Raw genomic sequence first — 57,671 nt, forward strand, 5'->3', positions numbered from 1 at the left:
GTGCTCTGGAACAGCTTGTATACAAAAGATTGCTTTTTGATGATAATTGTTCCTTCCTAATATCAGTCAGGATAACTTGGTCGAACTCCAAGCCTTTAGCATATTGTGGCGTCGTGACAATGATTCCTTCCGTCATGGCTGTAGACTGCTTCCCAAAACGAGTGACCTCATAAGAAGATAGGCTTTTTTCGATTTTAGCAACTTCATCCCAAGTTTGGCAAATGATGCCGCAGGTTTTATGAGCTGACGATTCAAATCTTTCTATTATTTTTGTCAGCTTTTCTTGTTTTTCCTGTTGGTGATCAATATAGTTCAACTCAACTTCTTTATTATGACGTTCAATCGGAGTAAGTGCATTATTTGCCGTAAATTGTTTAGCAAATTTAATTATTTCATAGCTGGACCGATAACTGGTATTGAATGTGACTACACGGTTGGTTGAAACAACGGTTTGTAGCCGCTCCAAAAAATTCATTTCCGATGTCAGTAAATCTTGATTGACATCTCCACAAATTGTTTTTTGGCAAGGAAACAAACGATCCAACACATAAAAGTGCAACAGCGAATAATCCTGCATTTCGTCAATAACAATATGTTTGATTTGTCGGTTGGGAAGGATTCCCTCAATGTTCATTTTGAAATAGAGATATGGAAATAGATCTGCATAATCAATCTTATTTTTGTTTTGATTAAAAGGAATCTTTTCTGACGTCAAGAAGTTCACGTACTCATTCAAGCTAGTTGTTATTTGCAACCTGCTTAGCAACTCTTTTTCTATTGCTTTGCTTATATGATTTTGGTCATTTTCAGGCACGATCTTACTTAATTGCCGTGCTAATTGCTTAGTTCTAACGAATAATGCACTTTCTGAAAGAGCATTATTTACTTTTTCCAATTCTTTTTTTGAAAATGTGTATTGATGATCAACGATAATATCTTCGGAAAATAATCTATTATTGAGCTGTTGGATATGGTTTTTCAAAGACAAAAAGAATTTCTCAGATCTTTTATATAAAAAAGTTTTTGCCTCTTTTGACATTGGCTTTTCTATCATTTGATCTATTTCATCCTGTTTATCAGTTACTTTTAACTCTTCTTCGATCATTGGTTGGACAAGCTGGGTGATTTCAAGCTGATTTAGCTCGTCTTCTCCTAATTCAGGCAAAACAGTTGAAATGTAACTGGAGAAAACATCATTCGGTGATAGAATCAAAACATCTGAAGCCAGTAGTTCTTCTCTTTTTTGATAGAGTAAATAAGCGATTCGATGGAGCGCAATAGACGTTTTTCCAGAACCAGCAACACCTTGGATAATTAAGTTCTTGGCTTTTACATCTCTGATTACTTCGTTTTGTTCTTTTTGAATCGTGTGGATAATGGTCTTCATTTCACTTGAAGTGTTTTTACTCAGCTCATTCATCAAGAATTCATCGTTTACTGCGTCATCTGTGTCGACAACAACTCTAAGCGCTCCATTTTCAATTTCAAACTGTCGCTTTCCTTTTAAGTATCCATGAAATCTCTTCCCTAATGACTCATAGTAGGCAGAACCTAAACTAAAATCATAGTATAATGAGGAAATCGGTGCCCGCCAGTCATAGATCAGCTGCTGTCCAAATTTATCCGCAAACCCGTACCTACCAATGTAAAAATTTTCTACATCTTCGTCATCCTCAAACTGAAACTTAATTTTTGAAAAGTAAGGTGCTCCTTTTAAATATGCTAACTTTTTACTGATATTCGTTTCAAAGTTATTACGCTTATCAATAAAACTTAAGTTTTGCTGGTGATTGTAAACTTCATATTTGTCTAATTCATTTTTATAGTCAACTGTATATTTTTTGATATCTTTATAAGCTTGTTCATTAGCATTGACAGTTCCATCAATTTGTTTTATTTTTTTCTCAATTTTTGTTATAACTTCTTTTAAATGCTCATTTTCTTTCGTATTTAACATGATAAATTCCCCTTTCTCAATGATCTTATCAAGAAAGGGTACATTGGTGGTTTAGTGTAGGGTTTAGAAATTTTAAAATAGATTGATTGTTCTTTGTCTAATTTTCTTTTAAAGTGATTCTCTCATTTTCAATTAGTAATCATACGTATCAATTTCACTGACAGCTTTTTCAAAGTCTGATTGATGCGGTAGGACTTTTTTTTCTTTTGGTGGGAATGTTTTGTCAAAATCATTTAAGATGGATTCATCTGGATACATCGCTTCTGAAAAATGAACACTGCCGCTTATGCCATCTAATGCACCTTCAAATAGAGGCAATGCCATTACGCCAGTATAAAATTTACCATCAGGCATTGATATATTATATTTCTTTGTTCCTACAAATCCATATGGATGGTAATGATACGTAAAGCCGCCAAGAATAATGGCATTAAAGCCTAGTCTTTTCGCTTCAGCAAGTGAGTGCTCAATCAGCATGCGACCAAACCCTTGCCGATGATACTCTGGCGAAATGCTTACTGGTCCGAAGGTTATAATTGGATGTACTCCGCCATGCTTATCGATCACTTTCGCTTTTGTATAAAAAATGCTGCCGATGATCTCATTGTCTAATGCAATAACGAAGGACAACTCGGGGATAAAGTCAGGATGTTTTCTAATGTTGTGAACAAGTAAATGTTCGACTGCTCCTGGGAAATATAAATTCCAAAATGCTTCTCGTGTGATTTCTTCCACTATTTTATAGTCTTTTTCTTCTTCATGTCTAATTGTAATAGTCATAATTTCCTCCAAAAGTATTTCTTTCCTTTTTTTACTAAAGATAACTGACTTAATTGTCTAATCCTCGAAATAGTAGGAGAAGGCCTAGACTATAGTCAAAGATCTTTATTTCGTTTCTATACTATCATCGTTGAACTAAAATACCACATGATAGCTCGTTTAAATACTAACCATATGAAATACATCATCTAGTTCTATTTAGGACGAACAAAACTGGTATGTCCATCTTGAACTCCTTTTTTATCGTCGTTTTTATTCTAACTGAAAGAATATCTCTAGCTCATTCTCATGGAAAAAGACATTCCCAATGATGAGATGTGTAGAGAATGGTGAAACTTTCAGTACTCTTAAACGTGGAATTTACTTAAATAGTGTTATCCAGCTATTACCTCTTATTTAGGCAGTGGGTCTTTATGACTAGCAATTTGGAATTGCTAATAAGAAGTAAAACTAAATGATTACTATTGCGTAATTATAGGTGCACATTTACTGTCTTTCTAAATTCAACCTTGCCTACAGTCTTAGACGATAGGTTTCACCAATCGTCTAAGCTATAAAAATTTGATAATTCTGCAAATACTTTTTCTATTAGCATAAAAATAGACCGTACTTTATTCGTTTTTCAACTTATTGTTCAGATACTTATGCTACTCACCGGACAGACTCCATTCAATTTTTAGTAGAACAAATCATGCCTTCGCACAAAGTTTATCCAAACTATTTTTCACATATAAACAACTGGCTATAACCGATTATCCCTATTCCCATCTAAAATAGCGCACCGCAATAAAAATACCAATAATGGAAATAGCTGTTAACAATAAAACCATATAAAGCAGCCCATTTTCTTCTGGAAACGTAACCGTCTTTAATAACTTGATGCCTTGCGTCAAAGGCATAATATCCGCTACTTTCTGCAATCCCTGCGGCATGATTTCATAAGGAACTGTCGCTCCTGATAAAAAAAACATTGGAAAGAAAATTGCTGAATTTATCGCCCCGGTTGCTTTCTCACTAGGCGATAAGCTGGCAACGATCAAACCTATGGCATGAATGGAAATCATCACTAACAGATACGCTGGTATAAAGTACAGCCAGTTGCCAACGTAAGAAAATTGAAAGAAAACAACTAGCACGCCTAATAATAACAACATCGACACGATGCTGATCGTAAAGCAAAAAAGTAAATGAGCCAAAAGTAATTGGATCGGACTAATTGGTGTCACCTGATATCTTTTCAAGATTTTTCGCTCACGGTAGGAAGATAATGCAAGAGGAAGCCCCATCACACCTGCTGAACAAATCCCTACAGTCGAAACTGACACAAAAGCTGTATTCAGCGAGTCATTACTAGAATCCATAACCCCCATAAAACAAACAATCCCAAGGGGAACAAAAATGCCAAATATAATGGAAGACATTTCTCTTATCGACAGTTTTGCTTCTGATTTATAAAGTAACCAAAATGTCTTCATCTTAATACTCCTCCCCAATAAGTGTTAGAAAGGCTTCTTCAAGTGTGTCTCTTTTGCTTTTCAATACTATTTCTGCGACTGTACCGCTTGCCACTTCTTTGCCCTCTTTTAGGACTAAAATTCGATCACATAAAGTTTCTACTTCGTCCATATAGTGTGAAGTCAGGAAAATGGTCACACCTTTTTCTTTAAGCATCAGCAAGTATCGCCAAACTTCTCTCCTTGCTTTAGGATCCAGACCCGTTGTCAGCTCGTCTAAAAAGATGATCTCCGGATTCCCCATAATCGCTAATAGGATACATAGCTTCTGTTTTTCTCCGCCGGATAATGTAGCTAAAAACGAATTTTTTTTTGCTGAAAGACCAAATTCATCCAACGTCCTCATCCAATCAATCGGTTTTTCGTACAAGGAATTAGTAATTTCACAGATTTCTTTGACCTTCAACTGATTTTGAAAAGCTGCTTCTTGGAACTGAACCCCTACATATTGAAAGAGCTTTTTTCGCTCTTTTCTTGGATCTTTGCCTAACAAGGTGATATCTGCAGAATCATATTTTTGCGTACCTAAAAGGCAATCGATCGTCGTTGATTTGCCTGCTCCATTATGACCGAGCAAGCCAAATATCGTTCCTTTCTCTACAGCAAAACTCAAATTGTCTACTGCACGTTTGTCTCCATATGTTTTGACCAGATCTTTCACTTCTATTGCATTGGTGTTTTTATCGATCATTTTATCCCTCCAATCATTTTCTAGGTTCATTCTAGCCGAAAACGATTCGAAGGTGGTCTAGTGGAGGGTTCTCAATTAGGGGAAAATCCTATCTCGACTTCCAATAAATAATACGTAATAGCAATGCATCACTTAAATACTCGATTACATCCATCTGTTCTTGATCTTCCAAATAAAGAAAAACCAGTTAGGGACGCTGCCTAACTGGTTATAACTTTACTATCAGTTGTATCTTTCTATTCGATAACTTTCTGTTTAAGAACCGAATAAGAAGTTTTTCGTAAATGTTTGCAGACAATCCGAGTAGTGAAATAAGTAAAGTGAATACGACTTTTAAAACAGTGTTTTCTATCTAAAGCCTTATTTCTTCGGTTCATCCTCATCCATCTTCAGAACTGCCATGAAGGCTTCTTGCGGTACTTCGACGGAGCCGATTTGTTTCATCCGCTTCTTCCCTTCTTTTTGTTTCTCCAGAAGTTTGCGTTTCCGAGAAACGTCACCGCCATAACATTTCGCCAATACGTTCTTACGCAAGGCTTTGATGTCGGAACGGGCAACGATTTTTTGTCCGATGGCTGCTTGGATCGGCACTTCGAACTGTTGTCGTGGAATCAGTTTTTTCAGTTTTTCAACGATGGCTTTGCCGCGTTCATAGGCAAAGTCACGGTGAACGATAAAGCTTAACGCATCGACTTTTTCAGTGTTCAGCAAGATGTCCATCTTCACTAGCTTGCTAGTGCGGTAACCAGACATTTCGTAATCCAGTGATGCATACCCTTTGGTGCTGGATTTCAATTTATCAAAGAAATCAAAGACGATTTCCGATAATGGGATCTCATAAACGACGTTTACGCGATAATCATCCAAGTAATCCATCGTGACAAAGTCTCCCCGTTTACGTTGGGACAATTCCATTACAGCACCGACGTAATCGTTAGGGACCATGATTTGTGCTTTGACGTAAGGCTCTTGCACGTTGTCGATCGTGACTGGTTCAGGAAACTCTGCTGGATTATCAACGACGACCATTGAGCCATCAGTCTTGTTGACGTGATAGATTACGGATGGTGCAGTCGTAATCAACTCAAGGTTAAATTCACGTTCTAGCCGTTCTTGCACGACATCCATGTGTAATAGGCCTAAGAAGCCGCAACGGAACCCAAATCCTAATGCTTGAGAAGTTTCTGGTTCAAATTGCAATGCTGCATCATTCAATTGTAATTTTTCCAATGCTTCTCGAAGGTCGTTGTAACGTGAGGTATCGATTGGGTACAATCCGCAATAAACCATCGGATTCATTTGACGATAACCGGCTAAGGCTTCTTCTGCTGGATTGTTGGCTAAAGTCACCGTATCCCCGACTTGGGTATCTTTAACGGTCTTGATGGCAGCAGTGATATACCCAACATCGCCCACCATCAACGCATCTCGTTGAATGGCTTTGGGTGAAAAGACGCCGACTTCTGTGACATCAAAGGTCTTGCCATTACTCATCATTTTGATCTTGTCACCTGGTTTGACCATCCCGTCCATGATGCGGACGTTTAAGACCACCCCACGATAGGAATCGTACACGGAGTCAAAGATCAACGCTTTTAACGGTGCTTCAATATCACCTGCTGGAGCTGGGACATACTCAACGATTTGTTCCAAAATGTCTTCGATCCCAATACCTGCTTTGGCACTCGCTAAAACAGCTTCACTGGCATCGATACCGATCACATCTTCGATCTCTGTTCGTACTCGCTCAGGATCGGCAGCTGGCAAGTCTATTTTATTAATGACTGGTAGGATCTCTAAATCATTGTCTAACGCCAAGTAGACGTTTGCCAATGTCTGTGCTTCGATCCCTTGAGCCGCATCAACGACGAGCACGGCGCCTTCACAAGCGGCCAAACTGCGGGACACTTCATAGGTGAAATCGACGTGCCCTGGAGTGTCGATCAAATGGAAGATGTAGGTTTCTCCGTCTTTGGCGGTATAGTTAAGTTCCACGGCATTTAATTTGATCGTGATTCCTCGTTCACGTTCAAGATCCATGGAGTCTAATAATTGGTTTTGCATTTCCCGTGACGTCACTGTATGGGTTTGTTCCAAAATACGGTCCGCCAATGTTGATTTCCCATGGTCGATATGGGCGATAATGGAGAAATTACGAATCTTCTCCTGTCGTTTTTTCATTTCTTCTATGTTCATGGATACGTTCCTCATTTCTTTTAGTCAGCTTTTCTATTATACCAACGAAACGCCAATAGTTAAAGTATTTTTCTTAACCGTTATTTAGACATATTCATTCAGGTTTTGCTATACTAGAGCTAGCAAATAAATTGGAGTTGAAAGAATGGACAATAATTTTCATCAAAATCTACATATTCGAGCGGTGGATGAAAAAGACGTTGATCAGTTCAATGAACTGTTAAGCTACGTTTTTCAGATCACTGAATCGGATATTGAAGAAAGCGGCTATGAGAGCAAACGGGAAATGATCAAATCTAAGCGCCCGATCTTAGAACTTTCCAAGGTCTTTGGCTGGTTCAATGAAGACAAGTTGATCTCGCAAATCGCCGTTTATCCTTGTGAAGTCAATATACACGGCAAATTGATCAAAATGGGCGGAGTGACCGGTGTTGGGACCTACCCTGAGTATGCCGGACATGGCCTGATGAAAGACCTGATCAAGCTTGCCTTAGAAACCATGCGGGAAGATCAGCAATGGATCTCCTATCTTTATCCATACAATGTGCCCTACTATCGTCGCAAAGGCTGGGAGATTATGTCCGACAAGCTGACCTTCAAAATTCGTGATACCCAACTTCCGAAAACCAAAGAAGTCCCTGGGATCGTAGAGCGCAAAGAAGTGGATGACCCTGATGTCTTTACTGTCTACAACCAATTCTCCCGCGACAACCATGGTGCCTTGCAGCGGACCTCTTTTCATTGGGAAGAGTATTGGCGCTATGAAAATGAAGAAGAGCGCACCGCGGCTGTCTATTACAATGCCAGCGGTCATCCGACTGGTGTACTTTTTTATTGGGTAGCCGAAGAAGTCTTCCACGTAAAGGAAATGTTCTACTTGAATCAAGAAGCCCGCAATGGTCTTTGGAATTTTATCTCTGCTCATTTCTCAATGGTTTATTGGGTCAAAGGAGACATTTATTCAAATGAACCTCTGTCCTTCTACTTGGATGATAGCCAAATCAAAGAAACCATCGAGCCTTATTACATGGCGCGGATCGTCGATGTAGAACAGTTTTTGACAAATTTCCCATTTGAAGCCTTCCAAACACCCTTTCACTTTGTTGTATCCGACCCAGTTGCCGATTGGAACAACGGAATCTTTGGTGTCCAATACAATCACGGGGAGATCGTAGTTTCAAGAGAAGCTATCGGAAAAGCGGTCCAGTTGGATATTCAGACATTGTCGTGTCTGTTGATGAATTACCGCCGTCCGGCTTACTTAGAGCGTGTGGAACGACTAAATACCGATTCAGAAACACTGGCATTACTGGAATCGATCATCCCTGATATGGAAGCCTATTTCAGCGATTATTTCTAAACAACGAATCAACAAAACGTACAACTATGAATGATTAAGGAGTGTTTTTGAATGAAACTATATTTTGCTGCTCCCCTGTTTGCTGCTAGTGACCTGCGCTACAACGCCGAACTTGTTGCGTCGATTCGCCAGCAGTATCCGCAGCTGGAGATTTATTTACCTCAAGAAAATGCCGCGATCAATGATAAATCCGCCTATGCGGATAGCAAAATGATCGCTTTGGCAGATACCGAAAAAGTACTGGAAAGTGATTTGATGATCGCATTACTGGATGGTTTGACCATCGATGCTGGGGTTGCCTCTGAGATCGGTGTCGCCTATGCAAAAGGCATTCCTGTTTTAGGGCTTTATACAGATAGTCGCCAACAAGGAGCCGACAATCAGCAAAAGCTGGCAGCATTACAAACCGTTGCGGAAAACCAATTCCACTATGTCAATCTTTATACGGTGGGTTTGATCAAACTAAATGGTGAGATTTATTCCTCTGAAGCAGCCCTTTTAGCTGGCTTAGCCGACTATCTTTCGGAGGACAACTAAATGGGACAAACTTATCAGCGACTGCAAAAGGTATTCACTATTTTTGGTATTCTCGTGTTTTGTTTTTCTTTGTGGGAATTTTTCCGTGGGGTCTATCCGCAAACACAAGGATTGATTTTCTTAGTTCAGGCATTGCTTGGGATTTTATTGATTTTCGTCCCAGAAATGAGTAAAAAGTTCTTAAAAATCCAGCTACCAAATGCCACCGTCTACTTTTATTGGTTTTTCTTGCTGATCTCTGTATTTATGGGGACAATTCTGCATTTGATTGAAACCATTGCTTTCTGGGATAAAATTCTACATGCGGTGAGTCCTATGGTCTTGACGGCTGTTGGCTATGGATTGATCTGTCTCTTACTAAAAGAAGTCCCCGTTTCAAAAGTTTCTCCATGGTTATTTTTATTAATGGGCTTTGCTTTTGCTGGCTTATGTGGTGTTTTCTGGGAGTTTTGGGAATTCATCTGCGATTCCGTTGGTGGAATGAATCTCCAACGTTATGCAACTTTAGATGGCACACCGTTTATCGGCCGTGAAGCATTGATGGATACGATGGGCGATTTACTGACCAACACGATTGGTGCTGCTCTAATGGGCGTGTTCGCTTACGTACAAGGACGAGGCAAACCTGATTACTTTGAAAGTTATCGGATTCGGAAATTATCATAGTCTACCTTTAAAAGCCGGTTGAAAAGCATCGTTTTTCAACCAGCTTTTTTCTATTGTTCTTTTATTGATAAAGAAAAATTTATAAAAATACTTAAATGGTAGCTCTTGTTTTTGCTGATTCACTGTATACCAAGGGTTCCTATCGTGTGTATAAACTAATAAAACGTTTACAATCTAAAAAAAATTCCCTCGTTTAATCATTTTTATTTCCCCAAAAAACCTTGGTCTGTTATAATTACATTATTCATTTGACATTGCGTCAGTAAAGGAGAGGCTTATGGTCCTAACAGTGTTTTTCATTTTATGCTGCTTGATTTTTTCATCGATCACCTATGCGTTCTCTAAAGATGCCCGGAAATTTGTCCAACCTTTATCAATCAAAATTATTTTTATTGCATCAGCTATTATTGCGGTTTGGACAATGTTCTTCTCAATGGTTGCCTTTGTCGCTTGGGTGATCTAAAAAACATTCTTACCAGTTGCGGCGTTTTCGCTGCATTGGTAAGAATGTTTTTTTGGTTAGAAAAGTTTGATTTGATTCAATGGCCAAAAGCGCAGCAGCACTTTCCCTTCCATTTGATCTTCTGTTACAACCCCGAAACTGCGACTGTCCCGAGAGATCAAACGATTGTCTCCCATCACAAAATAGCTGCCTTCAGGAACCGTTACCGTGAAATCATCGGTAAAGTGTTCGGCACCAGCGGCGATTTGCTGAAACATTTCGCGATAAGAATATTCATCTTGTAATTGATCGTCCGCAAATTTTTCTTTAAAATCATCTAAATAGGGTTCTTCGTATACTTCTCCATTGATTGTTAAGACATCATCTTTCATTTCGATAGTATCACCGGGTAAACCAATCAGCCGCTTGACAGCGATTTTGCTTGGATCATCTGGTTCAACGCAGATCACGATGTCTTGCCGGTCATATGAAGAAATTTTTGATGCAATCAGCCGCTGTTTATCGGCCAAAGTCGGGTCCATAGAATGGCCACTGACTTGAACAGGCGTCAGGACAAACAGACGGATGAGAACCACGGCGACGATAAAGAAAAGCAGTAACCAATTCTCTTTTAGGATTTTTACCATAGCTGCTCTTTCGCTCCTTTACTGCATCTTTTGTCATTATCAAAGCTCGTTTCTGGCATTCTAACAAAAGATATCTTCCTCAATCTTACGTGGAATTTTTACATTGAGCAAGAGAAATCATCGATTTTTAAAAAAATATGACATTTCTAGTGGCCATAAAGAACCTTTTACGTTCGATCACGACTCAAGAAAGCAAACACATCTTTTCGACTTAGACTTCCTACCAGTTTCTGCTCTTCTTCAATCACTACCGTGTCATGAGTTGCAAATAAGGTATACAACTCATTTAAAGTAGTAGATGCAGCGATTTGAGGAGCCCCAGGGTTGACTTCATCGCTGAAAAAGTTCATCCGCATCAAATCCCCTGCTGTGACCAGTTTTGCTTCGTCTTCACCGGTCTCTTCAAAAAAGCTTTTCACAAAAGCAGTTTTTGGTTGCGAGACAATCACTTCCGGTGTATCACATTGGACGATCTTCCCTTGATTCATGACAGCAATGCGTGTACCTAGTTTTACCGCTTCTTTCATGTTATGCGTGACAAAAATAATCGTCGTCCCAAGTTCTTGGTGCAAATCAAGGACTAACTCCTGCAAGGAATTACGAGAAATTGGATCAAGAGCACTAAAGGGTTCGTCCATCAGAATAATTTCTGGGTTAGCAGCTAACGCTCTTAAGATCCCGATCCGTTGCTGTTCTCCTCCTGACAACTCTTTAGGCATTCGATGGCGGTATTGCTCTGGGTCAAGTTTGACCTGTGTCAGCAAACGATCCACGGCTTCTGAGCGATCTTTTTTTGACCACCCTAACATCTCTGGGATCACTTCGATATTTTGTTTGACATCCATCGTCGGAAACAGAGCGATTTGTTGGAGAACATACCCCATTTGCCAACGCATTTTTTGAATATTGTATTCTTTGATCCGTTTTTCTTTGAAGTAAATATCACCATCTGTCGGTTCTGACAACGCGTTGATCATCTTCAAAGTCGTCGTTTTCCCACTCCCAGAAGGACCGACCAAAACAAAGATTTCCCCTTTATTGATGCTCAGATCTAACTGATCGATCACTAGTTTTTGATCAAACTTTTTACTGACGTTTTTAAATTCAATAATTGGTGTCATTCTTGTCCCTCCTCAATTAATCCTTCGTCTATCAGGAAGGTACGCGCGACTTCTGCTGGATTTTTTCCTTCGACATTGACCTGATAATTCATTTCACTCATTTGTTCTTCAGTGATTTTCCCTGCCAACTTTTCCAATGCACGGACGACTTCTGGATGTTCCTTGGCAAAGGCTTCTTTCATCAAAGGCGCTCCTTGATAAGGTGGAAATAGTTCTTGATCGTCTTCTAGAATAACTAAGCCATATTGACGCAATTCACTGTCCGTGGAATAGGCATCCAGTAGACTGATATCGCCATTATTGATGGCTTGATAACGCAATGCTGGTTCCATACTTTGGACACTTGGAAAATCTAGCCCATAGCGTTCTTGGATGCCCGCATAACCGTCCGTCCGATCAATGAATTCGAGGGTGAAGCCGGCTTTGATTTGATTTTCGATTTTCTTCAAATCAGAGATCGTGGTTAGTCCATTTTCCTCAGCAAATTCTTTTTTCACAGCCAACGCATAGGTATTTTGATACGCCATCGGCTGAAGCAAGGTCATCTCAAACTGATCCTTCAATAGATTGACTGCTTCGGTATAGGTTTCGTCGGAGTCAAGTTTTTGACTCGCAAGCTCTTCTGGTACCTCAACTAAGCTCTCCAACACGGTACCGGTAAACTCCGGATAAATATCAACTTGGCCATTGTCTAATGCACTGAATAAGAATGAGGTCTTTCCGAAATTTGGCTCTAGTTCAACTTGGGCATCAGGGTCTTCTTGTTCAATCAATTCTTTGTACATGTTGATCAAGATATCAGGTTCGGACCCTAGTTTCCCTGCGATGGTGATGGTTTTCGGCGCGAAAAATCCGCTCTGTGAAAAAGAAACGCCGCCAATCAGCAAGATGATTGCTGCCAGTGTAATCAAGGTATAGCGCGGTTTCAGGTGTTGTAGATATCGGATCAACGTACTGAAAACAATAGCCAGTAAAGCAGACCCGATCGCACCGATCAGCGTTAATTCAGGGGCATTCCGATCGATCCCCAACAAAATAAAGGAACCTAGCCCACCAGCGCCAATCAGAGCGGCTAAGGTCGCTGTTCCGATGATCAAGACCAATGCCGTGCGAATCCCCGAAATAATGACAGGCAAGGCAATCGGTAATTCGACTTTGATCAATCGGCGCATCCGAGACATACCAAATGCCGCCGCAGCTTCTTCGATTGATGGATCGATCTCCGAAAGGCCAATATAGGTATTTTGAAAGATCGGCAATAACGCATAAATAACTAGTGCGATCAACGCAGGCGGCGTTCCGATCCCCACGAATGGAATCAATAAACCTAACAGTGCCAGTGATGGAATCGTTTGTAACACACTCGTTATTTGTAGGCCGACTTCCGCTGCCCGTTTATGATTAACCAGCCAAATGGCTAACGGGACAGCAATGACGATCGCGACCAGCAGCGCAATGATCGACAATGACAAATGCTCAAAGACAGCTGTCAGCAATTCCCCTTTTCGCTCATTCAACGTTTCAAAAAAAGTATTCATCTTTTCATTCCTCTCCTACTCCATAAGAACAGTATAATCGAAGTGCGAATTTCCTCCAAACAACAAGCAAGGGGAACTTTTTTGTCTTATGTTGAGCGACAAAAAAACGATGGCTGCCACTTAAACGGCAACCATCGTTTTGCATTTATCCATTTTTTATCTTTTTATTCTTCGGTAATTGGCGTATTTTCAAAAACCAGTTGATCGTTCAATAATTCAATCGTGACTTGGGTCTTTGGTAAGACTCTGCCGGCAACGATTTCTTTTGCCAATGGGGTTTCGACTTCTCTCGTGATAAACCGACGGAGAGGACGCGCACCATACGCTGGCTCATAAGCATTTTCAGCGATCCATCGTTTGGCTTCTTCAGTGATCGTCAACAGTATATCTTGGACTTCCAGTCGTTGTGAAAGCTGTGCGATGATCTTGTCGATGATGCCTGTCACATCGTTTAGACTAAGCGGTGTGAATAAAATCGTATCATCGATCCGATTTAAGAATTCTGGTTTGAAATGCCCTCTCAAGAGATTACGGACATTTTCAGCAACGTTTTCTGGGATCGTCCCTTCTGCGGTCACGCCATCTAGCAAGACTTGAGAGCCGATATTGCTAGTCATGATCAAGACTGTATTTTTGAAATCAACGACTCGCCCTTTTGAATCTGTCAAACGGCCATCATCAAGCACTTGTAACAAGATATTAAAGACATCAGGATGGGCTTTTTCGATTTCATCTAACAAAACGATCGTGTAAGGATTGCGGCGGACAGCTTCAGTCAATTGCCCACCTTCTTCAAACCCTACATAGCCTGGAGGGGCACCGACTAAACGAGACACTGAATGTTTCTCCATGTATTCGCTCATATCGATCCGAACCATATGCTCTTCTGAATCAAAGAGGTTGACCGCCAACGCTTTCGCTAATTCGGTCTTACCGACGCCGGTCGGACCTAAGAACAAGAAGGAACCTAATGGTCGATTTGGATCTTGCAGGCCAGCTCGTGAACGAATAACTGCATCACTGACAGCATCGACTGCTTCATCTTGTCCGATGACCCTTTGATGCAAGGTCTCATTTAATTTCAACAGTTTTTCTCGTTCGCCTTCCACTAATTTAGCGACTGGAATCCCTGTCAAACGTCCCACGACTAAGGCGATCTCATTTTCGGTCACTGACTCTTGGACCATCCGAATGCCTTCGACTTGGTTTTTTTCTTCTAGTTCAGCTAGTTCTTTTTCCAGTTGGGGAATCGTCCCATGGCGAAGAACAGCGGCCCGTTCCAAATCATAGTTATTTTCAGCATCTTCCAACTCATGCTTGGCTTTATCGATCTCTGCCCGTTTGTTGGAAACTGCATTCACTTCTTCTTTTTCCGTTTCCCACTGCATTTTCATGGTATTGACTTCTTCACGCAATTCCGCCAATTCTTCTTGTAAAATGCCTAAGCGTTTTTTCGATGCATCATCGGATTCCTTTTTCAATGCGGCTTCTTCGATCTCCAGTTGCATCAAACGACGGGTAACTTGGTCGAGCTCAGTAGGCATCGAATTCATTTCCACCCGAATTGTGGCACTCGCCTCATCGATCAAGTCAATGGCTTTATCTGGTAAAAAGCGGTCCGTGATATACCGATCAGATAAGGTCGCCGCAGCAACAAGCGCGTTGTCATGGATGTTGACGCCATGATGGATCTCGAACCGTTCTTTCAGGCCACGTAAAATCGAAATCGTATCTTGAACGGTTGGTTCCTGTACCAGCACTTTTTGGAAACGACGTTCCAAGGCTTTGTCCTTTTCCATGTATTGACGGTATTCATCAAGGGTGGTTGCGCCAATCGTATGCAATTCTCCCCGTGCCAGCATTGGTTTCAGTAAGTTTCCAGCATCCATGCTGCCTTCCGTCTTACCAGCACCTACAATATTGTGGATCTCATCAATAAAGAGAATGATCCGGCCATCGGCTTTTTTCACTTCTTGTAAGACGGCTTTCAAACGCTCTTCAAATTCACCTCGGAATTTAGCACCTGCGATCAAGGCACCCATATCCAGAGAAAAGATCGTTTTGTCTTTTAGGTTTTCTGGGACGTCTTTTCGCACGATCCGTTGAGCCAATCCTTCAACGATGGCTGTTTTACCAACCCCCGGTTCACCAATCAAAACGGGATTGTTTTTTGTTTTCCGAGAAAGGATGCGAATCACATCGCGAATTTCTTCGTCTCGTCCGATAATGGGGTCCATTTTTCCGCTGCGGACTTGTTGGACCAAGTCAACGCCGTATTTTTCTAATGCTTTGTATTGTTCTTCTTGATTTTGTGAGGTCACACGATCCCCTCCTCTTAATGTTTCGATCGTTTGCTTGATTTCTTTTGCGGTGACTCCTTGTTTCTTTAAATACACCGTCAAGGGATGATTTTTCAATTTCATCAACGCATAAAGGACGATTTCTGTGGAAAGATACTCGTCTTGAAATTCATTTTTTAATTGATCTGCCTCAGACAAAAGATGAAACAGATTTTGACTCATGGATTGACCATAACGAACATTTCCTCCTTCAACGGAAGGCAGTTCATCTAATAATCGGTCGACTTCTTTTTCAAAAGCATCGACATCGAGCCCTGTGTCCGTATAAAAATTGCGGCCGAATTGATTGGCTTGCAATAAAATCTTCCATAAATGCGGAATATCAATTTCTTGATGGTGACGGGTCATGGCAATCTGCTGGGCTTCAGCGATAGCACTTTGTAATGTAGTCGTCATTTTTTCTGGGTTCATACTTTTCCCTCCCAAAATGGTAGTCAGAAAAAAAGTACACTGCAAGCAGTATCCTTTTTTCTACTCTTCTATTATACAATATTGGTCAGTAATGGTCAAAAGTTTTCCCTCGAACATCAAAAATTTTTTCAGTATTATTTCATGAAAATTGACAGATGGGAAGTAGCAATGGTATGCTAGGTCGTGATTGGTCAGGAACAACCGATTTTCCTGATCGTTTTAAGCGCTTTTTGGCGTATTTTATTCAGTAAGATTATCTACTTAGCTGTAACGTCTACTGTTTACAGCTTTTTTATATGGAGGAAACGATGTTAACATTAACGAATATTAGCCAACAATTTGGCGACAAATTGCTTTACGAAGATGTTTCCGTTCAAATCAACCGTGGGGAAAAAGTCGGTTTGATTGGACGGAACGGCGCTGGCAAAAGTACTTTAATCAAAATCATTACAGGAGAAATTCTCCCTGACGATGGCTTTGTTCAATTTCCGAAAAATTTGAAAATGGGCTATTTGGATCAATACGTCAATGTTGATGAAACGCAATCGATCCGTGATTTTTTGCGCTCTGCCTTTGTAGAAGACTTCGAAAAAGAACAACAGATCGCCGATCTTTATACTGCTTATGGCGAAAGTCTCGACGATAAGCTTTTAGAAAAAGCGGGCGAATTGCAAAATCAACTGGATCAAGGAAATTTCTACCAAATGGATACATTGATCGATGATTTAGCAGAAGGGTTAGGTATTTCGGTTCTCGGCATGGATACGCCCCTTGCTTCCTTAAGTGGTGGTCAACGCTCGAAACTGATTTTAGCGAAAATGCTCTTAGAAAAACCCGACATGCTGATTTTGGATGAACCAACCAACCACCTAGATGATGAACATATCAAATGGTTAGTTGAATTTTTACAAAACTTTACTGGTACCTACTTAGTCGTTTCTCATGATCGTCAATTCTTGAATGAAATCACGACCCATATCATTGATATCGAATTTGGCAAGCTTTCTAAGTATACTGGGAATTTAGACAAAGCATTAAAACTAAAAACGTTGCAAAACGAAAGCTACATGAAGCAATACGAAGCACAGCAAGAGCATATCAAGAAAACTGAAAGCTATATTCGTAAATACAAAGCTGGTTCTCGTTCAACAATGGCAAAGAGTCGTGAAAAACAATTGGCAAAAATCGAACGCTTGACTCCACCCCAAGATGTCCCTAAACCGCATCTAGGATTTGATTTGGCACCGATCGTTACGACCTTGGCATTAGAGACGACCAATCTAGTGATTGGGTACGACCAAAAGCCCTTACTCTCCCCAATCAACCTAACGATCCGCTATGGCGAAAAAATTGCGATTCGGGGATTTAATGGGATCGGTAAATCAACATTGATCAAAACGATTCTCGGTGTGATCCCTGCAATTGAAGGAACCGTTTCTTACCCGCAGCATACAAAGTTTAATTACTTTTCTCAAGACCTGGACTGGGAATATCCCTTGCAGACCCCTCTTCAATACCTTGAGGATCTTTTCCCAAAGGCCACTAACAAAGAATTGCGGCGGCAACTTTCTCGGGCGGGATTACCTAGCCAATTAGCCCAGGAAGAATTGAAATTATTAAGTGGTGGCGAACAGACAAAAGTGAAGTTAGCTGAAATGATGTTGATCAAAAGCAACTTTTTGATTCTTGATGAGCCGACCAACCATATCGATCAAGACACGAAAAACAATTTGGAAGAAACCCTGGCAGCCTTTCCTGGAACCGTTCTGATCGTTTCCCATGAAGCTGAATTTTATGAATCCTTTGTTGATCGGATCATTGATTTGAAAGACTAAAAAACACGCTTATCCTCTACTCGAAGATAAGCGTGTTTTTAACTTTCCACTTTTTCTTTTCTTAATTCAGTCAACTCTTGGCTGATATCTTTGCGCTTTTCTTTCATTACATATGCAAAGCCAATAATGAAGGGCCAAATGAATGTCGCTAAGCGATACAGCAGCATGGAAGACGCAGCATCGACCGTGCCAACTAATGGACCAAAAAGCAGCATATAAATAAATTCAAATGATCCGATCCCCGCCGGTGTTGGGATCACCCCGGACAAGACGACGGCAAAGCTGATGAAGGATAACGTCAATAAGAAATCGATCTCTGGATGCTGCACAACAAGAATCACGTAAGGAATCACATACCAAGGTAGCATCTTCAAAAGATTCCAAAGGTAGATGCGCAAGAAAGCGGTGCGGTCGGTAATGATTGCGTTGACCGTTTCTCGCAAAGAATAGATCTGGGTGTTGCATTTGTCAACGATCCCTCTTAACGTTGCACTTTTGAACAGCTTATTGCTGATGATCACAAAAAAGACTTGAATGTTGATACTGACAGAAAGTGCCAATAAAGCGGCAATGATCAAAAAGACGAGTACGATCCCCACCAAAATTACCCAAATCATATTCGGCGCATTGTCATAGAATAGCGAGAATTGAATAATCAACCCAGCGATTGCATATGTCAATATGGCAAACTTATACATCACCATGTGTAAGGTGGTGACACCAACCCCTTGTGACAATTGCAAACCATTTTTACGATAAAAATTCACCTCTGAGATCAAGGTGCCCGCCCCAAACGTCACGATCCGGTAAAAACCACTGTAACAAACCGTTAAAAAGCCTGCCTTAGTAGTAAATTCCGGTTGAAACGTCACAGCGATCTCTTTCACTGTCCGTCCTTCGATCACCAGGTACAATGTGCCAAGTCCCATAACTAATAAGACGACGAGAAAGCTGGTCTCTCTTAGCCCCGCCAAAATATCCATCATCGAGTTACGGACAAAAAAATACATCACACCCAGAATCCCTACTAGTAAAAGTAAATTAAGGGCGAACTTCACTTTAGTTTTCATATTAACTCCTTGCTTGTTATACCGAATTTATGCAAAAAAGACCATCAGCAGGATAGCAAAAACGGTGCCAAAAGCAAAAAAGAGGTGAAACTTCTTCTTTCTTGTTTTGTGGCGAAATACGCGTTGCGCAATTAAACCGCCTAATCCGCCGCCAATCGCCCCCATAAAAAGGAGATTTGCTTCGGGAACCCGCCAACCTTGTTTCACTGCCTGATATTTATCATACCCCATCAGACAGAAAAGATAAAGATTGACTGCAATTAAATAAAACCACAATGGATTGTAAATCAGTGCATTCATCCATTTCCTCCATATGATTGATCGTAGGGACCATTATTTTGATTCTTTTGCTTCCTCAGGTACCAGCATCGTCAACCCATGTTTGATGACTTTCATCTCAATCGGCAGATCATCCGTTGGGTCGCCATCGGTTCGAGTATGAACCGTTTTTTCTTTGGCCTTTATTGAGACCTTTGCGGCAGTGAAATATTCAACACTTGGGACTTTGGCAATTCTACCACGAATAATTCTTGGTAGATACAAAATAAACCGTAAAATATTCAGTTTTGGCAAAAGAATGACATGAAACAACCCGTCATCAGGTTTTGCTTCTTCATCAAAGTTCTTAAACCCACCTGCTGAATTTGACATAACGATTGTCAGTAATTGACTTTTTCCCTGCCATTTCCGTTCGTCAGCAATAACTTCTAATTTGTATTGTTTCTTTTTGATCAACAGATGAATGAACCGTTTCATAAACGCTAACGGCCCATACTGCTGTTTTTCTTCTTGGGAAGTTGCGGCGGCGGTATCTGCCAGAAGACCAATGGTCATCGTCGAGATCATTACTTGATCATTGACCATCCCATAATCGATCGGACGTTCAGCCCCTGTTAAAACATTCTCAAACGCTTCTTCTGGTTTGACTGGTATACCCAACATTCGAGCGAAATTATTTACCGTTCCTCCAGGAATGATCCCGATCTTCAGCTCATCCAGCTTTTCTTTGAAGGTTTGCAGCCCATGATGGATCGTGCCATCTCCGCCGATGATCACAATCGTATCGACTGCGTGTTTTTTGGCAGCCTCTCGAACGTCTTTTGGATCCACGTCTGGATTTGAGGCCTGCAAGAACGCTTGATGCTCTTCGCCTTGTTCTTTCACATAGGCTTGGAATTTTTCTGCTGTTTCTTTTGCTTCACTTTTCCCCGCTGTATCATTGTATAAAACGAGAATTTTCATCCTATTCACATCCTAAAAAGGCCGGGTCTTACGCAAGACCTGCGTGAAGAGTTCCCAGCCCAAGAGTTTTTCATTTATTCCATCAAATCAAAAGCAACGTTTATGCTTGAGCATTCAGTTCGACGATTTTCACGATCACATCGGTCGCCTTCATCATTGATTGTAGCGAGACGAACTCATAACGACCGTGCATATTTTCTCCACCAGCAAAGATATTCGGTGTTGGAATCCCTAGATAGGAGATTTTCGACCCATCGGTCCCACCACGAACAGGTTCTGTTACCGGAGTGATTCCCACTGCTTCCATCGCATCTTTTGCTAAATCAATGATACTCATATCTTTTTCGATGATTTCTTTCATGTTGTAGTATTGATCATATAGATGAACGTGCACTCGCGGTTCATCAAAGCGGGCATTCAAGCTTTCTTGAACCGCTAATAATTGTTCTTTTCTTTCTTCAAAACGGGTCCGGTCATGATCTCGAATAATGTATGCCATTTTCGCTTCTTCTACTGAGCCACTGAGGCTCATCAAATGGAAGAACCCTTCTGTCCCTTCGGTTTTCTCAGGAACTTCATCAGCCGGTAGCGTATTTTGAAAATCGACTGCTAGTTGCAAAGCGTTGATCATGGTGTCCTTCGCAGTTCCTGGGTGGACATTTTTTCCTTGGATCGTGATTTCAGCTTGCGCCGCATTAAAGGTTTCATATTGCAATTCTCCTACTGGACCGCCATCCATTGTATAGGCAAAATCAACATTGAAATCTTCAACATCGAACTTATCTGCACCAACACCAATTTCTTCATCAGGGCCAAAAGCGACTTTGATTTCCCCATGTTTGATCGTTGGGTTTTTAAGTAAGATTTCCATAGCTGTCATGATTTCTGCGATACCTGATTTATCGTCAGAACCTAATAAAGTGGTACCATCAGTAGTGATCAAGGTTTCGCCAGCATAATTTTTTAAATTCGGAAAATCTTTTGTGTTTAATGTGTATTTTCCTTCTTTATCTAATTTAATGGTCGATTCGCCATCGTAATTTTCGATGATCTGCGGATCAACATTTTCTGCATTAAAATCGGCCGTATCCATATGGGCGATAAATCCAATGGAGCGTACGTCATGATCCACGTTACTTGGCAATGTCCCAATCACGAAACCATTGGATTCGTTGTAGTGAACATCGCTTAATCCTAATTCTTCTAGTTCTTTTTGCAGTTCTTTAGCAAAAGCGACCTGTGTTTCGGTGGAAGGTGTTGTCGTGCTTGTTGCATCCGAACGGGTTTCTGTTTTTACATAGTTCAAAAAGCGAGGCAATAAATTTTCGTACATAAATAATTCTCCTATCTATAGTCAAATGGATTTGTTGAAGTGGTGGAAGGAACAAAGGTCACAGCCCAGTTCTCTTCTGCTTTCCACTGGTTGAATTTCTCAATAAACCGAGGAATACATTCCTTTTCGATGTTATGCCCTGGATCGATCCCGATCAACCCATTGGCTTGCATGTCATGGGCAAAATGGTAACTGATATCGCCAGTGATGTACACATCCGCTTGATGGCGTAAGGCATCCGAATAAAAGGATTGGCCACTGCCGCCGCAAATGGCGATTCGCTGAATTTTTTCAGGTGCATCAGGAAAGCTGACGAGGCGTAAAGCAGACAAACCAAAGCGTTCTTTGACACGTGCAACAAACTGATCAAGGGAAAGAGGTTCAGCAAGGTTACCAACCCGCCCGATCCCATAAGTCTTCGGCAAATTGTCTAAGGCATACAGATCATAAGCCGGCTCTTCATATGGATGCGCGGCGATCATTGCCGAAAGCACCTTTTTCTCGATCGTTTCTGGAAAAATGACTTCGATTTTCGCTTCTTGCACCTGTTCTTCTTTTCCAATCTCACCAATCGCTGGATGAGCAGCTTGTTGCGGCGTAAAGCGACCGGTGCCAATCAAGGAATAGCTGGTATTTTGATAATTGCCTTGCTGACCGGCGCCAGCTTTACCTAATGCCTTTCGTAACGCTGGTGCCGATTCAACAGGGGTAAAAACAGCTAGTTTCTTCATTTTTACTTGATGGGTTTGCTTCAAATACGTGTCGGGTTCAACTTCTAATAGTTCACAAAACCAATCGTTCAAACCATCTTCAATAATATCCATATTGGTGTGGGCAGCGTAAACGGCGATATCATGCTTGACGAGATCCATTAGCATCTTTTGTTGTGGATCATCTGTCAGCAAGCGGTTCAAAGGCCGAAAGATCGGTGGGTGTTTGGCAATGATCAAGTCGATCTTTTTCTCGATGGCTTCTGCCACCACTTCTGGACGTACATCAAGAGTCATCATGACTCGCTCGAGCGGTTTGTTTAATGTGCCAACATGTAGACCAACAGGATCGCCTTCTTCTGCCAACCATAACGGGCAGTATGCTTCAAAGCGTTTGATAAATTCTTGACCAGAAATCATGCCAACACCTCCTTGATCCATTCGATTTGTTCCTTCAATTCATTCATTTTCTCAGCAGGTGGTTCTTTGGCTTTCTCTAACTCTTTGACCACTCGTTGACGCTGCTTCAATTCATGCTGCCATTTTTTTAGGAAAACTGGATTTTTTTCTTTTAATAAAAAAGGACCAAAAAATAATTGCTGGGTCGTGTACGTCGCTTTTCCAGTTTCCGCAACGATGATTTCATAATTTTTATCATTTTCTTCTAACAGCACTTCATGAATGATCGTAAAATTGTGATCAACAAGCCATTCTCGCAAGGTCCTTTCGCCAACATTCGGTTGTAAGACCAAACGTTTGACCCCCGCTAAGCGATTTTTCCGGCTTCCTTCTTCTAAAATCGAACGTATCAGTGTGCCGCCCATTCCAGCAACAACAACCGTGTCGATCTCATCTGCTGGCTGAACAGCGTCCAATCCGTCTGCTAAGCGCACCACGATCTTCTCTGTGAGCCCGTTTTTACGTACTTGTTTACTGGCAGAATCATAAGGTCCTTGAACGACTTCTCCAGCTACAGCATAAGTGATTTTGTTCTGCAGCATTAATGCCACAGGTAAATAAGCATGGTCGGAGCCGATGTCGGCGATACGTGCTTGGTCGGGAATTTGTTCGCCCACGCAAGCCAAACGATCCGATAATGCATGTTCGTTCATATTGTCACTCCTTCTTTCGTAGTATAACACGCTTTCCAAAAATAGAAAAAAATGTGCGTCTTGACTGTGGTGCCATTGCCAAGGCGCACATTGCATTAATCCTTCACTAATTCAACCTTTTGAATCGAGTTGCCGGGAATTTGCGGTGGGATCGACATCGTCATGATCGGGACGCCTTGCAGCGACACTTGGACCTTGTCTCCTTCAACTAACTCCTCGATCTCTCCTGAATAGGCCTCGACTGGGACATGGAGAATGACCCCATCATTTTGAAAACTTTGGACGACTTGATCCTCATCTTCAACAGCCGCTACGTCTTTCAAAAATAATTGAAAGGTATCATCCGAACCTGCTTGGGCATCTTCTTGGATAATACCAGTAAAAACCGTCGCTGTTTCGCTCTCTGAAGAATTATTGGCAACGGAACTAGCATTCTCACTTGATTCAGAAGGCGTGTTATCGCCACTTGATGCATTGTTGTTTTCGGGACTGCCACAAGCCGTTAACAGCAGCACTGTTGCTAAGGACAAGCCTAGAATCAGTTGTTTTTTCATCATCTTCTTCCTCCAGTAATAGTCATTTTTTAGGCATCATTTCGTCGATTTTTGCCCGTCATTTGGATCTCTTGTGTCAAGTAACGAATACGCTCCATAATACGTTTGGCTTTCAATGGTTCGGATTCGCCGCGTTGCGTTACCGAAAGATGCTGTTCCAACTCATGCATGGTAAAATTCGAGGTGAAAAACGTCGGGAGTTGCTCTTGCATTCGGTATTGCAGAATCACACCGAAGACTTCATCACGAATCCAACTACTCATCGCATCCGCACCGATATCATCCATCATCAAAATGGGGGCTTTTTTCACTGCATTCAGCTTATCCCCCACCTGATCTTTGCCGATTGCTTGTTTCATCTCTACTGCAAATGTCGGGAAGTGAACCAATGTCGTCGTATAGCCTGCCTCCGCTAAATCTCTGGCGATCGCGCCAAGCAGATAGGTTTTTCCGATCCCAAAACTCCCCACAAAGTACAGTCCTTTATGAAACTCCTGTGGATTGGCTGTCAACTCACTAATAAAATCAACGGCAGCTGCGATGGCCTCCATTCGGCCAGGCGTTTGCTGATAATCTGCAAAACTTGCTTCTTGTATATCTTTAGGCATATCCATCGCTTTGATGCGACTGCGGATCTCTTCTTGCTTCTGATATGCCAGTAGTTCTTTCGTTGGTACATAGGTGACGTCAATAAAATGAAAATTTAACGCTAAGCGCGGCTCATAGCCCGGTGCGATCATGGATGGATCATTGATGCGGAATTTCCGCTTTTCTTGGACGAACTCATACAGTTTCGCATAGCTTTTTTGAATATCTGCTTCGGTCAATACCTCTTCATTTTCGGCAATAAACGCTTTAACATCAGGATCTTGTAAAACCTCTGCCATCATTGCTGAAAACTGATCACGGTAATTGCGTTTATCCAATAGTTTTCCTAAGTTTTTCCCTACATCTTCCATTACTTGTCACCAGCTTTCTTATGCAAGTAGTTTTGCAGTTTTTTATCTAATTCTGCTTGTCGCTCTGGTGTTAATGCTGTCTCTTCCACTGGTTTTTCAGCCCAAGAAGGCAGCTTTTCTTCGCGAATGATTTTTTTTCCGTTGGTTTGTGGTCGGCTGCGCTTTTCCTTGGCACTTCGAACAAGACTCCGGACATGTTTGATCGCATCTTCTGCCGTACCGATTTTTAATTCTGACCACTGAGCGGCAATATTATTTACATAATTTCCTGACAAAGCGGCGTTGTTTTGGACTACCAAAACGTAATGAACCAAAACATTGATCACACTATTCGGTAATGGTGATCGTTCGACAAGGCTTTTGATCAACCATTGTTCTGAATCTGTCATAAAACTGCTTTTCTCCGCTTTAATCGCTTTTAAAAAGGCGATTGGCGCATTGTTTTCACTTTCTTGAATCAATAATACATCATTTTCTGAAAAACCATTCTGCTTTAGTGTATTGAAGCGGCGTAATTGGCTTTCTGCTTGAGGATCTTCCCTTTTTGTTGTTTTCGTGAAGGTCTGCCGCGATTTTTTCATGATCGCTTGCTCCAGCTTCTTCTGATCGATCTCGCCTGTTGTCAAAGAAACATTGTCCGCCATCAAATCCAACAATTCCAACACATCATAGCCGTATAAAGAATGGTATAGAACTAACTTTTGTCGAAAACTTGGCGTGAAATTAGCGGCACGGATATACCGGCGCTGCGCTTCATATAAAAGAAAGTCCCAATCCAACTGCTTTTCGTCAAGCACCAAGTTCGCATTGGTTTCCTGAAAAGAATCACTGACTGCCTGTAGCGTTTCTTCCTGGGAAGCAAAACGAGCGGTATTTAACCCATAAGCGGCTGAGAAGGATTGAGTCACTTCCTGATAATCGGTTAAAGAACATTGTTTTGGTTGATACAGCTTGACCAGTTGATTAAATTTACGCTCCCCGACTCTTTCCAACAAAAGATAAGCATACAATTCATCTTGAAAAAACGCTGCTGGATGAACCGGTTCTTGCAACCAATACAGATACGAGCTTCCGTTTTGAGCATCTGCTTTCTCATACGACTTTAGCAAGCCAATGCCCTCTAAGTTTTGCTTGGCTTTTATGAAGCGAGGCATTCCGGCATTCATGGCATTCAAGATATCTAAATGCACCGTCGTTATCGCCTCCTCACCATAAAAGGTTTGGGCTTGGACATCACTTGCGAGTGTCAAATACAATGCTAAAGCATCACTTTCAATAATTGGTTGATACAAATAAATGAGGGCGTCTTTTCCTTCCGTTGTAAGTGGACGGCTTTTAAACACTTTGTACGTTTGATTCGGTAAACTATTGCCCACTTGCTGTCCCCCTCTATTCTTGTGGTTCTTTCGCTTTCTCGACAATGTCTTGCAGTTCTTTTAAGAAAACCGACATGTCTTTAAATTGCCGATACACACTGGCAAAACGAATATACGCGATCTCATCTAAATCAACTAAATCTTCCATCACATATTCACCAATTTGCGTAGTTGAAATTTCGTTTTCTCCAAGAGCACGAACACGGCTTTCAACATGATCGACGATCGTTTCCATCTGATCCATTGTCACTGGTCGTTTTTCAGCAGAACGAATCAAGCCCCGTAAAATTTTTTCTCGGTTAAATTCTTCACGGGCACCATTTTTCTTGATTACAAGAAGGGGTGCCTCTTCAATACGTTCAAATGTTGTAAAGCGATAGCCGCAATTTTCGCATTCACGACGACGGCGAATCACACGTCCATCATCGGCTTGTCGACTATCAACTACCCTCGAATTGTTATGATGACATTTTGGACATTGCATAGTTCCACCTCATTTTCTCTCTTATGCGCTTACGTTTTCACGTAAAGTCATCGATTTCTATGATTAATTATAACATGAAATCCATTGGTACAATAGCCAAAGTGGTTTATTCTGTTCATTTAATACAAAATTTAAATAATGTTATAACTGTTGTTTTTTTCAATGTAAAAAAACGACAGAAATCTTTCTGCCGTTTCATTTCGTTATTTATCTTTCATTTGCAGCAAAGAAAAAAACTCATGCAAATTCTCCGGCTGCTCCAACTGCTGATTACACTGTTGACTATCACGGCAAATATAATTTCCGCGTTTCGTATACGTCCCATCGCCGTTGCTTTTGGTCAAAGAAAGAAACATTGACACATTTCCTTCCTGCTGGCACAAGGGACAAATTCCTTTTTTGACCTCGGTTGACACATGACCGTGAAGCCCTGTAAACCCTTGTTCAGTGGCTATAATCATAAACTTACTTTGACTACCGATATCATCCCAGGCAAGATAAGTGGTTTCCTTCAAATCCACGGAAGCAAAATCAGGTACTTTCAGTTTTTTTACTTTCCGAAACATTTTTTCAATTTGCTTCGTTGTCGGCACCTGAAAGGGGCGAACGTATTCTTTAAGTTCAGCTAACAGCTCGTTACTCCGGCTGATCGTCATTCCTGGTTGGAAGAAAGCAGCTAAAATGGTTCGGGGTGCGGTTTCTTCTTCAGGAAAAAATTGTTCAATTGCATCTTTGGTCATCGATTCGACCGTTTTGATCGTTCGAGGGTCATTGACCGATTGATAGGTTCGGACTAATTGGTACACTTGGTGTTTAATCGCGTGAAATTGGTAAGGTTCAATCATTGAAAAGCCTTCTTTCTATTTTCTCATTTATTCTCGCGGCTGTTCTACTTTCTTGACAGTCGTACACAATGCATAAATTAGCATTTGATGACCACCTCCCAATTTCTTTGCTTCTCGCTATGCGATCTTAATGGATTATAATGAGATGTTGAGCAATTGTCAACTGAGCAGTAGTCTCTTGACTCTTCATCCACTCTGATTAACAAAAAAATGCCTCGTCTAGAAGACGAAGGCATCCGTGTTCAGTTATAATTTATCTTCAATTCCAGTATAATGTTTCAGCTGGTCTGCATCTCGACGATCGGCAGAAGAAATTTTATTGGCATCAGGATTTTCAGCTCGCAACAATTCTTCACTGCTGACATTTTCTGGGGTAGTTCGATCATTGCGGGCATCGCGCTCGTCATTTTGATCTTCTAATTCGTTGACTCTTTTTTGATCGTGCTCTTTCTTGATCTGACCTTCGTGTGCTTGTTCTTTTCCAGAATGGGCAAGTTCTTCATTATTGGTCCATTCACCGATTTTTTCTTTAGCCTTGCCAACGATCACATCTTTTTCGTCTTTAAAAGTACCCATAGTTATCATCCCTCCTGTATAGTTTCATCATAACAAGCATTCTGAATTCTGACAAAAGATATGAATGCGATACCAACCAACCAGCGAAATTTGGAAGGATGTGTTATAATAGCAGGTATTATTTTCTGAATATTCTTACAAATGGAGGTGAAGAACCTTATTAGGTTCAATTATCGATGACAGTCCTTGATTTTCAACAGGTTTCATTCATTCGCAACCAGCAATTTTTATTAGAAACTATCAATTGGCAAGTGAAAAAAAATGAACATTGGGCGATTTTAGGCCTGAATGGCGCAGGCAAAAGCTTACTATTGCAACTGATAACAGGAACCTTATGGCCTTCTTCTGGTCAACGAACAGTCCTAGGTGAACGATATGGCAAAACATCTGTCCCGGATCTTCAACGGCGCATCGGTTGGGTTAGTTCCGCTTTACAAAATAAATTTTATGGACGAGATCTTACTGAAGAGATCGTTCTATCTGGGCTTTATTCCAGTATTGGTCTTTATGAAACTTATGATGAAAACCAATTAGACCAAGCAAAAGCGCTTTTGGCTGACTTGGGCCTGACTCATCTGATCCATCGTTCCTATCACGTTCTTTCACAAGGAGAAAAACAATTTGTCATGATCGCACGTGCCATGATGGCACAACCAGAGATCCTGATTTTGGACGAACCTTGTACGGGTCTTGATTTATTTGCGCGAGAAGAACTGTTAGCACGATTGGAGGATTTTTCAAAGCTGACAAAAACACCCACCATTCTTTACGTTACCCATCATACAGAAGAGTTGCTACCGCTTTTCACTCATTTGCTGATGCTAAAAAACGGCAAGGTCCATGCTGCAGGTAAACGAGAGGCCATTTTTACTGAGGAGGTTCTCACTACTTTTTATGATCAGCCGATCCTTCTTCACCCCTTCACAGGTGACCGAATCATTGTGACACCCAAGTAAGAGGTACGCATCAATGCATGGTAAACATTAGACACACAATGATGTTTGCCACAAGTCAACTTTTTTCAGAAACGATAGTTCTTTGTAAGATTACGAAGATTTGCTGTTGTACAAAAAAAGACAGCAGGTTTCCTTTTGTGAAAGGGAACCTGCTGCTTTACCTATTTGTTTATAGATGCAAACCAATCATCGATCTGCTGATTGAGTTGGGCGATCGTTCCTTGATTGTCAAAGACAATATCGGCCCGTTGTTTCTTTTTCTCAATTGACAGCTGACTGTCGATTCGTTGTTGCGCTTCTTGCTCAGTCAACTGATTGCGTGCCATCAACCGCTCTTTTTGAATGGCTTCTGGCACATAAATGACTGCGGTTTGATCCATGTATTGGTCATAGTCGGCTTCATAAAGCAAAGGAATGTCAACGATCAACAATGGCACTTCCTGCTTTTTTTCTTCGATCTGAGACAAAATCTCTTGTCGAATAAAAGGAGATAACGTCTGATTCAGTATCCGGCGTTTCTCTGGATCGTTAAAAATCAAAGCACCAAGGGTTTGCCGATCTAGGTGTCCATCATCGGTCAAAATCTGCGGACCAAAGGCTTGCGTCACCGCCTGCAAGCCCTCCGTATTCGGTTCAACGACTTCTCTTGCGATGATATCGGCATCAATAATCGGTAAACCCAGTGATCGAAAATGCGCGACTGCGGTACTTTTTCCGGTGGCAATCCCCCCCGTGACTCCTAAGACAAAACTCATTTGCTGGACCTCACATGCAATTTTTGGCACTGAGGACAAAAATGTGTCCCCCGTTGGGCAACTTTGATCTTGACGATTGGTGTACCGCATCTGCCACAAGGATTGCCCGTCTGGCCATAGACATTTAATGACATTTGGAATTTCCCGGCTTCTCCTAGTGCATTGAGATAGGTACGAATGGTGGTTCCGCCTGCTTCAACAGCTCGTTCTAAGACATCGATAATTGCTTCATGCAGCACATCTACTTCAGTTGGCATTAATGAATCCGCTGGTTGCTCTGGATGGATTTTCGCTTGCCACAGCGCCTCATCTACATAAATATTGCCCAAACCAGTAACGAGCTTTTGGTCAAGCAATAACGGTTTGATGGCTTTTTTAGACCGCTTCAATCCTTGTTCAAATGCTTCTAATAAAAACAATTCAGGCTTAGGCTCAGGACCTAATTGCATGATCCCTTTATAGGCTGCGCTTTGGTCTTTATCCACTAAGGTCATACGACCAAATTTTCTTACATCATGATAATTTAACTGACTGCCATCTGTAAAATGGAAAATGACATGTGTATGTTTATCAACAATTGGTTCTGACTCAAAATATTCATACTTGCCTTCCATTCGCAAATGTGAGATCAAATCATAATCTGTCAATTTAAAAATCAGAAACTTTCCGCGTCGTTCGAATTTTTCAAAGCGTTGCCCTTTCAAAAGCGCCGAAAAGATCGGCACTTCAGGACTTTCGATGATTCGCGGCCACAGGATCTCGACCGATTCGATCCTTTTATTCAAAACAAGTTTTTCAAGTCCTTTACGGACCGTTTCAACTTCTGGTAATTCCGGCACCTCTGTTCACCTCATTTATTTAGCATCGTACCATGTTTTGCCCCAATTGCTGTCTGTCAGTAAAGGTACATGCAATGCAACGGCTTGCTCCATCACTTCTTTCACTAAAGCGTCAAGACGAGGCAATTCAGATTCAGGTACTTCAAAGACTAATTCATCGTGTACTTGCAGCAGCATCGTTGCTGCTAATTTTTCTTCTTTCAAACGTTTCGCCAGATCGATCATGGCAATTTTTAAGATATCCGCCGCACTGCCTTGAATCGGTGTATTGATGGCAGTTCTTTCGGCAAAAGTTCGAATATTGAAATTGCGCGAATTGATATCAGGTAGGTAACGACGGCGATGATACAAGGTTTCAACGTACCCTTTGTCCTTCGCCTCACGAACGACATCCTCCATATACGTTTTCACCCCAGGATACTTTTCAAAATACGTATCGATGTATTGTTGGGCGGCTTTTCTGGTGATTCCTAGATTCTGGGATAAGCCATAATCAGAAATACCGTAAACGATACCGAAGTTGACTGCTTTTGCTTGACGACGCATATTTGGTGTCACATCTTCTGCTTTTTCGATACCAAAGACTCGCATCGCTGTGCTTGAGTGGATATCTTGACCTTCGATAAAGGCTTCTTTCAAATGGGTATCATCTGAAATATGTGCCAACACCCGTAATTCGATTTGAGAGTAGTCAGAAGAATAGATCACCCAATCAGCTTCGCGTGGCACAAAGGCTTCGCGGATCTTTCTACCTTCTTCTAAACGAATCGGAATATTTTGTAAGTTTGGATCGACAGAACTTAAACGACCAGTTTGGGTCAAGGTTTGCACATATCGCGTATGGACTTTGCCATCTCCTTGGATCACTTTTAATAAGCCTTCTACATAGGTTGATTGGATCTTAGCGATTTGACGATAAGTCAAAATATCTTCAACGATCGGTGCTTGCTCTTTTAGTTGTTCTAACACATCGACTGCGGTCGAATAGCCAGTTTTGGTTTTTTTAATAACTGGTAAGCCCATTTTTTCAAATAAAATCACACCCAATTGTTTCGGTGAGTTTAAGTTGAAGGTTTCACCAGCTTCGGCATAGATTTTTTCTTCAATTTCATGCAACCGTTGCGCAAATTCGCCCTTCATCTGATGCAAGCGAGACGCATCAACTTTGATTCCAGTAATCTCCATCTCAGCTAAAATCATTGATAAAGGCAATTCCATTTCTTCAAATAGCGCTGTTTGATTCTTCGCTGCCAATTCTTCTGTAAGTTTTGGGGTTAGGTTTGTAATCGCCGCTACTTTACGGGCTAAATGAGCAAAGAAGTCTTCCTCATCCGCCGGCAGCCCTTTTTTCGCGCCTTTTCCATAAATCGCTTCATCCGATTGGATCGCATCATAGCCATAGTGAGCGGCAACACCTGCGATGTCATTATTCGTATCATTCGTGTCTAAAAGATAAGCTGCCAATAAAACATCAAAAGCGATTCCTTTTGGTGCTGTCGTGTACCGGTTTAACGCCACGTACGTGCGTTTGGCATCATAGACGAATTTTTTACGTTTCTCGTCTTTTAACCAATCGGTAAAGACTGGACTTTCAAACAATTCTTCACGATTGCTGACATAAATTTTTTCTTGATTGCCCCAAGCAACACCGACGATGTCTTCCAAATGATAGTTATCCCCCATCATCTCGACATACAATGCTGTGTCTCCCTGGAACATATCCTCCGTTACTTCTTCAACGACCGAAAACAAAATGTCTTCCATCTCAACTGGTTCAGCTGTAATCTGCAGCTTATCTAAGAAGCTATTAAAGTTCATTTCTTGGTAGAATGGCACCAATTTCTCTAAATCTTTGCCTTCATATTTGAGTTTGTCGACATCGACCTCAATGGGCGCATCCACATCGATGGTTGCTAATTGTTTTGAAAGAAAGGCGATCTCACGATCATTGATCAAGTTTTCTTTCATCTTGCTTTTTTTCATTTCATCGATGTGTTCATAGATCCCCTCAACAGAGCCATATTCTTTCAATAGCTTGATGGCTGTCTTCTCACCAATTTTGGTGACGCCGGGAATATTATCGGAAGCATCGCCAGCTAGTCCTTTCATGTCGATGATTTGTAAGGGCGTTAGGCCGTCATATTTTTCAGCCACATGAGCGGGCGTATAACTTTCAATTTCGCTAACTCCTTTGACCGTAATGTCAACTTTCACGTGCTCCGTTGCCAGCTGGGTTAAATCGCGATCGCCAGATAAAACGACGACATCAAATAGCTCTTTATCGACTTTATTTGCCAATGTGCCAATGATATCATCGGCTTCATAGTTATCTAATTCGTAGTATTGAACACCTAACGCGTTGATCAATTCGCGAATGTAAGGCATTTGTTCTTTAAATTCCCCAGGGGTTTTTGAACGTCCACCTTTATAATCTTCATACATCGCTGTCCTGAAGGTGGTTTTTCCAGCATCAAAAGCCACTAAAACATGTGTTGGCTGTTCTTTTGCCATCACATTTTCAAACATAGTATGAAACGCATAGATGGCATTTGTGTGCAGCCCATTGGCATTTTTAAACCGTTCTAATGAATTATGCAACGCAAAAAACGCACGGAAAGCCACACTATTCCCATCAACGAGTAGTAATTTATTTTTTGGCATTTGATTACTCCTTTTCTCAAAAAGTTCCTCTTTATTCTATCAAAGAACGGGCACAAAAGCGATGAATTGCTTTGTTTTCTCTCTCATTTTATACAAAAAAAAAGGCGAGTTTCCTCGCACTTTTTTTAGTTGTTTTTTCCAAAGATTCGCAATAACGCAAGGAATAAGTTGATAAAATCTAAATACAGTTGTAGTGCCATGAAAACGGCCACTCCAGTATTTGCGCCACCATTCGTTGCGAAGTATACATTGCGGATTTGTTGATTGTCATAAGCGGTGATCCCCATAAAGACAAAGACGGTCACGATCGATAAAAAGAAATCAACCGGTTGACTGCGTAAAATAAATACATTCAAGAGCGTCGAGATGATGATCCCGATCAACAGACCATAGCCGATACGTCCAACCACACTTAGATCACGTTTGGTCATGATCCCAAATGCTGACATGACACCAAAAGTGACAGCTGCGGAAACAAATGCCCCCACGATCGATCCAAAGTCATAGATCATCAGTGTCACAGACAAGGTCAATCCATTCAAGAGCGAATAGACTAAAAAGCCAGCAACGGTCAAGGACGGATTTTTCTGCGCCTTCACCCCTAATACAATAACTAGAATGATCTGTAAGATCCAAAGACCGGTAAATCCTAGCGGAAAGTTACTGATAAATTGCAGGGTTTGCGCTTGGAAGACTTCCCCAAAAATATAGGCTGAAATCGCACTGATCGCAAGCCCAACGCCGAAGAATAAATACACTTTTGAATAAAAGCGATTTAAGCCTTGGGCTTGGACGGTTTCATTGTTTAAATTATTCATCTTGTTGTTCCTCCTCATTTACTGCTACTGCTTTTGGCGGCTGGACCATGACCACAGCATCTAAAATACGATGATCTTCTGTGTTGATCGCTTCAACCGAAATAGTTACCACGTCTTTCATTTTATCCACTTTGATCACTTCGAATTCAAAGGTCAATGTTTCATAATGATATACAGGTTCAATAAAGTTCACCGAAAAATTGACTACATGAGAGCCAGGACCAGGCAAATGTTTCGATACGGCACTAGTGATGATCCCCATTAACATAATGGATGGCACGATGGGACGCTGATACTCAGTATTTTGCGTGTAGTCATGTTGAATATACAAAGGGTTTGCATCATTAGTAAGCCCTAAATATAACAACAGTTGATTGTCTTCGATCGATTCTGTTAAGGATAACGAATCGCCTTCCTCGATATCTTCAATACTTTTCCCTATTTTTCGCGGTTTTCCTATATTCAAAATTTAATTCCTCCAAAAAGAATAGTTTCATCTGAGTATATTCTATCAGATGCCGACAAAAGTGCAAGTTCGCGGTGCTGCTTTTGCAAAAACTTCAAAGGTAAAAAAACTCTTGCAGCAAAAACGCCACAAGAGTCTTTGATTACAATACGTTACGAGTTGTATTGCTTAATAGTTTTTCATAGGCTGTTTCAAATTTTTGCACATCGCCTGCTCCCATGAAAATCACGACAGCATTTTGATGATCCAATAGCGGAGATACGTTCTCTTCTTTGATCACAGTTCCGCCTTTTTGAATTTTATTGCCTAGATCTTCAATTTTAACATCTCCTCGTGATTCACGAGCAGATCCAAAAATGTCACATAGATAGACATGGTCTGCAAGATCCAAAGCTTCCGCAAATTCATCCATTAAAGCGATCGTACGAGTAAAGGTATGCGGTTGGAAGACAGCAATAATTTCTTTCTCTGGATATTTTTGGCGAGCGCCATCGATCGTTGCTTTGATTTCTGCAGGATGATGGGCGTAATCGTCTACGATCGTCATATCCGCTACAATTTTTTCACTGAAGCGACGTTTCACTCCAGGAAATGAAATCATCTCCGCAGCAACTTCTTTCATGTCCAATCCTTCTTTGTAAGCCACAGCGATCACACTGAGTGCGTTGTTGATGTTATGTTGACCAAAAGCTGGCAAGACAAAATGGCCAATATTTTCACCATGGATAAAGACGTCGAACTCTGAACCTTGGGTGGTGCGTTCAATGTTTTTAGCTTGAACATCGTCGTTATCGTTGACCCCGTAATAGTAGATTGGGACATCGGCTTCAAGTTTACGCAAGTATTCATCATCACCAAAAGCAAAAATGCCTTTTTTCACTTGATTTGCCATCGATTGAAAGGCTGAGAAGACATCCTCGATCGAGTGGAAGTAGTCTGGATGATCAAAATCGATGTTGGTCATAATTGCATAATCCGGTGAATAGGCTAAGAAATGACGACGGTATTCACAGGCTTCAAACGAGAAGAACTCCGCATCGGGTTCCCCATGACCGGTACCATCGCCAATCAAGAAACTTGTTGGACGGATACCGCTTAAGACATGAGAAAGCAAGCCTGTCGTACTGGTTTTCCCGTGAGAGCCCGTCACAGCAATACTCGTATAGGGCTGAATGAATTGGCCGATAAAGTCATGATAACGAGTAACTTCTAAGCCAAGTTCTTTGGCTCGTACGATTTCTTCGTGGGTGTCAGGGAAAGCATTTCCTTGGATAATGACCATTTCTGGTTGAATGTTTGCTTTATCAAAAGGCAACAATTTGATCGCTGCTTTTTCTAGATCACGTTGAGTGAAGAAATATTCTTCCACATCAGAGCCTTGTACTTGGTAGCCTTTTTCGTGCAGAATCAAAGCCAATGAACTCATACCGGAACCTTTGATTCCAACAAAATGATGTATTTTGTTTTGATTTTCCATTATTATAATCCTCTTTTCTCAAATCCGCGTCGTAAAAAAACGCGTGTATTGACAAATATCAGGTTGTCACACGACCTACATTATCATACAAAATGAAAAAAATAGCAACGAGTTTTATTTTTCGACTTGACTTTTCTCATCATTTCCTATTTCTAGCAAACGTCCGCGACATTTTCCACAAACATATTTTTTGATATCCACACGTCGCTGCCGCCGAATCACACAGCCGCAATTTTGGCATTGATAGCGATGTTTCGCTGTCCTTTTGGCAGGAGGTGCATATCGCAAGCCTCCCGTTCTTGCCAGCAATGCCTTGAAGGCAGGGTCTTGGTGACGGTGACCAAGACCTGCTAAATGCAAATGATAGTGACACAATTCATGCTTGATAATGCCGATAAAAACCTCCATCCCGTGTTCTGTGAGCATGGCTGGATTGAAATCCAAGTGATGATCACTTAGATGGTAACGGCCACCGGTTGTTTTTAAGCGAGAATTAAACACCGCTCGATGCGTGAATGGTTTATTGAAAACAGACAGGGACAGCTCTTCCACCAAACGCTGCAATTCTTGTTGGGTCATTTAGCATTTCCTGGATCGACCATTGTTAAACTGATACGGCCTTTTTTGACATCTACTTGCTCGATCCAAACGGTTACGACATCACCGACGGAAACAACATCTTTCGGATGTTTTACAAACGAACGGCTTAGCTTCGACAAATGAACCAGTCCGTCTTGTTTGACACCGATATCGACGAAGGCACCAAAGTCGATCACATTTCGAACCGTTCCTTTCAGTTCCATTCCCGGTTTTAGATCTTCCATACTCAACACATCTTTACGCAATAATGGCGCTGGCATTTCATCTCGCATATCGCGCCCAGGCTGCATTAATGCCTTTAAGATATCCGTGATGGTTTCTTTCCCGACTGACAATTTTGCGGAAAGCTCTGCTGGGCGCAGTTGGGCAAGCTTCGCTTTATTTTCTTCCATTTGTTCTTTCCCTAGTTCCGCTAAAGAAATGCCGGCGATCGCCAAAATTTCTTTAGCAGTGTCATAACTTTCTGGATGGATCCCGGTATTATCCAAAATGACTTTTCCGCCAGGAATCCGCATAAAACCGATCGCCTGTTCATAGGCCTTTGGCCCTAAGCGAGGGACTTTTTTCAGTTGATTGCGCTGCGTAAATACCCCGTTTTCTTCTCGATAAGTCACAATATTTTGAGCGGTCGTTTTATTTAGACCAGCCACGTGCTGTAAGAGTGCCGCACTTGCGGTATTGACATCAACGCCTACCTGGTTGACGACTGTTTCAACGACAAAATCCAATTGTTCGGCTAAGCGTTTTTGTGAGACGTCATGCTGATATTGCCCGACGCCCACCGATTGTGGATCAATTTTGACTAATTCTGCCAGCGGATCTTGCAGACGGCGACCAATACTGATGGCACTGCGTTCTTCCACTTGCAGATCAGGGAATTCTTGCCGGGCGATCGGACTGGCCGAATAAACAGAAGCCCCTGCCTCATTCACGATCACATAATATACTTCTTGATCGATCAATTTTAATTGTTCAGCGACGAATTGCTCTGATTCCCGACTCGCCGTCCCATTACCGATTGCGACCATCTCGACTTTATAGGTTTGCAATAAGCGACGAAACGCTGGTCCAGCCGCTTCTCGCTTATTCATAGGCGCTGGTTTATGAGGATAGATCACTTCGATCGCTAGTACTTTTCCTGTCTCATCAATGACTGCTAGTTTACAGCCTGTACGATACGCTGGATCAAAACCTAAAACGACTTTGCCCTTTAGTGGCGGCTGCAGCAACAGATTGCGAAGATTTTCGCCAAAAATCGCAATGGCTTGTTCGTCGGCTTTTTCTGTCAATTCATTGCGGATCTCTCGTTCGATGGCTGGTGAAATAAAACGTTTCAGCGCATCAGCAGCTGCAGCTTCAACAAAACTGGCTGCGGGTGAATCACTATTTGTAATCAGTTTACGCCGTAGGTAATCCATGATTTTTTCTTCATCTGCCACAAGTGCGACCTTCAAGATGTCTTCTTGTTCCCCACGATTGGTGGCTAAAATTCGGTGGGATACCATCTTATTGATAGGATGCTGGAAATCGTAATACATTTCGTAAACGCCTTTTTCATCTTTTTCAGCATTTTTGACCGTGCTTTGATACAGCCCTTTGTTTGTGTAATAGCTACGGATCCAACTACGAAACTCTGCAGTGTCACCAACGCCTTCTGCAATGATCTCGTGCGCGCCTGCTAAGGCATCTTCTACAGTAGGAACAGCATCACTCATAAATTCGGCCGCTTTTTCTTGTACGTCACCTGTTTTTGGAAAGCTTAACAGCCACTGAGCAAATGGTTCCAAGCCGTTTTCTTTAGCGATCGTCGCTTTGGTGCGTCGTTTTTGTTTATAAGGACGATACAGGTCCTCGACGGCCTGCATTTTTGTCGCAGCTAAAATCGCCTGAGATAGTTCAGGCGTTAGCTTTTCTTGTTCTTCTATCAAACGCAAAACCTCTTGCTTGCGCTTCTCTAAGTTTTCTAAGTACTGGTATCGCTCTTCGATTTCTCGAATCTGAACTTCGTCAAGTCCATTCGTCATTTCTTTACGGTAGCGGGCAATAAAGGGGACGGTATTTCCTTCTTGCAATAACTGCAACACCGTACTGATTTGTTTTTGGGTAAAAGCGGTTAATTCTTGTTTCACTAAATCAAGTACCTCTTGATTCATTTCTGCCATTTGTTCTCACCTTTCCTTTGTTGCTTTTGCTATTTTAACATAAAAAAGACAGCCATTGAGCGAACAAGATTGCACGAAAACAACGTTGCTTTCACGACTCTTGTTATGGCTGCTTTTGACTTTTCAAAAAAGACTTTTAAAAGTCTGGTTGCCAAGGGCCTGCTAAATTTTGGTATTCGATATCCTGAACGATCCCTTTCTCATCAAAAATCACGCCATGCACCGATCCACCAAATACTGCCCCGCCATCGATGCCGATTTTGTCATCTTGTTGCCAAAGATCCGTCGTCTGCATATCTCCATGCAGCATTGGCGTGATGGTATGACCAAAAACGATCGTTTTTCCTGTACGGTTTTTTCCTTTATGAAATGGCTCGCGAATCCAGATAAAATCGTGGTCGGCGGTCTTCCGCCAATCTTTTTTACTTAAATCCACGCCCGCATGGACAAAAAGATACTTCCCCCATTCGTAATAAAGCGGCCGCTCCATCAAAAACTCTATTAAGTCTCCATATCTACTTCGGATCATCAAGGCAATTTCCGTTGGAGAATACTCTTCAGTAGCTCCTGAATGTAAAAGACTTTCAATCGTTTCTTTGCCGCCATTGCGTACGTAGGCGGCGAACCAATCCTCTGGGGCATTTAGAAATTGCAGAAAATACTCTTCATGATTGCCACGTAAATAAATCGCTTGATGTTCTTCAACTAATTTCTTTCCGAGCATTAAACACTCTTTGGACTTTGGTCCTCGGTCATTTAGATCACCAATCAAAAGCAACTGATGGATTTTAGGATCATATTCCGCAAGAAGACTTTTAAAAAGATCGGCCATTCCATGAATATCACTGATTGCATAAAGATAGTTTTGCATAGTCATTCCCTCCTTAAAGGCAATTGAGTCTCTTATTATCAATTTTAGCCCTTTGGCTGCAAAATGTCTTGCATTAAAATCAAAAAACAATCATTCGTCTTGAACGGTTCGACAGCATAGAGTCGGGTTCATAAAGACGAATGATTGATTACGATCGGTAAAACCTATTTTCCTGAAACAGCAAAATAATTGCCATCCGGATCGGCAAAATTGAAAACCAGCTGTTCTTCCATCTGAATCAATTCACCGACTTCTGCTTCCATCTCTAGAAGCTTCTTATAAAGTGTCGTAATATCTTCTGCAAAAAACATGATCGATGGGGAATTTAATGCGACTTCAGGTGAGTGCGTTTCGATGAACTCACGGTCATATAAGACAAAATGAGCCTCTGCCTCTTTTGATGGCGCGATTTCGACGACGGATGTTCCATCAACGGTTTGTTGTTCAATGATCGCAAACCCTAGTTCTTGCCAAAACTCAACTGCTTTCGTCACATCATCGACGTATAGCATCACTTGCATTTGATTGGAAAACAATGGGCATCCCTCCTATTTCTCATTATTTGTCTTCTTCCTTCGCTTCTTGCGCAGCATTCGAATTGGTATTAAAGTTCAATTGTAAACCTGGTTTGTCGGTTACGATCTCTGTAACTTCATAAGTCAAGCGTTTGATGATATCAAACAATGGTTCCACCAAGCGGTCAGTTTCGGCTTTTGTTAGATCTTCTCCGGAATTGACTTTACGATTCAAAATATGATTGACCTGTCCGACACGTCCTGACAAAACATAATCAGGGAACACCAATTGGAATTCTAGCCGAGCGCCAATAATACTATTTTTTTCCATATATTCTTCATCTTTGACTTTTAACGGCGCAAAGCCGACATTCAATTTGGTTTCCATTTCTTTGTCTTTCGGTTTCATATCGAAATGATATGCTTCAACGATCGGTTGTTGTCTTTTTAATTCCACTAGATTCACACTCCTTATCTAAAAGTATAGCATAACCTTTTCTTTGAGCCTACTGTATTCTTTAGACAATAAAAAAAACGGCGAGTGCCGTTTTAATTTGCTTCTTTTAGTGTTGCTAGATAATCCAAGGCATCTTGGACATTGGCGATCGGAACGATTTTCATATCCGTGTCTAACTTTTTCGCTGCTGCCACTGCCTCTTCATAATTTGTTTTGATGGAAGGATCTATTTCACGCTCTTCGTCAGTGATCTCATCATCTGGGGCAAAGAAGATTTCTGCACCACTTTCACTGGCACTCGCTACTTTTTTATCGATCCCACCGATTCGACCAACGGTTCCGTCAGCTGAGATCGTTCCTGTCCCAGCTATGTTGTGGCCTTTACGTAGGTTATCTCCGGTCAACTGTTCATAAATTTCAAGGGTGAACATCAAACCAGCGGAAGGTCCTCCGATATTGCCAGAATCGATCACGATCTCTTCATCAGAAGTGATCTCTGTATGATCGACGAGGGAGATGCCGATACCGGCTTTTTGATTGCTCTCCAGTTCAATTAGTTTGCCCGTTGCTTCTTTTTCTTCGCCATCTTGCAAGTAAGTCACGGTGATTTCATCACCAATGGTTTGACTTTGGACGTAGTCGATAAAATCTTGACTGCTTTTAAATTCTTTACCGTTGACTGCGGTGACGGTATCTCCAACGGATATTTTCCCAGCAAAGCTGGAATTTGGATCGATCCCCATGACATAGACCCCTTTATAGGTCATTTCATAAGGTAAGTCTGCCAGCTTTAATGCTTGCTCAATCGCACTATTTTGCGAGGATTCCATATAGTAACGTTGAATGCGGTTGTACTCCTCATCTGTCGCACCGCCTAAAAGTTCTTCCTCACTGATCAAGTCTTGGAATTCATTGAATTTCGTTCCAATCGCTGTGAACACGGTAGCTTGTCGAATCCCAACACTGGTCAAAGAAAAGGAGCCGGCTGAGGTGTCTTCTTTTTGATTGACGGTAATCAGCTCTTTTAAATCGATCGTTGCTCCTGGTTGCTCGATATAATAGGGAATCGGCAAAAAGGCACAAGCTGCGATGATTAGCGCTAAAACAAACAGAAGAAGATATTTGATCGTTGATTTAAGATTCATTGGTATCACGCTTCTTTACTATAGCATCGTAGATATTTTGAGGTAAATATTCGGCAACATCGCCGTTAAAGGTTAAGATTTCTTTCAACAAACTGGAACTGATGAAACTGTGTTTTGCGTCTGCTAAAAGAAAAACGGTCTCTAATGAGGGTTCTAGGTGATGGTTCATCTCCATGATGTCCCGCTCATATTCATAGTCTTTCACACTACGAATGCCTCTAAGCAGAAACTGAGCACCTAGTTTTTTTGCGATCGTAACCGTCAGCTCCGTTTCTTGTGCCAGAATCCTGACGTTAGGAATATGGGCGAGGGCTTCTTCGATCAAATGAACTTTTTCTTCACTCGTAAAAAAACTTTTTTTATTGGTGTTTGTAAAAACGCCGACGATCAATTCATCGAAAAGCGTGGCTCCTCGCTCGATCAGGTCAACATGACCGGACGTCAATGGGTCAAAACTCCCTGGAAATAAAGCAATCTTTTTCACGTTATCCCTCATTTCTATAGATCGTCACCGCAGATATGCCATAGGTTTGGGCGCGCATCAAATGCAAAGAACCAATCTTTTCTGGCAAAGCGATGGACTTATCTGTTTCGCAAACTACGTATGCAGACGGGCGAATCAATTCATCCTTCAGCATAGCTTCTAACTGTTGCAGAATCTCTTGCTTTGCGTATGGCGGGTCTAAAAACAAATAGTCAAAACTTTGTCCTTCAGCTGCAAACTGCCGTAAAGCTTGATTCGCATCCATTTTTAACACCGTGAACTTTTCGGGTTCTTTGGTTATAGCAATATTTTCGCGGATCACTTTGGTTGCTGGAAAACTACGGTCGACACAAACTGCATGATCGGCTCCCCGAGAGACCGCTTCGATAGCTAAGCCCCCGCTTCCGCTGAATAAATCCAGTACAACTCCTCCATCTAAATATTGCCCTAACATGTTAAAGATCGCCCCTTTTACTTTGTCTGTCGTGGGGCGAGTGTTGTCTCCAGCGAGACTTTTTAATCTGCGGCCACCATATTCTCCGGCTACTACACGCATGCATTTTCCCTCCAAGATCTTCGTAAATACAAATATAGCACTGTTTCTATAAATAGCAATAAAAAAATGGCGGTGACTCAAGGCACCCCCACTTTTTTATTACACGTTTTCTGCCAATCGAATCATCGTATTTTTTTCTTCGATATCAAACCCTTCATCTTTCACTGGATAGGCTGCTGAAGTACCAATTTTTTCAGCAAAATCCATTTCGACATCTGGTCGATAGGAAGCTTCAACTTGTCGAACAAAGTGAAACTGCTCGATTTTTGCTTTTTTGCTTTCGTATTCTTCTTCGTTCAAATACATGACCACGTATTTCATCTTACGTGACACATAATGAACAAAACCAAAACGACGCAAATTTTTTAGTTGGCGTAGGCTGTAAACCCATACGATCAATCCTCGACGCTTTTGCATCGTAAAAGGCTCTTTATCCTCGTGCATGACAATTTCCTCCACAACTTGATTTTGATTGAAAAAAGGGACTCCCAGCGTCCACTTTGACAGAGGGAGAAAAACAAGTAGAGATCGCCACAGTCAGTTCATCCAGCAAACGCTGTAGTTGTGTTTCACTCCAGCGATACTCACTTACTTGTTCATTAAGATCCAACTGCCGCTTGGCTGTGCGCAACGCCCGTTTTTTTTCTTTGAAATCAGGCGCATACTCACCGTAAGCTTCAATTCTTTCAAAATCCAGCTTCTTTTCTAAAAACGATCGCATCAATTCCTGAACAACAGGATCTTGATGCATAATTGTTTTCGCTTTTTGATAGGTTCTACACGTTTCACTTGCTTTGATCGCCATCACAAGTGAATCGATTTGATCTTCAATCTCGAAAAATGCTTCATCGTAAATCATCTGACGTACTATCCTCGGTCCCTTCCACATCTTCTTGCACTAAGACTACCATATTTGCTTCAGAAAAAGCAATTCCTATCTTTTCTGATTGTTCATAGGTCAGGCGTTCAGCAAATCTTGGGTTACTGAACCAAGACAAAATCGTAAAAGTCGGATCGTAAACAGGCGCTTCGAAGATCGAAGCAGATGCTTCCAATTCCTTATCCGCCAACAACTCTCGCCACTCGTCGTTCGTTAAAACAAAATTACTCGTTTTTTCTGAAGAAAGAGCGCGTTGATAAGAATGGATTCGTTGAGAAGTCAAATAGTCTGATAGATTATTCGTCAAATCAAATAAAAGTCCAGCTGCTTCTTGATGTGTTTGGGTATCCTGTGAGAAGCTTTCTAAGCCGATTTGCTGGCGAATTTTATCGATGATAACAAACGCCAGGGTCTCTTTTTCAAGGTTGGCTTGGGCTTGGTCAATTGTTTGCGAAACTTGAAACAGCGGTCGCTGTCCTTCCGTCAAGGGATAAGGTGCCAGTTTAAGTAGCGTGGTCTGATCCAAGTAAGTAACGGCTTGCAGTTGGGCAGTCTCCTGATCGAAGAACAAAACAGCAAAAGTCCCGTTGTCAAAAGCCACTAATGGACGATAGTTCATATCTTCTTCCATCAATTCGAAACTGATCGCACGATCATTTTGTGTCAAGGTAAAGTTAGGATAAATCATGGTCAACTCCGTCAAGTCAGTCAAGGTCATGCCCATCGTAAAAGGTGCCAGGGAAGAGCCCCCGGCGCCGATTACTTTGATTGCTTGCACACTTTCACCATCGGTATTGATCTCAACATACTGTTGATCGTCTAATTGATTGTAGACCCGAATTTCAAACTCGTAGCCCGAGCGATAGGTTTGAATGGGAAGACCGTAGACTTCTTCAAAATCCGAAACAGGCTCCCCAATCATTTCAGCTAATCCTTGGGCTGCGATCGGTTCGTAATTCATGGTTGTTGGCGCTTTGATTGGGTTTTCGATCGTCATTCTTGAATCTGAAGCGTTTTGCATGAATACTGGCTGCAAATACACGATTATTAGGGCCAGGACAAATAAGCCGCAAAACAATAATCCTCTCCGCTTCATCTGTGGATCGACTCCTTACTTCTCTTTGACTTCAATCAAAAGGTCTCCTGACTGAATTGGTTCACCATTGGTTACATACACATGTTCAACCACACCTGAGAAGCGAGCTTCGACAGAAGTTTCCATCTTCATTGCTTCCGTGACCATCAAGGTCTGTCCACGTGCCACTCGGTCGCCTTTTTTGACTAATACTTCTAAGACTGAGCCACTCATGGAAGCACCAATCTGTTCTTTATTCGTTGGCTCCGCTTTACGTTTTGTTTGAACAGAGCTGATGATAGAGTTGTCCTTAACAACGATTTCTCGACGTTGACCGTTCAAGTTAAAGAAGAGGGTCCGGTTACCTTCAATATCTGCCTCACCGATCTCATCGAGACGAATAATCAAGATTTTGCCTTTTTCTAATTCAACATTGATCGTTTCACCTAAGCGCATGCCGTTAAAGAAAGTTGGCGTATCAAGAACTTTCACATCGGCAAACTGTTCATAAGCTTTCCGATAGTCAAGGAAGACTTGCGGATACATCAAGTAGCTCAAGACTTCTTCATGTTTTGGTTCATAGCCGATTTTCTCTGCTAGTTCTTGCTTCACTTCAGCAAAATCAACTGGCTTCGCAAATGTTCCGGGACGTTCTGTAAAAGCTGGGCGTCCTTTTAAGATAATGCGTTGCAATTCTTTCGGGAAACCACCAACTGGCTGACCTAACTCACCTTGGAAGAAGGTGATCACTGATTCTGGGAAGCTCAATGTATCGCCTTTTTCAAAAATATCTTTTTCTGACAAGCCATTTTGTACCATAAAGAGTGCCATGTCACCAACGACTTTCGAAGAAGGTGTCACTTTTACGATGTCTCCAAACATCATATTGACTTCATGATACATTTCTTTGATTTCATCCCATTTTTCGCCTAAACCAACGGCTTTGGCTTGCTGCTGAAGGTTGGTATATTGTCCCCCCGGCATTTCATGCTTGTACACTTCCGTTTGAGGTGCGTTCAAGCCATTTTCAAAGGAATGATAGTACATGCGGACATCTTCCCAGTAGTGGTTCAACTGTTGGATGTTGTCTACATTGATTTCTGGGCAGCGTTCGCCGTTCAATAGTGCATAATACAAACTACTCATACTTGGTTGACTTGTTGCGCCACTGACCGCTGACATAGCGACATCCACGATGTCAACACCGGCTTTGGTAGCTGCTGAGTAAGTAATGATCCCATTTCCACTGGTATCATGGGTATGCAGATGAATCGGCACATCGATCGTATCCTTTAGCTCACTGATCAAACGATAAGCTGCTTGCGGTTTTAATAATCCAGCCATATCCTTGATAGCTATAATATGGGCACCAAGATTTTGCAATTCTTTCGCCATATCTTTGTAGTATTGTACTGAATATTTTTGACGGGTCGGATCATTGATATCCCCTGTATAACAAATCGTTGCTTCTGCAATTTTTCCTGTATCGCGAACGGCTTGAATACTTTTCTCCATTTGTGGAACCCAGTTCAAACTATCAAAGATTCGGAACACATCAATTCCTTGCGCTGCAGATTCTTTGATGAATTCTTCCAATACATTGTCTGGATAATTGGAATATCCCACAGCATTGGAGCCTCTGAACAACATTTGCAACAAGGTATTCGGCATTTTTTTCCGGAACATCCGCAATCTTTCCCATGAATCTTCTGTTAAGAAACGGTAGGCAACGTCGAACGTTGCTCCGCCCCACATTTCACTTGAGAACAATTGTGGCAGACCCGCTTCTGTCATCGCGGCAATTTTCTTAAAGTCATGGGTTCTTACACGAGTTGCTAACAAGCTTTGATGGGCATCTCGGAAGGTTGTATCCGTCAGCAAGACATTCTTTTGTTGACCGATCCATTCAACGACTCCCTCGGCACCTTTCGTATCTAAAATATTTTTGGCGCTGACGAAATCAGGCGTTGCTTGGATGTGTTGTGGCATCCGTGGTTCATTGTAGAAAGGTTTCTTTTGTTTTTCGATTCCCGGGAATCCATTGATCGTGATTTCACCGATATACTTCATGGTTTTGTTTCCACGGTCACGAATCCGAGGGAAATTGAATAGTTCTGGCGTATTGTCGATAAAGGTGGTTTTGGCTTCACCTGAACGAAAGGCTGGATGAGAAACAACATTACGCATAAAGAGAATGTTTGTTTTTACACCACGTACTCGGAATTCTTTCAGACAGCGCATCATCTTTTGAATCGCTTGATCAAAGGTTGCCGCATGTGTACAGACTTTTACAAGCAGCGAGTCGAAATAAGGGGTTACCACCGCACCGGCATAAGCATTTCCAACATCCAAACGAACCCCAAATCCACCTGGAGAACGGTAAGTATCGATCTTACCAGTATCTGGCATAAAATTATTGGCTGGGTCTTCCGTTGTCACCCGACATTGAATCGCAACACCCTCAAAGCGAATGTCTTTTTGTTCAGGAATCCCGATCTCTTTATGCAGGTCTTTGCCTTGTGCAATCAAAATTTGTGTCGTCACGATATCTAAATTGGTGATCATTTCAGTGATCGTATGTTCCACTTGAACCCGAGGATTTACTTCAATAAAGTAAAATTTATCGCCTTCAACTAAAAATTCCACTGTTCCGGCATTAATATAGCCAACATGCTTCATCAGTTGAACGGCAGCTTGACAAATTTTTTCCCGCTGTTCAGCCGTCATTGACACACATGGTGCCACTTCGACTACCTTTTGGTGACGGCGCTGAACGGAACAGTCACGTTCAAATAGATGGACGACATTTCCGTGCTTGTCCCCTAGAATTTGCACTTCAATATGTTTTGGATTACTAATATATTTTTCAACATAAACTTCATCACTACCAAAAGCCGCTTTCGCTTCACTTTTGGCGCGTTCGTAGCCATCACGTGCTTCTTTTTCATCATGAGCGACACGCATACCTCGACCACCACCGCCAAGGGCTGCTTTGATCATGATCGGATAGTCATGTTCGTCGGCGAATGCTAAAACGTCGTCAATCGATGCTACTGGACCGTCAGATCCTGGAATCGATTGAATTCCCGCATCGATCGCCGCTGCTTTTGCTTTGATCTTGTCGCCAAAAATATCTAAGTGGTGAGTGGATGGTCCGATGAAAATCAAACCTTCTTCTTCACAGCGCTGCGCAAAGCTCAGGTTTTCTGATAAAAAGCCGTACCCTGGATGAATCCCTTCGGCCCCGGCTTTTTTCGCTGTGCGAATAATATCTTCAATGTCTAAATACGCATCGATCGGTCGTTTGCCTTTCCCTACTAAATACGCTTCATCTGCTTTAAAGCGATGGACGGAGTATTCATCCTCCGCAGCATAAATACCGACTGTTTTGATTCCTAACTCCGCACATGCGCGGAAGACACGAATCGCGATTTCTCCACGATTGGCAACAAGAATTTTCTTCATCTAATCCACTCCATTCAATTGATCAATAATTCAAATAATATTGTTTCCTCTTTTCTTCGGCACTGATATTTAATACAAAACCAATACAAATCGACAGCATCAGCAAACTTGATCCTCCCTGACTTAGAAACGGAAATGTGATTCCCGTCAATGGGATCAAACCAGTGATCCCCCCTAAGTTGATAAAAATCTGGGACATAAATAGAGCCCCTATGCCGATACACATCATGGAATTAAAGGGATCTCTTGAACGAATACCGACAAGAAAGATCCGTCCCACCATATAAAATAAAACACCTAAAATGATGATCGATGGGATCAAGCCTAATTCTTCCATAACGATCGAAAATATATAATCGGTGTGCGCTTCGTTTAAGAAACCACGTTTTTGGATACTATTTCCAAGTCCGCGTCCGAAAAGCCCACCGTTGAACATTGCGTAATACCCATTGACCATTTGATGACCAGTATCGTATTCATCAGCAAACGGGTTCAAAAAGGATGAAAAGCGACTGTAGACATACGCTGGCAAAAGCTTACCGCCGGTTAGATTCACAAATAGGACGATCAATGCGCTACCAACGATGCCTGCCACGCCTAATATCAAGGTATACAGGTAATTCAGACCACTAGATAATAAAACGACAAAAGCCAGTAACATGACGATCACGGCATTCCCAAAGTCTGGGTAAAGGGCCATGATCCCGGTATATACGAAAACGATTCCGATTGGGCGCCAAACCGTTTTCCAAAACTCCTGTTGAATGCCTTTTTGCCGATAAGATAGCGTCACAGATAAGAACCAAATAACAATAAACTTCAAGTACTCAGCTGGTTGAATGGAAAAACCAGCAATCGATAACCATCCTAGTGCCCCATTTCTTCTTGGAAAGAAGAAGGCAGCGATCAATAAAAACAAAATGACAATCATGGCGATCTGGACAAATTTTTTGTTCCTAAAAACATCCGTTTTCATTTTATACATGACAGTGATCGCTACTAGACTCAACAACCAAAAAATTGCTTGATTGATGACATAAGAAGCAGCTGTAGTTGGATTTGTAGCAGTCATCGCGACGTAGGACGTGGAGCTATAGACCATCATCAAACCCGTGACACACATAAAAATATACGGCAAGAGAATACTATAATCTAATAAATGTCTTTTCTTTACTTTTTCTGGCAAGTTTATGCCTCCTTGCCGATTTCAGGTGTCCGCTGGTCTTCATAGACCTCGCTGTACAATTGGTTCAAATCTTTTTCAAGATCCGCCATCAATTGTTGTCCTGTTTGATTATCGACGATCCCCAAGCGGATCGCAAATGCCACTTGCCGTGATAGACCATACATCTGAGTATCAACCACTTCTTCAAATGCTTTGCATTGTGCGATACATAAACTATTTTCTTGGTTTCGGATCAGCTTTTTGATTCGTTCTGCGTCATCTCTCAGCAGATCAAGCGCTTTTGTAGAATCGATTTGCTCCATTCCGGTCCCCCCATTTCTTCGTTTCACCATTATAGCATATTCTCCTCCGCTTTTGCATCCTTAGATTGCATAGAAATACGGAAATAACGAACTTTAATGAGCATATATTCTTAACGTTCGTTTTTTTAGGATAGAATGTCCTTTTTTCGTAATTTTTATTCGTTTTATCTTTGACTGCCCTCGACACTTTCGTGAAACAAACACATTTCGTGAAACACCGTTCGAAAAACGTTCTTTACAAAAATTTAAGAAAAGCTGTTCTATCAACTTTCCGAAAAAATAATCCTATTACTTTTTCCACAATTCATTTTAAAAAAAGAACAGGTCCAAAAGTCCCTGTTCTTCCACTTTGCATGAAAAGAAAATCCTTTACTGTGTTTCGTCGCCGATTTTGCCATCGCCATTGATGTCCTCATCGGAAAGACGTTCGACTTCTTTAATAAATCCTTCGCTCATTTCTTGATAGTTCTGCTCACCTACGACCGCATCATCAGGGATTTGATCAACATTTGCAAAAAATTCGATATGATTGTGTAGATTTTCAAAGCGCATAGGAGCATCTCCGCCATATTCACCATCAAGGTTGATCATTAAACGATTAACCTGTTCTGGCGCGTCTACTTCAAGAAAAGATGTCTTCGTATAAATCAGACGACGATCGTTGATGTGCTTGCCACCATTCATCATCAAAGCGACTAAATGGACGATCTCAAAAATATTGGCTGTTTTGACAATAATCAGTGAAAACTTCCCATCGTCAAGCTTAGCGTCGGGGGCAATCTGTTCAAATCCCCCTACTGAATTCGTTAGTCCTAAAAAGAACATTGAGGCTCCGCCAATGTATTCTCCGTCTTCATACTTTAGATGCATTTTGATTGGTTTGACGCGGGGCAGTAATTCGGCTCCTTTTGCTAGATAAGCTAAGTAGCCAAAAACACTTTTCAACTCAGAAGGAACATCATAGGTCAGTTCCGTTAAGTGTCCACCAGCAGCAATGTTGATAAAATACGTATTGGGTGTTTTTCCGACATCCATCTTCACCGTCTGCTGTTTTAATATCACTTCCGCAGCTGCTTTGATATCGGTCCGAGGAATCTTTAGTGCACGTGCGTAGTCATTGGTGGTTCCTCCAGGAATAATCGCCATCTTCGGGCGTTTTTCTAATGGAGCGATTCCGTTGACGACTTCATTGATCGTACCATCGCCACCGGCCGCTACCACCAAATCAAAACCAGCTTCACCGGCTCTTCTTGCTTCATCACGGGCGGAAAAGGGTGCAGCGGTCGTGGCAAACGCACTCGCCTCATAACCGCCTCTTTCCAAAACATCTAAAATATCTGCTAAATTTTTTCGAATCAATTCTTTCCCAGATGTCGGGTTATAGATTACTCTTGCTCTTTTCATCGCTTGCCTCTTATCGCTTTGCTAGTTCTTCTTGCAACAGCTTGTTCACAACGCCTGGATTCGCTTGTCCTTTGGTTGCTTTCATGATTTGACCAACTAAGAAACCAACTGCTCGGTCTTTTCCGTTTTTGAAGTCATCGACGGATTGTTGGTTGTTATCTAGTACTTCATTGATCATTGGTAGTAATTGCGCAGGATCTGATAATTGGATCAATCCTTTGGCTTTTACGACTTCTTCAGCGTCGCCGCCGTTTGTGATCAATTCTTTGAAGACTTTTTTCGCAATCTTCGAACTGATCGTGCCATCGGCGATCAAACGAATCATTCCCGCTAAATTATCTGGTGTCAATTTCGTTTCTGGCAGTTCCAATTTCTCACTGTTCAGATACGCTGAAACTTCACCCATCAACCAGTTAGAAGCTTGTTTGGGATCCGCACCGGCATCAATGGTTTTTTCAAAGAAATCGGACATTTCTTTTGATAAAGTCAAGACCATTGCATCGTATTCTGGTAAGCCCAGTTCAGAGATGTAACGAGCCCGGCGTTTTTGCGGCATTTCTGGCAAGCTTTGACGTACACGTTCGATCCATTCATCATCGATCACAAACCGTGGGATATCTGGTTCTGGGAAGTAACGATAATCAGAAGAACCTTCTTTGACACGCATCAATAATGTTTTGCTGGTTGCTTCATCAAAACGACGAGTTTCTTGTTGGATCTCGCCTCCAGAAAGCAATACTTTGGCTTGGCGTTTTTCTTCAAATGCCAGACCTTTTTTCACAAAGGACATAGAGTTTAAGTTTTTCAGCTCTGTTTTTGTTCCGAATTGTTCTTGGCCGTAAGGTCGCAACGAAATATTCGCATCGCAACGCATAGAACCTTCTTCCATTTTCACATCGGATACTTCTGTAAACAAGATGATTGAACGCAATGCTTCTAGATACGCATATGCTTCTTCTGGTGAACGCATATCCGCTTCGGAAACGATCTCGATCAAAGGGGTTCCTTGACGATTTAGATCAACATAAGAATAACCGCCTTTGCCGTGCATGTTTTTCCCGGCATCTTCTTCCAAATGAACTCGCTCGATGCGGATTTTTTTCTTTTTACCTTCCACTTCGATCTCGATCCACCCATCATGACCGATAGGTTGATCGAATTGTGAAATTTGATAGGCTTTTGGATTATCAGGATAGAAATAGTTTTTGCGGTCGAAATGCGTTTCTTTTGAGATTTCACAATTCAACGCAAGCGCAGCTTTCATCCCAAATTCGATAGCCGCTTTGTTCATTACTGGTAAAACACCTGGATAGCCCCAGTCAATCACATTCGTGTTGCTATTTGGTTCAGCGCCAAAGTGAGCAGGTGCTGGAGAAAAAATCTTTGATTCTGTTTTTAATTCTACGTGGACTTCAAGCCCAATGACTGTTTCGAAGTTCATGCCTTATCCCCTCCTAAAATCACTGGTTTTTTCGTGTGGAAATCAGTTGCTTGTTCAAAGGCATAAGCCGCTTTATACATGGTTGCTTCATCAAAATGTTTCCCAATGATCTGCAAGCCGACAGGCAGTCCTTCAGAAAAACCTGCTGGAATCGACATCCCTGGCAGTCCTGCTAAATTCACAGGAATGGTTAAAATATCATTCAAGTACATAGTGATCGGATCATTGATATTTTCTCCAATACCAAATGCTACCGTTGGGGAAGCTGGGCCAATGATCAAGTCGTATTGGCTGAAGACCTTATCGAAATCTTGTTTGATCAACGTTCGTACTTGACCGGCTTTTTTGAAGTATGCATCGTAGTAGCCAGCACTTAGTGAAAACGTACCTAACATGATCCGACGTTTTACTTCTTCCCCGAATCCTTCACTGCGAGAATTAACATAGACATCTTCTAAATTGCTGACATTCTCTGAACGGAAACCGTAACGGATGCCGTCAAAACGTTGCAAATTAGAACTTGCTTCTGAAGAAGCGATGATATAGTAAACAGCTACCCCATACTTTGAATGTGGCAAGCTGACTTCTTCCACGGTCGCTCCTAACGCACGGAAAGTCTCTGCAGCTTTTAAGATCGCTTCTCGGACGCCCGTTTGAATTCCTTCGCCTAAGTATTCTTTCGGCAAAGCAACTTTCATGCCTTTGATATCACCAGTCAAACCTGCTGTAAAATCAGGAACAGCTGCCCCGGCTGACGTACTATCTTTTGCATCAAACCCACTGATGGCATTTAATGCGATGGCATTGTCTTTCACACCACGGGTCATTGGACCAATTTGATCTAACGAAGATGCAAACGCGATCAAACCAAAACGAGAAACCCGTCCGTAGGTTGGCTTCAACCCGACGATTCCATTGAAAGCTGCTGGTTGGCGAATCGAACCACCCGTATCGCTACCTAATGATAAGGGGACTTGTCCCGCTGCAACTGCAGCCGCCGAGCCACCTGATGAACCACCAGGTACTTTTGTCTCGTCCCAAGCGTTTTTTGTTTTCTTAAAGAACGACGTTTCCGTACTCGCCCCCATCGCAAATTCATCCATGTTTAACTTACCTACTGGAATCATGTCTGCTTGGTAAACTTTGTCCATGACGGTTGCATCGTAGATTGGGTCAAAGTTGCCTAAAATTTTAGAAGCAGCTGTTGTGCGTAGATCTTTGGTAACAATGTTATCTTTGATCCCAATGGGAATCCCTGCCAACACATTGCTTTCAGTGATACCTTTTTGATCGATAGCTTGCGCTAACGCATGGGCTTTTTCTTCGTTCAATGCAAGAAACGCATCGACTTTTGGCTCTGTTTCTTTAATGCGAGCAAAGGTTTCGCTCGTTAGATCTGTCGCAGTAATTTCCTTTGACACTAATAAGCTATGCAATTCTTCTAAGCTTTTATTATATAGTTCAGTCATTAGGCACCCGCCTCCCCATTGTCAATGATTGCAGGCACTTTAATAAAGCCTTCTTCGGATTCTGGAACATTTTTCATTAATTCATCACGGTCCCAGCCGCCGGTCGTTACATCTTCACGCATCACGTTGATCGTTTCTGCTACATTCGATGTAAAGGGTACTCCTGTGGTGTCCACTTCTTCAAGTGTTTCAACCATATCAATAATTTTTCCTAGCTGAGAGGTAAACTCATGTAATTCATCGTCTGAGAATGAAAGTTTTGCTAGTTTGGCAACGTGTTTGACTTGTTCTTCGCTGATCGCCATAAAATCCTCCTCTTTCTCGTATCCGTAATCTACGTTTACGTTTTTCCAATGTATTGTATCATTTTTTTAACAAATCATGAAATAGAATTTGAAAATTATCAAATATAATTGCAAATAAAAGCAGAAATCATTTCTTTCCTCGGATTGCAGGGAAGAAATGATTTCAATTAGACAAGAAGAAACAACTGCTTCTCGTCTGTGACAATACTTAACAGTTATTGATCTGCCGAATGACTGCCTTCGATCGCAGCCACCATTTGAGCTTCATCCCAAACGGTAACGCCTAGGGACTGTGCTTTGGTCAGTTTACTGCCAGCCTCTTCCCCGGCAACAACGATATCAGTCTTTTTCGACACACTGCCTGTTACCTTCCCACCGAGATTTTCAATTCGTTCCTTGGCTTCTTCGCGGGTGAAATGACTCAATTTCCCTGTCAAAACGACGGTTTTCTCTTTAAATGGCGACTCCACTTCTTCCAATTGATCCGTTCTCAGCCCTAGATAAGCAAAGTTAACACCCGCTTTTTCAAGTTCATCTAAAAGGACGTGAACTTCTTGATTGTCAAAATACGTAACGACACTTTCCGCAATTGTAGCACCAATGGTTTCCAACGAAATGATCTCTTCTTCTTTGGCTTTGCTAAGGGTTCGAAGATCACCAAAATGTTCCGCTAAAATCCGAGCCGCTTTGGCACCAACATGACGGATGCCTAGCCCGAAAATTAAGCGCTCAACTGAATTTTCTTTGCTTTGATGGATGGCACGCAAAAGGTTATTAGCTGATTTCTCTTTGATTTTATCGAGGGTCAGCAATTGTTCTTCTGTTAAAAAGTACAAGTCGGCCACATCTTTGACTAAGGATTTATCGAACATTTGCTCTAAAACACGTGGCCCTAAACCATCAATATTCATAGCGTTTCGGGAAACAAAGTGGCTTAACCCCTCTTTGATCTGCGCTGGACACTTCGGATTGATACAACGCAAGGCAACTTCTTCATCTAAATGGATCAGCTCACTCCCGCATTCGGGACAATGTGTAGGCGATTCAAAGGGTTGACTTGCTTCCGTGCGTTTTTCTTCCAAGACTTTCGCAACCTCTGGAATAATGTCCCCCGCCTTATAGATGATGACCGAATCGCCAATGCGAATGTCCTTCATTTTAATGAAATCTACATTATGCAAACTGGCACGGCTGACCGTCGTTCCGGCAACCCGGACAGGGGTCATAACAGCGGTCGGTGTCACAACACCCGTTCGTCCCACGGTCCATTCGATCGTTTCGATCACTGTTTCCGCTTCTTCCGGTGGAAATTTATATGCCGCCGCCCATCGGGGTGCTTTTACGGTAAAGCCTAGCGCATCTTGATCTTTAAAATTATTGACTTTGATGACAACACCATCTATCTCGTAAGGAAGCTCACTGCGCTTGTCATGAAACTCTTCGATATATGCCCATACCTCATCGATGGTGTGGCAAACTCTGCGTTCGTGATTTGTACGAAAGCCTAATTGATCTAATTCATTCAATGCCGAAAATTGATCATTGGCTTCAATCGGACCAAAATCAGCCAGTGTGTACAAGAAGGTGCTTAAGTTTCTTTGGGCTGCGATCCGTGTGTCTAATTGTCGCAAGCTTCCAGCAGCTGCATTTCTCGGATTGGCGAAAACTTCCACCCCTTCTTCTTCTCGCTGTTGATTCAACTTCAAAAACGAAGCCTTTGGCATATAGCATTCGCCACGAACTTCCAACGAGATTGGTTCTTTTAATTTTAGTGGGATCGATTTGACGGTCTTTAGGTTTTCTGTAATGTTTTCACCTACCGTACCATCCCCTCGAGTTGCTCCCCGAACAAAGCGCCCTTCTTCATATTTTAATGAGATAGACAATCCATCGATTTTTAGCTCGCAGACATAATCTACCGCTTTCCCCAATGCTTTTTGAACACGGGCATCAAAAGCCACGATTCCTTCTTTATCAAACACATCGTTCAAACTATAAAGTGGGATATCGTGGGTGACTTTTTCAAAGCCAGGTAAAATGATGCCACCTACTCGTTGGGTGGGCGAGTCTTCGGTTACTAGCTGCGGGTAGTTGGTTTCAATTTCAACCAGTTCTGCATACAGCTGATCATAGAGATAATCTTCAACAGAAGGTTGATCTTTTACATAGTATTCGTAGGCGTACTGATTTAATTGCGTACGCAGCTCTTCTGCTCGTGATTGGATTTCTTTTGAAGGGACATCCATCCTAATATCCTCCTTATTTTTCAACTTTTTCAATCGGCGCAAAGGCCGCCAACAGTCGTTTGACGCCTTGTTGTGGGAATGCCACATCTAATTCGATGTCTTGCGCGCTGCCAGTCGTCCGAACGACCGTGCCGATTCCCCATTTTTTATGTTGAACTTTCTCGCCAACTTGCCATGTATTCCCCGCTGCAGAGGTCTGTTGCTTAGAAGCGACGGTCGTTTGACGCGGCTGTGTATAGCTCGGTTTAAAGACTTTTGGTTGAAACGGTGCAGCAGCTTTAGGCTGTGAACGCTCGCCTAATGATTGCAGCAGATCTTGTTCGATTTCTTCGATAAACCGTGACGGACGATTGTATTGGGTACGGCCGTATAATGTTCTGGAAAAAGCGTTGGTCATAAAGAGCTCTTCCTCGGCACGAGTGATCCCCACATAAGCAAGGCGCCGCTCTTCTTCGAGTTCGCTTTCTTCCATTAAAGCTCGAGAAAGCGGGAAGATATTTTCTTCCAACCCAATTAAGAATACCACTGGAAACTCTAGTCCTTTTGCCGCATGCAAGGTCATCAAAGTCACTTGACTACTTTCTTCTTCATAACTATCGACGTCTGACAATAAAGCTAAGTCATTTAAGAAAACACTCAACTTCTCATCTGGTGCATCTGCATCGTCTTCGTTTTGCGCCTCAAACCGTTTGTCGAATTCTTGGGTAACCGATAAAAATTCTTCCAGGTTTTCAAGTCTAGCTTGTGCTTCTAAATTATTCTGGTTGACTAACTCTTGACGATAACCCGTTTTTTCTAATATTTCTTTCGTCAGTTCGGT

Annotated in this window: 53 protein-coding genes (2 of these 53 cut by a window edge); 6 read left to right on the top strand and 47 right to left on the bottom strand. The window is 41.8% G+C overall.

What is annotated here, in order from left to right; translation table 11 throughout:
* From IGI78_RS08635 to lepA, 5 genes are all read right to left on the bottom strand, one after another.
* A protein-coding gene (locus IGI78_RS08635; RefSeq protein ID WP_430617962.1) for a HelD family protein crosses the window boundary here: on the bottom strand, positions 1–1,957 show its 5' portion. The gene continues 59 nt to the left of window position 1, outside the view; only the first 1,957 of its 2,016 coding nucleotides appear in the window; its start codon is at positions 1,955–1,957; its stop codon lies beyond the left edge, outside the window.
* 132 nt (positions 1,958–2,089) lie between these two features.
* The gene (locus tag IGI78_RS08640; RefSeq protein WP_195265095.1) at positions 2,090–2,737 is read right to left on the bottom strand and encodes a GNAT family N-acetyltransferase; all 648 of its coding nucleotides are present in this window, start codon (positions 2,735–2,737) and stop codon (positions 2,090–2,092) included.
* Between the two features lie 758 nt (positions 2,738–3,495).
* Entirely contained in the window at positions 3,496–4,212 is a 717-nt protein-coding gene (locus tag IGI78_RS08645) for an ABC transporter permease (protein ID WP_195265093.1), read from the bottom strand.
* A 1-nt stretch (position 4,213) separates the two neighbouring features.
* The gene (locus tag IGI78_RS08650) at positions 4,214–4,942 is read right to left on the bottom strand and encodes an ABC transporter ATP-binding protein (RefSeq protein ID WP_195265091.1); all 729 of its coding nucleotides are present in this window, start codon (positions 4,940–4,942) and stop codon (positions 4,214–4,216) included.
* 360 nt (positions 4,943–5,302) lie between these two features.
* The gene (gene lepA / locus IGI78_RS08655; protein ID WP_074535928.1) at positions 5,303–7,138 is read right to left on the bottom strand and encodes a translation elongation factor 4; all 1,836 of its coding nucleotides are present in this window, start codon (positions 7,136–7,138) and stop codon (positions 5,303–5,305) included.
* Positions 7,139–7,283: 145 nt separating this feature from the next.
* Between lepA and IGI78_RS08660 the strand changes: the two genes are divergently transcribed.
* From IGI78_RS08660 to IGI78_RS08675, 4 genes are all read left to right on the top strand, one after another.
* Positions 7,284–8,498 carry a GNAT family N-acetyltransferase gene (locus IGI78_RS08660; protein ID WP_140965655.1) on the top strand — a complete coding sequence of 405 codons (1,215 nt, stop codon included), beginning with the start codon at positions 7,284–7,286 and terminating at the stop codon, positions 8,496–8,498.
* Between the two features lie 51 nt (positions 8,499–8,549).
* Positions 8,550–9,035 carry a nucleoside 2-deoxyribosyltransferase gene (locus tag IGI78_RS08665; protein WP_010748216.1) on the top strand — a complete coding sequence of 162 codons (486 nt, stop codon included), beginning with the start codon at positions 8,550–8,552 and terminating at the stop codon, positions 9,033–9,035.
* Complete coding sequence (locus IGI78_RS08670) at positions 9,036–9,701, top strand: hypothetical protein (protein WP_086292337.1); 666 nt, start codon at positions 9,036–9,038, stop codon at positions 9,699–9,701.
* Positions 9,702–9,978: 277 nt separating this feature from the next.
* A complete protein-coding gene (locus IGI78_RS08675) occupies positions 9,979–10,164 on the top strand; it encodes a hypothetical protein (RefSeq protein WP_005226019.1) in 186 nt (61 codons plus the stop codon).
* A 56-nt stretch (positions 10,165–10,220) separates the two neighbouring features.
* Here the strand turns inward: IGI78_RS08675 and lepB are convergent, their stop codons facing one another.
* The 4 genes from lepB to clpB form a co-directional block, all read right to left on the bottom strand.
* Positions 10,221–10,790 (bottom strand): signal peptidase I, encoded by a 570-nt coding sequence (lepB, locus tag IGI78_RS08680; protein WP_008380056.1) that lies wholly within the window; start codon positions 10,788–10,790, stop codon positions 10,221–10,223.
* 167 nt (positions 10,791–10,957) lie between these two features.
* Complete coding sequence (locus tag IGI78_RS08685) at positions 10,958–11,911, bottom strand: ABC transporter ATP-binding protein (RefSeq protein WP_081118564.1); 954 nt, start codon at positions 11,909–11,911, stop codon at positions 10,958–10,960.
* Positions 11,908–13,449, bottom strand: coding sequence for an ABC transporter permease/substrate-binding protein (locus IGI78_RS08690; protein ID WP_430617963.1), 1,542 nt, complete (start codon positions 13,447–13,449; stop codon positions 11,908–11,910). The genes IGI78_RS08685 and IGI78_RS08690 overlap by 4 nt, the downstream gene beginning before the upstream one ends.
* 164 nt (positions 13,450–13,613) lie before the next feature.
* A complete protein-coding gene (gene clpB, locus IGI78_RS08695; RefSeq protein WP_195265089.1) occupies positions 13,614–16,220 on the bottom strand; it encodes an ATP-dependent chaperone ClpB in 2,607 nt (868 codons plus the stop codon).
* Positions 16,221–16,528: 308 nt separating this feature from the next.
* Between clpB and IGI78_RS08700 the strand changes: the two genes are divergently transcribed.
* Positions 16,529–18,055 (top strand): ABC-F family ATP-binding cassette domain-containing protein, encoded by a 1,527-nt coding sequence (locus tag IGI78_RS08700; RefSeq protein WP_086292335.1) that lies wholly within the window; start codon positions 16,529–16,531, stop codon positions 18,053–18,055.
* Positions 18,056–18,093: 38 nt separating this feature from the next.
* On the opposite strand, the gene IGI78_RS08705 is transcribed toward IGI78_RS08700, so the two are convergent.
* The 12 genes from IGI78_RS08705 to IGI78_RS08760 all read right to left on the bottom strand — a co-directional run bounded on the left by IGI78_RS08705 (position 18,094) and on the right by IGI78_RS08760 (position 28,316).
* Positions 18,094–19,125 carry a lysylphosphatidylglycerol synthase transmembrane domain-containing protein gene (locus IGI78_RS08705; RefSeq protein ID WP_081118567.1) on the bottom strand — a complete coding sequence of 344 codons (1,032 nt, stop codon included), beginning with the start codon at positions 19,123–19,125 and terminating at the stop codon, positions 18,094–18,096.
* A 27-nt stretch (positions 19,126–19,152) separates the two neighbouring features.
* Positions 19,153–19,425 carry a DUF1294 domain-containing protein gene (locus IGI78_RS08710; RefSeq protein ID WP_005235800.1) on the bottom strand — a complete coding sequence of 91 codons (273 nt, stop codon included), beginning with the start codon at positions 19,423–19,425 and terminating at the stop codon, positions 19,153–19,155.
* 33 nt (positions 19,426–19,458) lie between these two features.
* Positions 19,459–20,367 carry a diacylglycerol/lipid kinase family protein gene (locus IGI78_RS08715; protein ID WP_081118568.1) on the bottom strand — a complete coding sequence of 303 codons (909 nt, stop codon included), beginning with the start codon at positions 20,365–20,367 and terminating at the stop codon, positions 19,459–19,461.
* 100 nt (positions 20,368–20,467) lie between these two features.
* Positions 20,468–21,700: a peptidase T gene (gene pepT / locus IGI78_RS08720; protein ID WP_096742748.1), complete on the bottom strand. Its 1,233-nt coding sequence runs from the start codon at positions 21,698–21,700 to the stop codon at positions 20,468–20,470.
* A gap of 11 nt (positions 21,701–21,711) precedes the next feature.
* On the bottom strand, positions 21,712–22,830 hold the full coding sequence (locus IGI78_RS08725) for a Nif3-like dinuclear metal center hexameric protein (protein WP_313263704.1): 1,119 nt from the start codon (positions 22,828–22,830) through the stop codon (positions 21,712–21,714).
* The gene (locus IGI78_RS08730) at positions 22,827–23,522 is read right to left on the bottom strand and encodes a tRNA (adenine(22)-N(1))-methyltransferase (protein ID WP_086292329.1); all 696 of its coding nucleotides are present in this window, start codon (positions 23,520–23,522) and stop codon (positions 22,827–22,829) included. Before IGI78_RS08730 ends, IGI78_RS08725 begins: the two co-directional genes overlap by 4 nt.
* A gap of 95 nt (positions 23,523–23,617) precedes the next feature.
* A complete protein-coding gene (locus IGI78_RS08735; RefSeq protein ID WP_140964789.1) occupies positions 23,618–24,079 on the bottom strand; it encodes a hypothetical protein in 462 nt (153 codons plus the stop codon).
* 26 nt (positions 24,080–24,105) lie between these two features.
* The gene (dnaI, locus tag IGI78_RS08740; RefSeq protein WP_005226006.1) at positions 24,106–25,035 is read right to left on the bottom strand and encodes a primosomal protein DnaI; all 930 of its coding nucleotides are present in this window, start codon (positions 25,033–25,035) and stop codon (positions 24,106–24,108) included.
* Positions 25,035–26,411 (bottom strand): replication initiation and membrane attachment family protein, encoded by a 1,377-nt coding sequence (locus IGI78_RS08745; protein WP_195265085.1) that lies wholly within the window; start codon positions 26,409–26,411, stop codon positions 25,035–25,037. The genes dnaI and IGI78_RS08745 overlap by 1 nt, the downstream gene beginning before the upstream one ends.
* A 13-nt stretch (positions 26,412–26,424) precedes the next feature.
* Complete coding sequence (nrdR, locus tag IGI78_RS08750; RefSeq protein WP_005226004.1) at positions 26,425–26,895, bottom strand: transcriptional regulator NrdR; 471 nt, start codon at positions 26,893–26,895, stop codon at positions 26,425–26,427.
* 203 nt (positions 26,896–27,098) lie between these two features.
* Positions 27,099–27,740 carry a FusB/FusC family EF-G-binding protein gene (locus IGI78_RS08755; RefSeq protein ID WP_195265084.1) on the bottom strand — a complete coding sequence of 214 codons (642 nt, stop codon included), beginning with the start codon at positions 27,738–27,740 and terminating at the stop codon, positions 27,099–27,101.
* 246 nt (positions 27,741–27,986) lie between these two features.
* A complete protein-coding gene (locus IGI78_RS08760) occupies positions 27,987–28,316 on the bottom strand; it encodes a hypothetical protein (protein ID WP_008380072.1) in 330 nt (109 codons plus the stop codon).
* A 176-nt stretch (positions 28,317–28,492) separates the two neighbouring features.
* Here IGI78_RS08760 and IGI78_RS08765 point away from each other — a divergent pair, with 176 nt between their 5' ends.
* Positions 28,493–29,272, top strand: a complete 780-nt coding sequence (locus IGI78_RS08765) for an ABC transporter ATP-binding protein (RefSeq protein ID WP_195265082.1) — start codon at positions 28,493–28,495, stop codon at positions 29,270–29,272.
* Between the two features lie 161 nt (positions 29,273–29,433).
* On the opposite strand, the gene coaE is transcribed toward IGI78_RS08765, so the two are convergent.
* The 26 genes from coaE to pcrA form a co-directional block, all read right to left on the bottom strand.
* Complete coding sequence (gene coaE / locus IGI78_RS08770) at positions 29,434–30,027, bottom strand: dephospho-CoA kinase (protein WP_086292322.1); 594 nt, start codon at positions 30,025–30,027, stop codon at positions 29,434–29,436.
* Entirely contained in the window at positions 30,024–30,866 is an 843-nt protein-coding gene (gene mutM / locus IGI78_RS08775; RefSeq protein WP_081118578.1) for a DNA-formamidopyrimidine glycosylase, read from the bottom strand. Before mutM ends, coaE begins: the two co-directional genes overlap by 4 nt.
* A 15-nt stretch (positions 30,867–30,881) precedes the next feature.
* Positions 30,882–33,527, bottom strand: coding sequence for a DNA polymerase I (polA, locus tag IGI78_RS08780; protein ID WP_086292321.1), 2,646 nt, complete (start codon positions 33,525–33,527; stop codon positions 30,882–30,884).
* Positions 33,528–33,652: 125 nt separating this feature from the next.
* Complete coding sequence (locus tag IGI78_RS08785) at positions 33,653–34,345, bottom strand: Bax inhibitor-1/YccA family protein (protein ID WP_074535957.1); 693 nt, start codon at positions 34,343–34,345, stop codon at positions 33,653–33,655.
* Positions 34,338–34,811 (bottom strand): MaoC family dehydratase, encoded by a 474-nt coding sequence (locus IGI78_RS08790; RefSeq protein ID WP_005235769.1) that lies wholly within the window; start codon positions 34,809–34,811, stop codon positions 34,338–34,340. The genes IGI78_RS08785 and IGI78_RS08790 overlap by 8 nt, the downstream gene beginning before the upstream one ends.
* A 142-nt stretch (positions 34,812–34,953) precedes the next feature.
* Entirely contained in the window at positions 34,954–36,288 is a 1,335-nt protein-coding gene (gene murC / locus IGI78_RS08795; protein WP_077454527.1) for a UDP-N-acetylmuramate--L-alanine ligase, read from the bottom strand.
* A 114-nt stretch (positions 36,289–36,402) separates the two neighbouring features.
* Positions 36,403–36,867: a SprT family protein gene (locus IGI78_RS08800; RefSeq protein WP_077454528.1), complete on the bottom strand. Its 465-nt coding sequence runs from the start codon at positions 36,865–36,867 to the stop codon at positions 36,403–36,405.
* On the bottom strand, positions 36,864–39,050 hold the full coding sequence (locus tag IGI78_RS08805; protein WP_086292317.1) for a Tex family protein: 2,187 nt from the start codon (positions 39,048–39,050) through the stop codon (positions 36,864–36,866). The genes IGI78_RS08800 and IGI78_RS08805 overlap by 4 nt, the downstream gene beginning before the upstream one ends.
* Positions 39,051–39,186: 136 nt before the next feature.
* On the bottom strand, positions 39,187–39,921 hold the full coding sequence (locus tag IGI78_RS08810; protein ID WP_077454530.1) for a metallophosphoesterase family protein: 735 nt from the start codon (positions 39,919–39,921) through the stop codon (positions 39,187–39,189).
* Positions 39,922–40,085: 164 nt separating this feature from the next.
* Entirely contained in the window at positions 40,086–40,457 is a 372-nt protein-coding gene (locus IGI78_RS08815; RefSeq protein ID WP_081118582.1) for a VOC family protein, read from the bottom strand.
* A gap of 22 nt (positions 40,458–40,479) precedes the next feature.
* Positions 40,480–40,893, bottom strand: a complete 414-nt coding sequence (locus IGI78_RS08820; RefSeq protein ID WP_077454532.1) for a DUF1149 family protein — start codon at positions 40,891–40,893, stop codon at positions 40,480–40,482.
* 92 nt (positions 40,894–40,985) lie between these two features.
* A complete protein-coding gene (locus IGI78_RS08825) occupies positions 40,986–42,038 on the bottom strand; it encodes a SepM family pheromone-processing serine protease (protein ID WP_077454533.1) in 1,053 nt (350 codons plus the stop codon).
* Positions 42,028–42,522 carry a pantetheine-phosphate adenylyltransferase gene (gene coaD, locus IGI78_RS08830; protein WP_144771616.1) on the bottom strand — a complete coding sequence of 165 codons (495 nt, stop codon included), beginning with the start codon at positions 42,520–42,522 and terminating at the stop codon, positions 42,028–42,030. The genes IGI78_RS08825 and coaD overlap by 11 nt, the downstream gene beginning before the upstream one ends.
* Position 42,523: 1 nt before the next feature.
* On the bottom strand, positions 42,524–43,078 hold the full coding sequence (gene rsmD, locus IGI78_RS08835; protein WP_195265080.1) for a 16S rRNA (guanine(966)-N(2))-methyltransferase RsmD: 555 nt from the start codon (positions 43,076–43,078) through the stop codon (positions 42,524–42,526).
* Between the two features lie 99 nt (positions 43,079–43,177).
* On the bottom strand, positions 43,178–43,522 hold the full coding sequence (locus IGI78_RS08840) for a YlbG family protein (RefSeq protein ID WP_077454534.1): 345 nt from the start codon (positions 43,520–43,522) through the stop codon (positions 43,178–43,180).
* A complete protein-coding gene (locus tag IGI78_RS08845) occupies positions 43,509–43,937 on the bottom strand; it encodes a YlbF family regulator (protein ID WP_140964800.1) in 429 nt (142 codons plus the stop codon). The genes IGI78_RS08840 and IGI78_RS08845 overlap by 14 nt, the downstream gene beginning before the upstream one ends.
* A complete protein-coding gene (locus IGI78_RS08850) occupies positions 43,924–45,054 on the bottom strand; it encodes a CAP-associated domain-containing protein (RefSeq protein WP_077454536.1) in 1,131 nt (376 codons plus the stop codon). Before IGI78_RS08850 ends, IGI78_RS08845 begins: the two co-directional genes overlap by 14 nt.
* A 15-nt stretch (positions 45,055–45,069) precedes the next feature.
* Positions 45,070–48,498, bottom strand: a complete 3,429-nt coding sequence (locus IGI78_RS08855; protein WP_195265078.1) for a pyruvate carboxylase — start codon at positions 48,496–48,498, stop codon at positions 45,070–45,072.
* 22 nt (positions 48,499–48,520) lie between these two features.
* Positions 48,521–49,684 carry an FtsW/RodA/SpoVE family cell cycle protein gene (locus IGI78_RS08860; RefSeq protein ID WP_077454538.1) on the bottom strand — a complete coding sequence of 388 codons (1,164 nt, stop codon included), beginning with the start codon at positions 49,682–49,684 and terminating at the stop codon, positions 48,521–48,523.
* 2 nt (positions 49,685–49,686) lie between these two features.
* On the bottom strand, positions 49,687–49,986 hold the full coding sequence (locus IGI78_RS08865) for a YlaN family protein (protein ID WP_077454545.1): 300 nt from the start codon (positions 49,984–49,986) through the stop codon (positions 49,687–49,689).
* A gap of 369 nt (positions 49,987–50,355) precedes the next feature.
* Positions 50,356–51,390, bottom strand: a complete 1,035-nt coding sequence (locus tag IGI78_RS08870) for a diacylglycerol kinase (protein ID WP_081118589.1) — start codon at positions 51,388–51,390, stop codon at positions 50,356–50,358.
* Between the two features lie 10 nt (positions 51,391–51,400).
* Positions 51,401–52,831, bottom strand: a complete 1,431-nt coding sequence (gene gatB / locus IGI78_RS08875; protein ID WP_005225979.1) for an Asp-tRNA(Asn)/Glu-tRNA(Gln) amidotransferase subunit GatB — start codon at positions 52,829–52,831, stop codon at positions 51,401–51,403.
* Entirely contained in the window at positions 52,828–54,300 is a 1,473-nt protein-coding gene (gene gatA, locus IGI78_RS08880; RefSeq protein ID WP_081118590.1) for an Asp-tRNA(Asn)/Glu-tRNA(Gln) amidotransferase subunit GatA, read from the bottom strand. Before gatA ends, gatB begins: the two co-directional genes overlap by 4 nt.
* Positions 54,300–54,605 carry an Asp-tRNA(Asn)/Glu-tRNA(Gln) amidotransferase subunit GatC gene (gene gatC / locus IGI78_RS08885; RefSeq protein ID WP_005225977.1) on the bottom strand — a complete coding sequence of 102 codons (306 nt, stop codon included), beginning with the start codon at positions 54,603–54,605 and terminating at the stop codon, positions 54,300–54,302. Before gatC ends, gatA begins: the two co-directional genes overlap by 1 nt.
* A gap of 215 nt (positions 54,606–54,820) precedes the next feature.
* Positions 54,821–56,851, bottom strand: coding sequence for an NAD-dependent DNA ligase LigA (ligA, locus tag IGI78_RS08890; protein WP_081118591.1), 2,031 nt, complete (start codon positions 56,849–56,851; stop codon positions 54,821–54,823).
* A 13-nt stretch (positions 56,852–56,864) separates the two neighbouring features.
* On the bottom strand, positions 56,865–57,671 hold the 3' end of the coding sequence (gene pcrA, locus IGI78_RS08895) for a DNA helicase PcrA (protein ID WP_081118592.1). The gene runs 1,437 nt beyond the window's last position; the window shows 807 of its 2,244 coding nt (coding positions 1,438–2,244); the start codon falls outside the window, past its right edge; the stop codon is at positions 56,865–56,867.

The sequence above is a fragment of the Enterococcus sp. DIV1767 genome (assembly GCF_050542585.1).
GTDB lineage: Bacteria > Bacillota > Bacilli > Lactobacillales > Enterococcaceae > Enterococcus_D > Enterococcus_D innesii.

Coding starts and splice junctions, on each gene's coding strand:
- IGI78_RS08640 (WP_195265095.1), bottom strand. CDS start 2,737: ATGACTATTACAATTAGACATGAAGAAGAAAAAGACTATAAAATAGTG.
- IGI78_RS08645 (WP_195265093.1), bottom strand. CDS start 4,212: ATGAAGACATTTTGGTTACTTTATAAATCAGAAGCAAAACTGTCGATA.
- IGI78_RS08650 (WP_195265091.1), bottom strand. CDS start 4,942: ATGATCGATAAAAACACCAATGCAATAGAAGTGAAAGATCTGGTCAAA.
- lepA (WP_074535928.1), bottom strand. CDS start 7,138: ATGAACATAGAAGAAATGAAAAAACGACAGGAGAAGATTCGTAATTTC.
- IGI78_RS08660 (WP_140965655.1), top strand. CDS start 7,284: ATGGACAATAATTTTCATCAAAATCTACATATTCGAGCGGTGGATGAA.
- IGI78_RS08665 (WP_010748216.1), top strand. CDS start 8,550: ATGAAACTATATTTTGCTGCTCCCCTGTTTGCTGCTAGTGACCTGCGC.
- IGI78_RS08670 (WP_086292337.1), top strand. CDS start 9,036: ATGGGACAAACTTATCAGCGACTGCAAAAGGTATTCACTATTTTTGGT.
- IGI78_RS08675 (WP_005226019.1), top strand. CDS start 9,979: ATGGTCCTAACAGTGTTTTTCATTTTATGCTGCTTGATTTTTTCATCG.
- lepB (WP_008380056.1), bottom strand. CDS start 10,790: ATGGTAAAAATCCTAAAAGAGAATTGGTTACTGCTTTTCTTTATCGTC.
- IGI78_RS08685 (WP_081118564.1), bottom strand. CDS start 11,911: ATGACACCAATTATTGAATTTAAAAACGTCAGTAAAAAGTTTGATCAA.
- IGI78_RS08690 (WP_430617963.1), bottom strand. CDS start 13,449: ATGAATACTTTTTTTGAAACGTTGAATGAGCGAAAAGGGGAATTGCTG.
- clpB (WP_195265089.1), bottom strand. CDS start 16,220: ATGAACCCAGAAAAAATGACGACTACATTACAAAGTGCTATCGCTGAA.
- IGI78_RS08700 (WP_086292335.1), top strand. CDS start 16,529: ATGTTAACATTAACGAATATTAGCCAACAATTTGGCGACAAATTGCTT.
- IGI78_RS08705 (WP_081118567.1), bottom strand. CDS start 19,125: ATGAAAACTAAAGTGAAGTTCGCCCTTAATTTACTTTTACTAGTAGGG.
- IGI78_RS08710 (WP_005235800.1), bottom strand. CDS start 19,425: ATGAATGCACTGATTTACAATCCATTGTGGTTTTATTTAATTGCAGTC.
- IGI78_RS08715 (WP_081118568.1), bottom strand. CDS start 20,367: ATGAAAATTCTCGTTTTATACAATGATACAGCGGGGAAAAGTGAAGCA.
- pepT (WP_096742748.1), bottom strand. CDS start 21,700: ATGTACGAAAATTTATTGCCTCGCTTTTTGAACTATGTAAAAACAGAA.
- IGI78_RS08725 (WP_313263704.1), bottom strand. CDS start 22,830: ATGATTTCTGGTCAAGAATTTATCAAACGCTTTGAAGCATACTGCCCG.
- IGI78_RS08730 (WP_086292329.1), bottom strand. CDS start 23,522: ATGAACGAACATGCATTATCGGATCGTTTGGCTTGCGTGGGCGAACAA.
- IGI78_RS08735 (WP_140964789.1), bottom strand. CDS start 24,079: ATGATGAAAAAACAACTGATTCTAGGCTTGTCCTTAGCAACAGTGCTG.
- dnaI (WP_005226006.1), bottom strand. CDS start 25,035: ATGGAAGATGTAGGGAAAAACTTAGGAAAACTATTGGATAAACGCAAT.
- nrdR (WP_005226004.1), bottom strand. CDS start 26,895: ATGCAATGTCCAAAATGTCATCATAACAATTCGAGGGTAGTTGATAGT.
- IGI78_RS08755 (WP_195265084.1), bottom strand. CDS start 27,740: ATGATTGAACCTTACCAATTTCACGCGATTAAACACCAAGTGTACCAA.
- IGI78_RS08760 (WP_008380072.1), bottom strand. CDS start 28,316: ATGGGTACTTTTAAAGACGAAAAAGATGTGATCGTTGGCAAGGCTAAA.
- IGI78_RS08765 (WP_195265082.1), top strand. CDS start 28,493: ATGACAGTCCTTGATTTTCAACAGGTTTCATTCATTCGCAACCAGCAA.
- coaE (WP_086292322.1), bottom strand. CDS start 30,027: ATGAGTTTTGTCTTAGGAGTCACGGGGGGGATTGCCACCGGAAAAAGT.
- polA (WP_086292321.1), bottom strand. CDS start 33,527: ATGCCAAAAAATAAATTACTACTCGTTGATGGGAATAGTGTGGCTTTC.
- IGI78_RS08785 (WP_074535957.1), bottom strand. CDS start 34,345: ATGAATAATTTAAACAATGAAACCGTCCAAGCCCAAGGCTTAAATCGC.
- murC (WP_077454527.1), bottom strand. CDS start 36,288: ATGGAAAATCAAAACAAAATACATCATTTTGTTGGAATCAAAGGTTCC.
- IGI78_RS08800 (WP_077454528.1), bottom strand. CDS start 36,867: ATGACCCAACAAGAATTGCAGCGTTTGGTGGAAGAGCTGTCCCTGTCT.
- IGI78_RS08805 (WP_086292317.1), bottom strand. CDS start 39,050: ATGGCAGAAATGAATCAAGAGGTACTTGATTTAGTGAAACAAGAATTA.
- IGI78_RS08810 (WP_077454530.1), bottom strand. CDS start 39,921: ATGCAAAACTATCTTTATGCAATCAGTGATATTCATGGAATGGCCGAT.
- IGI78_RS08825 (WP_077454533.1), bottom strand. CDS start 42,038: ATGAATCTTAAATCAACGATCAAATATCTTCTTCTGTTTGTTTTAGCG.
- rsmD (WP_195265080.1), bottom strand. CDS start 43,078: ATGCGTGTAGTAGCCGGAGAATATGGTGGCCGCAGATTAAAAAGTCTC.
- IGI78_RS08840 (WP_077454534.1), bottom strand. CDS start 43,522: ATGCACGAGGATAAAGAGCCTTTTACGATGCAAAAGCGTCGAGGATTG.
- IGI78_RS08845 (WP_140964800.1), bottom strand. CDS start 43,937: ATGATTTACGATGAAGCATTTTTCGAGATTGAAGATCAAATCGATTCA.
- IGI78_RS08850 (WP_077454536.1), bottom strand. CDS start 45,054: ATGAAGCGGAGAGGATTATTGTTTTGCGGCTTATTTGTCCTGGCCCTA.
- IGI78_RS08855 (WP_195265078.1), bottom strand. CDS start 48,498: ATGAAGAAAATTCTTGTTGCCAATCGTGGAGAAATCGCGATTCGTGTC.
- IGI78_RS08865 (WP_077454545.1), bottom strand. CDS start 49,986: ATGGAGCAAATCGATTCTACAAAAGCGCTTGATCTGCTGAGAGATGAC.
- IGI78_RS08870 (WP_081118589.1), bottom strand. CDS start 51,390: ATGAAAAGAGCAAGAGTAATCTATAACCCGACATCTGGGAAAGAATTG.
- gatB (WP_005225979.1), bottom strand. CDS start 52,831: ATGAACTTCGAAACAGTCATTGGGCTTGAAGTCCACGTAGAATTAAAA.
- gatA (WP_081118590.1), bottom strand. CDS start 54,300: ATGACTGAACTATATAATAAAAGCTTAGAAGAATTGCATAGCTTATTA.
- gatC (WP_005225977.1), bottom strand. CDS start 54,605: ATGGCGATCAGCGAAGAACAAGTCAAACACGTTGCCAAACTAGCAAAA.
- ligA (WP_081118591.1), bottom strand. CDS start 56,851: ATGGATGTCCCTTCAAAAGAAATCCAATCACGAGCAGAAGAGCTGCGT.